The 57,671-nt window shown below is 60.4% G+C and carries 48 protein-coding genes and 1 pseudogene (2 of these 49 only partly in view); 25 read left to right on the top strand and 24 right to left on the bottom strand.

What is annotated here, in order from left to right; genetic code table 11:
* Together AWR36_RS12370 and ydiJ are read right to left on the bottom strand one after the other, a co-directional pair.
* Window positions 1-596, bottom strand: the 5' portion of a protein-coding gene (locus AWR36_RS12370) for a tetratricopeptide repeat protein (RefSeq protein ID WP_231745320.1). It extends 118 nt beyond the left edge of the window; only the first 596 of its 714 coding nucleotides appear in the window; the start codon lies at window positions 594-596; its stop codon lies off the left edge, out of view.
* Between the two features lie 33 nt (window positions 597-629).
* A complete protein-coding gene (gene ydiJ, locus AWR36_RS12365) occupies window positions 630-3,701 on the bottom strand; it encodes a D-2-hydroxyglutarate dehydrogenase YdiJ (protein WP_067085389.1) in 3,072 nt (1,023 codons plus the stop codon).
* Between the two features lie 225 nt (window positions 3,702-3,926).
* Here ydiJ and AWR36_RS12360 point away from each other — a divergent pair, with 225 nt between their 5' ends.
* The 6 genes from AWR36_RS12360 to AWR36_RS12335 all read left to right on the top strand — a co-directional run bounded on the left by AWR36_RS12360 (window position 3,927) and on the right by AWR36_RS12335 (window position 11,757).
* Complete coding sequence (locus AWR36_RS12360) at window positions 3,927-4,904, top strand: YbgA family protein (protein ID WP_067085387.1); 978 nt, start codon at window positions 3,927-3,929, stop codon at window positions 4,902-4,904.
* Window positions 4,905-5,074: 170 nt separating this feature from the next.
* Complete coding sequence (locus AWR36_RS12355) at window positions 5,075-6,001, top strand: MerR family transcriptional regulator (RefSeq protein WP_067085385.1); 927 nt, start codon at window positions 5,075-5,077, stop codon at window positions 5,999-6,001.
* Window positions 5,998-7,461 carry a deoxyribodipyrimidine photo-lyase gene (gene phrB / locus AWR36_RS12350; RefSeq protein WP_067085382.1) on the top strand — a complete coding sequence of 488 codons (1,464 nt, stop codon included), beginning with the start codon at window positions 5,998-6,000 and terminating at the stop codon, window positions 7,459-7,461. The genes AWR36_RS12355 and phrB overlap by 4 nt, the downstream gene beginning before the upstream one ends.
* Window positions 7,462-7,606: 145 nt before the next feature.
* Entirely contained in the window at window positions 7,607-9,784 is a 2,178-nt protein-coding gene (locus AWR36_RS12345; protein WP_067085380.1) for an autotransporter outer membrane beta-barrel domain-containing protein, read from the top strand.
* Window positions 9,785-9,973: 189 nt separating this feature from the next.
* Window positions 9,974-11,167 (top strand): pyridoxal phosphate-dependent aminotransferase, encoded by a 1,194-nt coding sequence (locus AWR36_RS12340; protein ID WP_067085378.1) that lies wholly within the window; start codon window positions 9,974-9,976, stop codon window positions 11,165-11,167.
* 113 nt (window positions 11,168-11,280) lie between these two features.
* Entirely contained in the window at window positions 11,281-11,757 is a 477-nt protein-coding gene (locus tag AWR36_RS12335) for an Lrp/AsnC family transcriptional regulator (RefSeq protein ID WP_067085376.1), read from the top strand.
* 77 nt (window positions 11,758-11,834) lie between these two features.
* Here AWR36_RS12335 and AWR36_RS12330 read toward each other — a convergent pair whose 3' ends face one another.
* The 3 genes from AWR36_RS12330 to AWR36_RS12320 are packed head-to-tail and all read right to left on the bottom strand — an operon-like array spanning window position 11,835 to window position 15,790.
* Window positions 11,835-12,875, bottom strand: coding sequence for a HupE/UreJ family protein (locus AWR36_RS12330; protein ID WP_067085374.1), 1,041 nt, complete (start codon window positions 12,873-12,875; stop codon window positions 11,835-11,837).
* Complete coding sequence (locus AWR36_RS12325) at window positions 12,872-13,726, bottom strand: peptidyl-prolyl cis-trans isomerase (RefSeq protein WP_067085372.1); 855 nt, start codon at window positions 13,724-13,726, stop codon at window positions 12,872-12,874. Before AWR36_RS12325 ends, AWR36_RS12330 begins: the two co-directional genes overlap by 4 nt.
* A gap of 48 nt (window positions 13,727-13,774) precedes the next feature.
* Window positions 13,775-15,790 carry a DUF3604 domain-containing protein gene (locus AWR36_RS12320; protein ID WP_067085370.1) on the bottom strand — a complete coding sequence of 672 codons (2,016 nt, stop codon included), beginning with the start codon at window positions 15,788-15,790 and terminating at the stop codon, window positions 13,775-13,777.
* 259 nt (window positions 15,791-16,049) lie between these two features.
* On the opposite strand from AWR36_RS12320, the gene AWR36_RS12315 reads away from it, so the two are divergent.
* Window positions 16,050-16,451, top strand: a complete 402-nt coding sequence (locus AWR36_RS12315; RefSeq protein WP_067085365.1) for a DUF4345 family protein — start codon at window positions 16,050-16,052, stop codon at window positions 16,449-16,451.
* Between the two features lie 72 nt (window positions 16,452-16,523).
* Here AWR36_RS12315 and AWR36_RS12310 read toward each other — a convergent pair whose 3' ends face one another.
* The 6 genes from AWR36_RS12310 to AWR36_RS12280 all read right to left on the bottom strand — a co-directional run bounded on the left by AWR36_RS12310 (window position 16,524) and on the right by AWR36_RS12280 (window position 22,784).
* Entirely contained in the window at window positions 16,524-17,279 is a 756-nt protein-coding gene (locus AWR36_RS12310; RefSeq protein ID WP_067085363.1) for a sterol desaturase family protein, read from the bottom strand.
* A gap of 511 nt (window positions 17,280-17,790) precedes the next feature.
* Window positions 17,791-18,597 carry a sterol desaturase family protein gene (locus AWR36_RS12300; protein WP_067085358.1) on the bottom strand — a complete coding sequence of 269 codons (807 nt, stop codon included), beginning with the start codon at window positions 18,595-18,597 and terminating at the stop codon, window positions 17,791-17,793.
* A gap of 166 nt (window positions 18,598-18,763) precedes the next feature.
* Complete coding sequence (locus tag AWR36_RS12295) at window positions 18,764-19,834, bottom strand: helix-turn-helix transcriptional regulator (protein ID WP_067085356.1); 1,071 nt, start codon at window positions 19,832-19,834, stop codon at window positions 18,764-18,766.
* A gap of 3 nt (window positions 19,835-19,837) precedes the next feature.
* Window positions 19,838-20,401, bottom strand: a complete 564-nt coding sequence (locus AWR36_RS12290) for a lytic transglycosylase domain-containing protein (protein WP_067085354.1) — start codon at window positions 20,399-20,401, stop codon at window positions 19,838-19,840.
* A gap of 71 nt (window positions 20,402-20,472) precedes the next feature.
* A complete protein-coding gene (locus tag AWR36_RS12285) occupies window positions 20,473-22,200 on the bottom strand; it encodes a proline--tRNA ligase (RefSeq protein ID WP_067085352.1) in 1,728 nt (575 codons plus the stop codon).
* 152 nt (window positions 22,201-22,352) lie between these two features.
* Window positions 22,353-22,784 carry an HU family DNA-binding protein gene (locus tag AWR36_RS12280; RefSeq protein ID WP_067085350.1) on the bottom strand — a complete coding sequence of 144 codons (432 nt, stop codon included), beginning with the start codon at window positions 22,782-22,784 and terminating at the stop codon, window positions 22,353-22,355.
* A 302-nt stretch (window positions 22,785-23,086) separates the two neighbouring features.
* Between AWR36_RS12280 and AWR36_RS12275 the strand changes: the two genes are divergently transcribed.
* The 3 genes from AWR36_RS12275 (at window position 23,087) to AWR36_RS12265 (ending at window position 26,029) form a co-directional block, all read left to right on the top strand.
* Window positions 23,087-23,362, top strand: coding sequence for an FmdB family zinc ribbon protein (locus AWR36_RS12275; protein WP_067085348.1), 276 nt, complete (start codon window positions 23,087-23,089; stop codon window positions 23,360-23,362).
* 71 nt (window positions 23,363-23,433) lie between these two features.
* Complete coding sequence (gene aspS / locus AWR36_RS12270; protein ID WP_067085346.1) at window positions 23,434-25,212, top strand: aspartate--tRNA ligase; 1,779 nt, start codon at window positions 23,434-23,436, stop codon at window positions 25,210-25,212.
* Window positions 25,213-25,285: 73 nt separating this feature from the next.
* Window positions 25,286-26,029, top strand: a complete 744-nt coding sequence (locus AWR36_RS12265) for a YebC/PmpR family DNA-binding transcriptional regulator (RefSeq protein WP_067085344.1) — start codon at window positions 25,286-25,288, stop codon at window positions 26,027-26,029.
* A gap of 87 nt (window positions 26,030-26,116) precedes the next feature.
* Here the strand turns inward: AWR36_RS12265 and AWR36_RS12260 are convergent, their stop codons facing one another.
* Window positions 26,117-26,710, bottom strand: a complete 594-nt coding sequence (locus AWR36_RS12260; RefSeq protein WP_067085342.1) for a lysophospholipid acyltransferase family protein — start codon at window positions 26,708-26,710, stop codon at window positions 26,117-26,119.
* Window positions 26,711-26,819: 109 nt separating this feature from the next.
* Complete coding sequence (gene recN / locus AWR36_RS12255; RefSeq protein ID WP_067085340.1) at window positions 26,820-28,487, bottom strand: DNA repair protein RecN; 1,668 nt, start codon at window positions 28,485-28,487, stop codon at window positions 26,820-26,822.
* Window positions 28,488-28,754: 267 nt separating this feature from the next.
* Between recN and grpE the strand changes: the two genes are divergently transcribed.
* The 3 genes from grpE to dnaJ all read left to right on the top strand — a co-directional run bounded on the left by grpE (window position 28,755) and on the right by dnaJ (window position 32,918).
* Window positions 28,755-29,405: a nucleotide exchange factor GrpE gene (grpE, locus tag AWR36_RS12250; protein ID WP_067085338.1), complete on the top strand. Its 651-nt coding sequence runs from the start codon at window positions 28,755-28,757 to the stop codon at window positions 29,403-29,405.
* A gap of 257 nt (window positions 29,406-29,662) precedes the next feature.
* A complete protein-coding gene (gene dnaK, locus AWR36_RS12245; RefSeq protein WP_067085335.1) occupies window positions 29,663-31,603 on the top strand; it encodes a molecular chaperone DnaK in 1,941 nt (646 codons plus the stop codon).
* A 196-nt stretch (window positions 31,604-31,799) separates the two neighbouring features.
* The gene (dnaJ, locus tag AWR36_RS12240; RefSeq protein ID WP_067085333.1) at window positions 31,800-32,918 is read left to right on the top strand and encodes a molecular chaperone DnaJ; all 1,119 of its coding nucleotides are present in this window, start codon (window positions 31,800-31,802) and stop codon (window positions 32,916-32,918) included.
* Window positions 32,919-32,970: 52 nt separating this feature from the next.
* Here the strand turns inward: dnaJ and AWR36_RS12235 are convergent, their stop codons facing one another.
* A complete protein-coding gene (locus AWR36_RS12235) occupies window positions 32,971-33,429 on the bottom strand; it encodes a hypothetical protein (protein WP_141398529.1) in 459 nt (152 codons plus the stop codon).
* Window positions 33,430-33,635: 206 nt separating this feature from the next.
* Here AWR36_RS12235 and dapB point away from each other — a divergent pair, with 206 nt between their 5' ends.
* From dapB to greA, 7 genes and pseudogenes are all read left to right on the top strand, one after another.
* On the top strand, window positions 33,636-34,457 hold the full coding sequence (dapB, locus tag AWR36_RS12230) for a 4-hydroxy-tetrahydrodipicolinate reductase (RefSeq protein WP_067085329.1): 822 nt from the start codon (window positions 33,636-33,638) through the stop codon (window positions 34,455-34,457).
* A gap of 55 nt (window positions 34,458-34,512) precedes the next feature.
* Window positions 34,513-34,920 (top strand): annotated as a pseudogene (locus AWR36_RS16390) (ATP-dependent zinc protease family protein); the annotation flags it as partial.
* Window positions 34,921-35,004: 84 nt separating this feature from the next.
* Window positions 35,005-35,952: a 30S ribosomal protein S6--L-glutamate ligase gene (rimK, locus tag AWR36_RS12225; RefSeq protein ID WP_231745331.1), complete on the top strand. Its 948-nt coding sequence runs from the start codon at window positions 35,005-35,007 to the stop codon at window positions 35,950-35,952.
* A gap of 313 nt (window positions 35,953-36,265) precedes the next feature.
* The gene (locus AWR36_RS12220; RefSeq protein ID WP_231745319.1) at window positions 36,266-36,853 is read left to right on the top strand and encodes a YfiR family protein; all 588 of its coding nucleotides are present in this window, start codon (window positions 36,266-36,268) and stop codon (window positions 36,851-36,853) included.
* 469 nt (window positions 36,854-37,322) lie between these two features.
* Window positions 37,323-38,459 (top strand): glutamine-hydrolyzing carbamoyl-phosphate synthase small subunit, encoded by a 1,137-nt coding sequence (gene carA / locus AWR36_RS12215; protein WP_067085325.1) that lies wholly within the window; start codon window positions 37,323-37,325, stop codon window positions 38,457-38,459.
* A gap of 76 nt (window positions 38,460-38,535) precedes the next feature.
* On the top strand, window positions 38,536-41,766 hold the full coding sequence (carB, locus tag AWR36_RS12210) for a carbamoyl-phosphate synthase large subunit (protein ID WP_067085323.1): 3,231 nt from the start codon (window positions 38,536-38,538) through the stop codon (window positions 41,764-41,766).
* Window positions 41,767-41,891: 125 nt separating this feature from the next.
* A complete protein-coding gene (greA, locus tag AWR36_RS12205; RefSeq protein WP_067085320.1) occupies window positions 41,892-42,368 on the top strand; it encodes a transcription elongation factor GreA in 477 nt (158 codons plus the stop codon).
* 114 nt (window positions 42,369-42,482) lie between these two features.
* Here the strand turns inward: greA and AWR36_RS12200 are convergent, their stop codons facing one another.
* The 8 genes from AWR36_RS12200 to AWR36_RS12165 form a co-directional block, all read right to left on the bottom strand.
* On the bottom strand, window positions 42,483-43,373 hold the full coding sequence (locus AWR36_RS12200) for a hypothetical protein (protein WP_067085319.1): 891 nt from the start codon (window positions 43,371-43,373) through the stop codon (window positions 42,483-42,485).
* A 134-nt stretch (window positions 43,374-43,507) separates the two neighbouring features.
* Complete coding sequence (locus AWR36_RS12195; RefSeq protein ID WP_067085317.1) at window positions 43,508-44,383, bottom strand: hypothetical protein; 876 nt, start codon at window positions 44,381-44,383, stop codon at window positions 43,508-43,510.
* A gap of 48 nt (window positions 44,384-44,431) precedes the next feature.
* Window positions 44,432-44,992, bottom strand: coding sequence for a hypothetical protein (locus AWR36_RS12190; RefSeq protein ID WP_067085315.1), 561 nt, complete (start codon window positions 44,990-44,992; stop codon window positions 44,432-44,434).
* 171 nt (window positions 44,993-45,163) lie between these two features.
* A complete protein-coding gene (locus AWR36_RS12185) occupies window positions 45,164-46,039 on the bottom strand; it encodes a hypothetical protein (RefSeq protein ID WP_067085313.1) in 876 nt (291 codons plus the stop codon).
* A 372-nt stretch (window positions 46,040-46,411) separates the two neighbouring features.
* The gene (locus AWR36_RS12180) at window positions 46,412-47,278 is read right to left on the bottom strand and encodes a CsgG/HfaB family protein (RefSeq protein WP_067085311.1); all 867 of its coding nucleotides are present in this window, start codon (window positions 47,276-47,278) and stop codon (window positions 46,412-46,414) included.
* 54 nt (window positions 47,279-47,332) lie between these two features.
* Window positions 47,333-47,752 carry a curli assembly protein CsgF gene (locus AWR36_RS12175; RefSeq protein WP_067085309.1) on the bottom strand — a complete coding sequence of 140 codons (420 nt, stop codon included), beginning with the start codon at window positions 47,750-47,752 and terminating at the stop codon, window positions 47,333-47,335.
* Window positions 47,752-48,204 (bottom strand): curli production assembly/transport protein CsgE, encoded by a 453-nt coding sequence (locus AWR36_RS12170; protein ID WP_082679579.1) that lies wholly within the window; start codon window positions 48,202-48,204, stop codon window positions 47,752-47,754. The genes AWR36_RS12175 and AWR36_RS12170 overlap by 1 nt, the downstream gene beginning before the upstream one ends.
* A complete protein-coding gene (locus AWR36_RS12165; RefSeq protein ID WP_067085307.1) occupies window positions 48,201-48,794 on the bottom strand; it encodes a helix-turn-helix transcriptional regulator in 594 nt (197 codons plus the stop codon). The genes AWR36_RS12170 and AWR36_RS12165 overlap by 4 nt, the downstream gene beginning before the upstream one ends.
* A gap of 511 nt (window positions 48,795-49,305) precedes the next feature.
* On the opposite strand from AWR36_RS12165, the gene AWR36_RS12160 reads away from it, so the two are divergent.
* The 3 genes from AWR36_RS12160 to AWR36_RS12150 are packed head-to-tail and all read left to right on the top strand — an operon-like array spanning window position 49,306 to window position 52,588.
* Window positions 49,306-50,697: a hypothetical protein gene (locus AWR36_RS12160; protein ID WP_067085305.1), complete on the top strand. Its 1,392-nt coding sequence runs from the start codon at window positions 49,306-49,308 to the stop codon at window positions 50,695-50,697.
* Window positions 50,698-50,734: 37 nt separating this feature from the next.
* Complete coding sequence (locus AWR36_RS12155) at window positions 50,735-51,676, top strand: glycerophosphodiester phosphodiesterase (protein ID WP_067085303.1); 942 nt, start codon at window positions 50,735-50,737, stop codon at window positions 51,674-51,676.
* Between the two features lie 9 nt (window positions 51,677-51,685).
* Window positions 51,686-52,588, top strand: a complete 903-nt coding sequence (locus tag AWR36_RS12150) for an MBL fold metallo-hydrolase (RefSeq protein ID WP_067085301.1) — start codon at window positions 51,686-51,688, stop codon at window positions 52,586-52,588.
* A gap of 52 nt (window positions 52,589-52,640) precedes the next feature.
* On the opposite strand, the gene AWR36_RS12145 is transcribed toward AWR36_RS12150, so the two are convergent.
* The gene (locus tag AWR36_RS12145) at window positions 52,641-53,402 is read right to left on the bottom strand and encodes an ABC transporter permease (protein WP_067085604.1); all 762 of its coding nucleotides are present in this window, start codon (window positions 53,400-53,402) and stop codon (window positions 52,641-52,643) included.
* Window positions 53,403-53,404: 2 nt separating this feature from the next.
* Window positions 53,405-54,364, bottom strand: a complete 960-nt coding sequence (locus AWR36_RS12140) for an ABC transporter ATP-binding protein (RefSeq protein ID WP_067085299.1) — start codon at window positions 54,362-54,364, stop codon at window positions 53,405-53,407.
* 377 nt (window positions 54,365-54,741) lie between these two features.
* On the opposite strand from AWR36_RS12140, the gene AWR36_RS12135 reads away from it, so the two are divergent.
* Window positions 54,742-56,289, top strand: coding sequence for a Re/Si-specific NAD(P)(+) transhydrogenase subunit alpha (locus AWR36_RS12135; protein ID WP_067085297.1), 1,548 nt, complete (start codon window positions 54,742-54,744; stop codon window positions 56,287-56,289).
* 13 nt (window positions 56,290-56,302) lie between these two features.
* A protein-coding gene (gene pntB / locus AWR36_RS12130; RefSeq protein ID WP_067085295.1) for a Re/Si-specific NAD(P)(+) transhydrogenase subunit beta crosses the window boundary here: on the top strand, window positions 56,303-57,671 show its 5' portion. Its footprint extends 59 nt past the window's final position; 1,369 of the gene's 1,428 nt are visible here — the first part of the coding sequence; its start codon is at window positions 56,303-56,305; its stop codon lies off the right edge, out of view.

Genomic DNA, 57,671 nt, shown 5'->3' with positions numbered 1-57,671 from the left:
TTTTCCAGCCAGTCCACGGCCTCCACCAGATTGCCCTGCCACTCGCACACCTGTCCCAGGTTGAAATAGGTGATAGCGAGGTTGTGCCACTCTCTCTGGGTTGCGAGCTCAGGCACGGCGCCCTTATAGAGGAAATAGGCGTTGCGCAGCAGGTCCACCTGCTTGCCAGCTTCCGCCGTGGCGGCCTGCTGGTGGTAGGTGTGTGCGAGCGCGGAGCGTACGCGGGCGGGGGAGTGGGGTAGCGACGCCCCACTGTCGAGGAAATCCAGCACCGATTCGAACTGGGCCCTTGCCAGGGGGTAGAGGTCCGGACGCAGCGCGCCGCCGAGGGCGCTGAGAATGATGCCATAGCGGTAGCGCAGGTTGTGCTGGGCGCGCGGCTCCTCCTCCAGCTCGGCAATTGCCTGCTCGTAGAGGGGCAGGGCGGCATCGTAGTCGCCTTCCTGTGCCAGGGCCTCGGCCTCTGCCACCAGGTCCGGGGCGGATTCGGTCGCGTCAGCCGCGGGGGCCAGCAGGGCGACGCAGACTACTAACTGCTTGAGGAGCTGGCGGTTGAGGAGATTCGACATGGCTATCAACACGGTACCGGGTTTCACTGGGGCGCGCTTCCCTCGCGCCCTGATCACATATCACTCAGTAAACCGCGAATCGGACATTTGTGCCAGCAATCCCTGCAGCGGATGGCGCAGGGTCACACCCGCGAAGCGCTTACTCTGGCAGCGGCACGAGTAGCCACTGGCCAGGGTTGACTGGTTGTCGCCGTTAAGACGCGGCGCCCAGGACTGCTGGAAGATGGTGCGGGAGGTCTCTTTGTTGGCGGTTTCGTGACCATAGGTGCCAGCCATGCCGCAACAGCCGAGCGCTTCGGTGTGCAGTTCCAGCCCCAGCGCCTCGAAGATCGCGCGCCAATCCTTCAGGGAAGCGGCGGCGTTCGTCTGTTCGCTGCAATGGGGCAGCAGGCGGAAGCTGCCGGCCCGGAGTCGCGGCTGCTGCCGCTCCAGGTGCTCCCGCTGGCTTGCCAGCCACTCCTGTAGCAATTGTACGGAGGGAGCTCCCTCACCGAGCACCTTGCGGTACTCCGAGCGGTAGGTGAGCGTCATGGAGGGATCGATTCCCACCAGCGGGATGCCGCTGCTGGACAGTTCCTGCAGCATTTCGCTGTTGGACTGGGCGACGCGGCGGAACGGGCCGAGGAAACCGTGCACATGCAGGGGTTTGCCGTTGGCGCGAAACGGCGCCACCAGCGGGTAAAAGTCCAGCTGTTTCAGCAGGCGCAACGCATCTGCCACCACCTGGGCGTCGAAATAACTGGTGAACGCATCCTGCACAATGATGACTGCGCGGCTGCGCTGCTCCGGCCCCAGCGCTGCCAGGCATGCGGGTCGGGCCAGGGGTACGCCCAGCTCTTCCATTTCATCGCGCAGGGTCTTGCGCGACAGGTCGGGACTATCGGCGAGACCGAGGCCGCGCTCCAGCAGCCAGCGCACCGGCGCGAACTTCAAGGGCCAGTTATACAGCTGGGGCGCCCGCGAGAGGTGCGGCATCACGAATTCGAGCGCACCGACGAAATAGTCCTTCAGCGGTCGCAGGTAGCGGCTGTAATAGAGCTCCAGGAACTTGGCGCGAAACTCCGGAACGTCCACCTTGATGGGGCACTGGCCAACGCAGGATTTGCAGCCCAGGCAGCCCTGCATGGCCTCGTTTACTTCGTGGTTGAAATCGTACTCGCCACGGGCTTTGGCCAGGGAATTCTTGATACGCCCCGGCAAGCCCACAAAGAAGGAGCGCTCGCGGAATTTCTGGCTGGTTTCCACCGCGTCCACGCCCCGCGCGCTGAGCAGGCGCAGCCACTCGCGCATCAGTGAGGCACGGCCCTTGGGGGAGTGTATCCGCTCCCGCGTGGCCTTATAGGAGGGGCACATGGCTGAGTCCGGATCCCAGTTGAAGCAGGCGCCATTGCCGTTGCAGTGCACGCCCTCGCTGTAGCCGTCCCAGACCTGTACCGGAATCTGTCGGTCCTGCTCGCCGCGGGTGGGGACCTCGTCGATTTTCAGCAGCCCGGAGGCGCGGCTGGGGGTGGCAATCTTGCCGGGGTTGAGCTGGTTGCGGGGGTCAAAAGCCGCTTTGACTTTCTGCAGTTCCGGATACAGTTCGCCGAAGAATTCCGGTGCGTACTCCGAGCGCACACCCTTGCCGTGCTCGCCCCACAGCAGTCCTTTGTATTTTTGTGTCAGCGCCACCACCTTATCGGTAATGGGGCGGATCATGGCCGCCTGTTCAGGATCCTTCATGTCGATGGCCGGGCGCACGTGCAATACGCCCGCGTCGACGTGGCCGAACATACCGTAGGCCAGGCCGGCTTCATCCAGTACGCCGCGGAACTCGGCGATAAAGTCCGCCAGGTGTTCCGGTGGCACGCAGGTGTCTTCGACGAACGGTATGGGGCGCTTCTCTCCCTCGGCATTGCCGAGCAGGCCCACGGCCCGTTTGCGCATGGCCCAGATGCGGTTGACCTCACCGTGCCCGCGGGCGATGGAGTAGCCAAAGCTCTTGCCCGGGTGGCCGATCACGCTGTCGATCAGCGCAGTGAAGCGCTGCAGCGCCTCCTCCAGGGCCTCTTCCGAGTCCGCCGTGTACTCCACCAGGTTGATGCCGCGCACCGGCCGGTCGTCTGCGGGGAAGAACTCGCTCACGCTGTGCCAGACGATGTCCTCCATCGCCAGCTGCAATACCTTGCTGTCCACGGTTTCGATGGACGTGGGACCGGCTTCCATCAGGTCATTGGCGTCGCGCAGGGCATCCTGAAAGTTGTCGTACTTGAGGTTGACCAGCGCCACGCACTTGGGGATCGGCAGCACATTCAGCTTGGCTTCGGCAATAAAGCCCAGAGTGCCCTCGGAGCCGCAGAGGACGCTATTCAGGTTGAATTGCGCCTGCTCTCCGTCACCCTCGCCCTCGCGCAGGTGGGCCAGGTCGTAGCCGGTCAGGCAGCGGTTGAGCTTGGGGAAGCGCTGCTCGATCAGTTTGGCTTTGTCCCGGGCGATCTCGTCACAGATCCGGTGCACGCGGCCGGCGCGGCCGTCCTGCCCGGCGACTTCTGCCAGTTCACTGTCGCTCAGCGGGGTGGAGTGCCACAGCTCGCCGCCGAGCAATACGGTGGCGAGTTCCAGTACGTGGTCGCGGGTCTTGCCGTAAACACAGGAACCCTGGCCAGAGGCGTCAGTATTGATCATGCCGCCAATGGTGGCCCGGTTGCTGGTGGAGAGCTCCGGAGCGAAGAACAGCCCGTGGGGCTTTAGTGCCGCGTTGAGTTGGTCCTTGACCACCCCGGCCTGTACCCGCACCCAGCGCTCCTCGGCGTTGATCTCGAGAATGCGGTTCATGTGCCGGGAAATATCCACCACCAGCCCGTCGGTGAGAGACTGGCCGTTGGTGCCGGTTCCGCCGCCGCGTGGGGACAGCACCACCTGCTGGAACTCCTCCCGGTCTGCCAGCTCACCCAGCAGTTGGAGGTCGTGGGTATCCCGCGGGTAGACCACCGCCTGCGGCAACACCTGGTAAATGGAGTTGTCGGTGGCCAGCACCGTTCGACTGGCATAGCTGGGAGTCAGGTCGCCGCGGAATCCGCCGTCGCGCAACGCCTGCAGGAACTGCAGGTAAAGGGCCTGAACCGGATCGACTTCACGCAGTGCTGGAATCATGGCTATGTCCGTAGCTCTCAGGGGGTCTGGCATTTTAGCGGTGGCGCACTGTGGCGCAAGCGGCCTTCCGGGTCACTGTCGGCAACAGGACAAAAATCGCGGCTGGCGCTCCCCGAGTCTAGGGTGGGGTTATCCGTCTGTATCTGCATTGTACAAAAATAAAACTTGTACAGGGTGGAGTGAGGAGTTATAACTTGTACAAATCTTCAAAGGTGTACAGGTGTGATGAAAATCGAGTTGCAGGCGGAAAAAATTCCCGTGGCCATCAGTCAGTGCGCCATGGGGGACGCAGTGCGCTATAACGGCGGACACAAGCACAGCAAGATCTGCACCCAGTTGCTGGGGCGCGTATTCGACTATGTGCCACTGTGCCCTGAAGTGGCGATCGGTATGGGTGTGCCACGTCAGCCCATTCGCCTGGTGAAGAGCGACACCTCGGCTGATGCCGAAATTCGCGTGCTCGGGGTGGACGACCCGACGCTCGATGTCACCCAGCCATTAAAGGACTATGCGGACAGCATGGTCCCGCAGTTGCAGCAGGTGCGCGGCTACATTTTTATGCAGAACTCCCCCAGCTGCGGCCTCAAGGGTATCCGGCGCTACCTGCCCAACGGGCACGGCCACGACAATGACGGCATGGGCGTCTACGCACAGCGGCTGCGGGAGCGCTTCCCGGACCTGCCGATGGAAGAGGTGGGCCGCCTCAACAGCAATGAGATCCGTGAGAACTTCCTGACCCGGGTATTCGCTTACGATGCCTGGTTCCGCTATGTGCAGGAGGAGCCGAGCCCGGCGCACATCATCGAGTTCTTCACTGCCTACAAGTACCTGTTGCTGGCGCACCACCAAGACAAAACCCGCGAACTGGGGCGGGTGCTGGCCAACTCGAAGGGGCGGGACCATGAGGAGCTGGCACTGGACGTGCGCGCCCGCATGATGGATATCCTCACCCATATGGCCAGCCGCAAGGACAAGACCAACGCGCTGATGCACAGCCAGGGGCACCTCAAGGGATATCTCAGCAAGGAGGAAAAGGCGGAGCTGACCCAGCTGATCGACGAGTACCGCCGTGGACTCAAGCCGGCCTCGGCAGTGCTGACGCTGCTGCGTCATTACCTGCCCCGTACCCCCCACAGCTTTATTCACAGCCAGATGTTACTGGCAGCGGAGCCGGCGGAAATGGGGCTGTGCGATTTTCACTGAACAGTTGCGCTTGCAATCGCGAAGAGAGCACCGCGAGCGCTTTTAAATACAGTCGCCCGATGAAAGGGCGGTTAACTTGATACCGGATTGAGGCAAACGTGTCTGAAGCAGAAGTACCCACCCCGGCCGCAGCGCGGGGAGAGAAACCGTCAGGGGAGACTGAGCAGCCTTTGACAGAGTCGAATCTGGCGATCGGCGAAGTGGCCCAGCGCACCGGGGTCAATCCGGTGACCCTGCGGGCCTGGGAGCGGCGCTATGGGCTGCTGGTTCCCAGCCGCACGGGGAAGGGCCACCGCCTCTATAGCGAGAGCGATGTGGCCCGGATTCGTGATATCCAGGCCTGGTTGGCCCGCGGTGTCGCCATCGGCAAGGTGCGCCCGCTGCTGGAGCAATCCCGGGGAGATTCCCCCCCAGCGGATGCGGCCGGATTGGAGCCTACCCCCGTCGAGGACAGCTGGTCGCAGCTGGTGGCTGAAACCCTGGCCCTGGAAGGGCGCCTGGTGCCGGCCGAGCTGGACCGGCACCTGGAGCAGTTGCTCTCCGCCTACCCGCTGCCGCTGCTGCTGGATCGATGGCTGTCGCCGCTGCAGCGCAGGCTCAGCCGCCAGCGCCGTTACGGCAGCAGCATCGCCCGGGCTCTGTTCTGGCGGCATCTGGGCGAGCTGCTGGCTGTGAACCTGCGCGCCGGCCGCCGCAACCGCAAGCGTGGCCCGGTCCTGGGCCGTCTGGTACTGCTGACCTTCCCCGGCACTGAGCAGGGAGTGTTTGCGCAGCTGTTCGAGGCTGCCCTGACAGATATCGGCTTCGAGGTGATTGGCCTGGCGCCGGAGGCCGAGCTGGGCGAACTGGCCATTGCGGAGAAAACCCTGGGGATCGATGGCGTGCTCTGCTATAGCCATCACGCCCTGCCAATGGCGACGCTCGGCAGTGGTCTAGAGCGGGCCCGCAAGGGGCTGAGGGTGCCACTGTGGTTTGCCGGTGGGTTCGTGGACTTGCAGCAGCAGGACCTGTGCCGCCTGGCAGAGCGGGCGCGGATGCGGTTGTTGTCGGCGAATTGCACTGAAGCATTGCAGCAATTGCGGGAGCAATTTTCATGAGTGACCGATTCGAACATGCGCGCGGCCTGGTCTGGTTCCGCACGGATCTCAGAATCCATGACAATACTGCGCTGCACCGGGCTGTCCAGGCCTGTCACTCGGTGGCGGGTGTCTTTATCGCCTGCCCGGAGACCTGGCAGGGGCACGACGAGGGCGACAACCTGGTCGCCTTTCGGCTCGCCTGTCTGCGCGAACTGCAGGATGCCCTCGGAGATCGCAATATCCCGCTGTACTTCCTCGAGCTGAAACGCTTTGATCAGGTGCCGGAAGCCATGGCGCAGATCGCGCAGAAGCTGGAGGTGGGTGCGGTTTTTGCCAACGCGGAGTACCCGGTGAATGAACAGGAGCGGGACCAGGCCGTGCGGGCGGCTTTGAAGGAAGTCGACATCCCGATCGAGTTCAGCACGGACCGGACCCTGGTCTCTCCCGGGGCGGTGAAGACCAACAGTGGTGACGCCTATAAAGTTTTTACCCCTTTCAAACGGGCTTTTATCGAGCAGTGCGGCGGTACTGACTTTTCCCCACTGCCCGCTCCGCGCAAACGGGAGACGGAGGAATGGCCCAGCTGGTTGCAGGTCAAGGGGGAAGAAAACCTGCGCCAGACAATCCCCGATACCGTGGATGGGTACAGTGCCGTGCCCATGGAAAACGGCCGGCTGCTGGGCTGGCAACCGGGAGAGAAAGCCGCGCTGAAACGGTTGAAAGCATTCGAGGAGCAGGTCGACGCCTACGAGGACGAGCGGGATTTCCCGGCCATCGATGGCACGTCCAAACTGTCTCCCTACTTGAATGCCGGTGCACTCTCTGTACGCCAGTGTGCACATATGGCCCTGGAGTGTAACCGCGGTCGCTGGAAAGGCGGCAGCGAGGGTATCGACTGCTGGCTCGGCGAGCTTATCTGGCGGGAGTTTTACACCCACCTGATCGTGGCCTACCCCCGCATCTGTAAACACAAGCCGTTCAAGCCGGAAACCGAGGCGGTGCCCTGGTCTAGCGACGAGCTGGCGTTTCGTCGCTGGTGCAAAGGCAAGACTGGCGTGCCCATCGTCGATGCGGCGATGCGTCAGCTGGAAAAGACTGGCTGGATGCACAACCGCTTGCGCATGGTGGTGGCTTCGTTCCTGACCAAGAACCTGTTGATCGACTGGCGCTGGGGCGAGCGCTATTTCATGAACCAGCTGATCGATGGGGACTTCGCCTCCAACAACGGCGGCTGGCAGTGGGCGGCATCGACGGGTACTGATGCAGTGCCTTATTTCCGCGTCTTCAACCCCTACAGTCAGTCGAAGAAGTTTGATCGCCACGGTGAGTTTATTCGTCACTATCTGCCGGAACTGAAAAAACTCAGTGACGACGAGGTGCACTGCCCGCCACCGATGGAGGGCTACCCGCCGCCCATTTGCGATGTTAAAGAGACCCGGAAAAAAGCCATCGAAGCGTTTGCCGATTTGAAAAAATAGGCGGCGCGGCGGCTGAATTTACAACCATGGACTCCATCGTCGGTTCTCTGTAGGGCGCAGGACTCCAGTGCTCGCAAGCTGCAGAAAAGTTGATCAGCTGGATGTCTATACTTGCCCAATCGCGACCTGTGCAAAGGAGTGCATTATGGGATTCACGGCAAGATCCATCAGCTTCGCGGTGGCGTTCGCGACCGCGTCGGTCGCCGCCGCTGACGACAGCGTGACCTCGGGACTCTACCGCAATGTTGTTGTCTTCGGAGACAGTCTCTCTGACAGCGGTAATGCGGGTATTTTTACCAGCGATGACCCGGACGGCGAAACACCGCGCCAGCCGGCTATCAGCTTTACCGCGCAGCGCTTCGGGCTGGAGCCTTTGACCCCTTCCTGTTTTGGCCTGGGACCACAGTTCGGTGGTGCAGTACCCTGTTATCCGGCAGCGGGCACCGTCGAAGAGCAGGTGGCGCAGATCACCGGTTCGGTATTGGTCAATGGCAGCAATTGGGCGGTTGGGGGAAATCGCGCCGCGGATGTGCTGCTGGATGTTGTGGGTCCCCAGCGCTTCCTGGCCCTTTTCCCTGACACGACGGTGGCAGATCACAACAGCCTGACAACCATCCTGCCGGACTCGACCCGCTGTGGTGAGGACGGTATCTGTGACCCCGCAGCGGGGGAGAGCCCCTACCTGCCGCCGGCGGAGCTGATTGCAGCGGTTTCCAGTTTTAATAATCCTGCCGCCCTGCAGGCACTGGTAGACGATCCCACCAACGGTATCGGTCTTACCGGTGTGCCAAATGCCCTGGGGCAGGGATACCTGCAGCGCAATTCGGTTTCCAGAGACACGCTCTACTACCTGAACGGCGGTGGTAACGACATTATTGCCAACACCATTGCCGGCACCATCAGTCCGGCGTCGATGGAGCGCGCCGCCACTTTCCTCGTTACCGCTGCGGAGCAGCTGCGTGGTGCAGGAGCGAAATACGTAGTGGTTTCCAACGCGCCGCGGGTCGGCAATACGCCCCTGATGAATGACCTGGGGCCGGCCGCGGTTTCCGCTGCCAACTCCGGCACCGCGCTGTTCAATGAAGAGCTGCGCGGCCAGCTGCTGTTTGTTGAAAATGTATTGATCCTGGATACCGAGGGCTTCGCCGCCCTGGCGCTGGAGCGGCCCGGGTTATTCGGCTTTGCCGATATTGACCAGGCGGCGACCTGCTATGCCGCAGGAGCCTGCGCGAATCCGGATCCGGTCTTCAGTGAGGTGGGTAGTGCCCCCAATGCGGACCGGCTTTACTTCAATGACGGTGTGCATCCCACCCTCGCCGCCCAGGAAGTGCTGGGGGATTACTATTACTCGGTGCTGAGCGCGCCGACGGGCTTCGCCATCCTGCCGGACCTGGGCTACCAGAACACCCGCGCCCACCAGTCCAATATCGACCAGCACCTGTTGTCGCAGCGGTTTCGTGAGCCCACCACCACCGTCTTTTTCAGCGCCGCCTGGACCACCACTGAACTCGGCGGAGGACCGGCACCCAACTATAACGACAATGCCTGGGACGGCTTCTTCGGCTTCAGTTTCAACGCCAGCGACAATCTCGAGTGGTCGTTGGCCCTGTCCTATGGCAGCTCCGATTACCGGCCGCGGGACTGGTCGCTGAAGGCGGATAACCTCAATTTCAGCTGGCTGGCCCGCTGGCACGACGAGCGCTGGTTTGTGGACGGGGGCCTGACCTATAGCGACATCGACTACGACGATGTGAATCGCCATATCGATCTCGGACCTTACCGGACGCAGATCAAGGCCAGCACCGAAGGTGATGCCAGCAGTGCATTTGTGCGTGGCGGCTTCGACACGGCACCGGCGTTGCCCTGCCAGGTAGGCCCCTTTGTTTCCGTGGCCTGGACCGACGTGGATAGCGACCGTTTCACCGAGCGGACCAACTCTGACCTGACGTATATCAGTGCCATCAACGGCCAGACAGTGGATCCCATCGGCCTGCGTGTGGGGGGGATCAGCCGGGAGTACTGGCGTTACCGGGCGGGCTTTTTCTACAACGCACCGGAAGAGGCGGACTGGCGCTGGTTCGGCGAGGTGTGGGTGGAAGCCAATGACGGCGATGACCGCCAGGACGTGAATATCGGCATCAAGTCGATCCGCGGTAACAATGCCAACCTGGCCGCCTACAACAGCCGCAACTCCGGTTACTTCCAGAATGGCGGCGGGGCCATGGTGGGGCTCAATGTCACCGACCAGTTCCTGGTCAGTGGCACCGTGCTGGTGCGGCCGGAGGACACACTGGGCGGACTGAATTTCAGCTACCGGTTCTGACCGGGTCGCGCGGCCGGCCTGATCTCGCGACCGGCGGGCAATGTCCGGTCGGTTGTGGCGCGGCGCAGAATTTTCTGCGGTGCGGGGCGCTAAAAACTCGCGGGAATGCGAAATCCGCCTTCAGATCGGGCATCAATTACCCGCGCGGTTGTTAGTGTACGCAGTATCGATAACAACCGGATAGAGAAGATGTTCCAGCCAAAGTTCAGCCTGCCGAGTGAAGCCCTCAACCGAGCCGACGCCGATGTCTGGGCGGTCAGCACGCGCGCCCACGAGCTGGCCGACAAGGGCGAGGACGTGATTTTCCTCTGTGTGGGCGATCCCAACTTCGATACCCCCGAACCCATCCTCGATTACACCCGCGCCCGGCTTGGTGTCGGTCGCACCCACTACTCCCCCGACGCCGGTGAACCGGTGCTGCGCCGTGCCATCGCCAGTATCGAGAGCAAGGTTTCCCCGCATCCCTGCAGCGCCGATGATGTGGTGGTATTCCCCGGTGGCACCAATGCCATTTATTCCGTGCTGGGCTGTTTGCTGAACCCCGGGGAGGAAATCGTCATCCCGGAGCCGATGTACATTGGCTACGTGCCAATTTGTGATGCCCTGCGCCTGAACGTCAAGCGGGTGGCATGCCCGGCGGAAGACAACTTTGCCTTCGATGTGGAGTCCATCAAGGCCGCCATCGGTGACGAGACCCGCGTGGTAATGATCAATACCCCGGTCAACCCCACCGGTGCCATGGCCACGCCGGAGCAGCTGCGCGAGCTGGCGGCTTACTGCCGTGAGCGCAATGTGTGGCTGGTGAGCGACGAGATGTACTCCATGATCACCTTTGCCCGCCGTCACACCTCCCTGCGTTCCGCTGCAGAGCACCTGGATAACGTGGTAGTGATCGACGGCCTGAGCAAGTCCCACGCCATGAGTGGCTGGCGCCTGGGCTGGGCTGTGGCCCAGGGCGAGCTGGTCGAGCGCCTGTCCCAGTTTGCCGGTGCCACCATGTTCGGCTGCCCCCAGTTCATTCAGGAAGCGGCTGCATTCGCGCTCGAGTTTGATGGCTACTTCGTCGAGCAGATGCGTTCCGCGTATGAGAAGCGGCGCGACTTGATTGTTGAGCGCATTGGCAAAATGCCGGGTCTCAGCTGTTATGCACCGGATGCGGGTATGTTCGTGATGGTGGATGTGTCACAGATCGCGGAATCCGGTGAGGCGTTTGCCTCGGCGTTACTGGATGCCGAGCGCGTGTCCGTCCTGCCCGGGGCACCTTTCGGTCCGAGTGCCGTGAACCATGTGCGCCTCACCCTGGCTGCGGACGATGCAGACCTGCGCCGAGCGCTGGATCGTATCGAACACTTCGTCAACAGCGATAACCGTCAGGCAGGCTGATCGAGGCTCTCCCTGAGAAGGCTGGCAATAAAGGGGTGCGCAAACGCGCCCCTGTTTCGACTTCTGTCGATTGCCGTTATCCTTGGCTTTTCTGTAGTTGAAGAAACAGCACCGTGAAAATCGACCGGCATAATCTAAAAATACTGCAGGCCCTGCAGACAAACGCCCGCATCAGCAATCTCAACCTGAGTGAAGAGATCGGCCTCTCCGAGAGCGCCTGTCTGGCGCGGGTAAAGCGGCTGACCAGTGAGCGTTATATCCGCGAGTTTCACGCGGAGGTGAACCTGGACAAGGTCCGCCATGCAGAGTTTTACGTGAACGTGGCGCTGAAGCGCCAGGATGCCCGTACCAGTGAAAGCTTCCGCCGGGCCATCAATGAGATACCCCAGATCGTCTCTTGCGTGAAGATGTCCGGGGAGTTCGATTACATGCTGCGGTTTGTCTGCCCGGATGCGGCAGACTTCAATCAGGTTTCCGAACAGCTGCTGGCGAATGAAGATGCGGCCATATCACGCATGACTTCCCACCTGGTGATCGAGAAAACCAAGCCCTTCACCGGTTACCCGCTGGAACTGCTGTTCCAGGATTGAGTGGAATACCTGAAATCAGTTGGCGTTACTATCCGGGCGGACAGCAGTCCGCCCGGATTGCCCTCCGCCAGCTTCCATTAACCCAGCACCACCGCCAGCGAGCGATCGATCAGCCACCAGGCGGCCAGCCCCCCCACCAGATAGGCCACCGGCCAGGCGGTAACCGCGGTGACGCTGGTGCCCTGGCGAGACTCCCACAGCCTGACCGGCGGTATGCGCCGCACCAACCAGACGATCCCCGCGAGTGAAGCAATAAAAGCCAGCTGGCCCGCCTCAACGCCGATATTGAACAGCGCCAGCGAGAGGGGAACCGCGTGCTGGGGTACACCGATCTCTGTCAGGGCTCCGGCGAAGCCGAGTCCGTGTAACAGCCCAAAGCTGAATGCCACCAGCCACGGCTTGCGAATGGCCAGTGTCGAGTGACCGTGAATTTTGTGCAGTATTTCAGTCGCCACAAATACGATGCTGAGTGCAATGATCGCCTCCACCGGCCCCTGCGGCACAGAAACCCAGCCCAGCACCGCCGCCGCCAGAGTCAGGCTGTGGGCCAGGGTGAATGCCGTGATGGTCAATACCAGCTGCCGCAAACCACTGACCAGTAACACCAGTGCCAGCACAAACAGCAGGTGGTCGATACCCAGCAGGATATGCTCCACGCCCAATACAAAATACGTAGCGGCGATCTGGCTGCTGCTGCCCCTGGCCTCAACCACCAGGGCGGTGCGGTCCGGTAGCAGTCTCGTCACTTGCTCACGCCCATCCAGCCACTGGATGTGCACCAGCGCGTCCGTCATGGTCTGTTCCAGGCCGTCGATGGTGATGCGTGCATTTGCCAGCGCGTCGCTGTGGCTTACCTTCCAGCTCTCGGTGTAGGAGCCGTTGGCGAAGGTACCGCGGGGAGTGCTTGCAGGGGTTACGCTCTGGTCAAAGCGAACGTCGAGGGACAGCCGCAGGTCGCCCCTGGCCGGTACGCGCCAGTTTACAGCGAAGGTCTCGGCGGAGTTCTGCTGAATCTGCAGGAAGGCCGGGCGCAGCTCATGGGACTTTGCCTGAAAGGCCAGCAGGAGGCTGAGCACAGCAAAAATCAGCGTGACATGCAGGGGGGACAGGCGGTTCATTGCAATGCCACCTCGGTACCGGAGTTATTCAAATCCCCTTCGATTCGCACCTGGTAATTGCTGCGATAGTTTTCAAACTGTGATTCCAGAACTTTCTGTTTCTCTGCCTGCTGCCAGTCGCGCAATACGCTCGGGCGCACCTGGTCAAAGCTGGCGGTTTGCGGCGGGCTGGCGGATTCCACCAGCACCAGGTGCAGCCCATAGGCGGACTGCAGGGGGCCGGCCCACTCGCCTTTGGGAAGCTCACTGAGCTGATCGGTAAACCCCTGCCCGAAGACCCGTTGCAGGCGGTCGATAGTTTCATCCTTGTAGGAGCTTTGCAGGAGGCTGCTGTCGCCGAGTTCAGCCGCTGGAAGGCCCTCCCAGAGCAAGGCTCGGGCGGTCTCGACGACGGCATCGGGATTCTTGTGCGCAGCCCTGTCGAAATAGATCTGTCGTATTGAGAACCTGGCAGGATCCAGATAGTGCTCTGCGTTATCGGCAAAATAGTCGCGCAGGACGGTTTCCTCCGGTTCGATGGTGTCCACCAGATCCCGGGCCAGGAATTCCATCTTCATGCGCAGGCGCCGCCGGATGACAGTATCGTCCCGGTCCAGGCCCAGGTTGAGCGCCTCACGATAAAGCACTTCTTCGCGTACAAAGTTGTCGACCAGCCGATTCAGCTCCGGCTCGGTGGGCGGCCGCTGCCATCGTCGTTCAAAAACAGCGGTCAAGTGGTTTATACGGCTTTGAGTGACGACAATTTCGTCCTGTTCAGTGCCCGTATCGGAGAAAACTGCGCTCAATCCAAATAGCAGCGCGCCGATCAGCACAAAATGCAGCAGCGGTTCCCGTAAAACCGTGTGGCTCATAGCTGGATTCCCTTGGTTTATTGTTTGAGGGGCTTGTCTTGCTCGAGTTTATGAATCCGATGGCACATACCAGATCGGGCTGGAAAACGCGCGCTCCTGATGGGTCAGCGGGACGTCCTTGTCCATCTCTTCGTCGAAGCGAACCTTGTCATACAGGGTCCACCGGGGCGTGGGTATTTCCAGAACCCTGACGTAGTAAACCGCTTTGTGTTCAGGGTTGAACTCCTCGTCGGTGAAGTAGCCGACCAGCTGCGGCGAGCCGATATCGTTGGTGTACTCGGCGGTCTCCATATCGACTGTGTTGCCCACCTGCTGGATTTTTCCCTGCGAGTCCTTACTGCGGTCACCGGACCAGAGGACGTTGAAGATCTTCTCGTGCGTTTCGCCGTTGCCGTCCACCCAGCCCTTGATGATCTGCACCCGATCCAGGTTGGCGCCCTCGGGGTCTTTCATGGCGGCTACCAGGAAGGTTATAGGCTGCCCCTCTTTGGCCGCGCTGAGTTCGGCGCCCATCGGTACGCCCTTTTCATAACCGACGGCGGCAATATCGCCCTCTGCGTCCTGTTCGGTAAATTCATAGCCGCCGAAAAAGCGCAGCGTCATGCGAGGTCCGGTGGTGGCAAAGGTTTCCCTGCGCTTCATGGCATCCCAGATCGCCTCGCGGGTGTTTTCTTTCGCCCAGACGCCCATGATTCCCGAGGCCGCCTGTTCCCACCCATAAAAGTCACCACTTTTTCCCTCGAGCAAAGGGAAGTTCCAGCGGGTTTTGTTGGACGGCTCTAGAGTCTTGAATTTGCCGAAGAAATTGTCTTCCTCTGCGGTAGACAGGCCGGTGTGGGTATCGGTGGCGGCGTTGGCTCCATACTGGAAGGGGTTGGTACCGAGCTCTTCCTGCAGGCGCAGTCCCGACTTGAGCGCTTCGCGCCAGTACTCGGTCTTGAAAGCGCCCTCGGGCTTGGGCACCAGGATGAGATTGCCCCGATCCCACAAGTCCCAGTTGGCGAACTCATCCTCCGGGGAAAGGCTGGGGTGAGATTCGCTCTGGCCTTTGATCTGAGTTACTTCAAAGAGCGGCTCATATCTTGCCCGCATCTCCGCCCACTCTGCCGTCATGGCGGAGCCATCGAATTGCTGCTCTTCGAACATACGGCCATTGGAGAGGTTGCCGTTATGGGGAATTGCGAGCACCTGGCCGCCGCTTTTCTGTTCGTAGGCCTGCATCCACTCCCACAATTTCATCGGATCCTGGGTTTCGAAAGTCGTGAGCGGCAACAGGTCACCGACGCGGTCGGCGCCATCGCGGAAAATGACGTTGCGATGCAGGTTGTTGCCTCCATCGGCATTCACGGTCCACTCGAAGGCGATAAAGGTGGAAAACTCGCCCGGTTTGTAATATTTCTCGGCGGCCTCTATGGTCTTTTGCCAGGCGGATTTCATCCACTTGGGGTCCATAACCTGTTCAGGCAGCCGCTCCTCGGACTGCATGGTGATCAGTTCACTCTTGGCAGCGCTGGCTTGATCCGGATCACCGGAGTTGAGTGCCTCGCTCCACCTCTTGATGGTGGCGTCCTCCATCATCTCCGGGTTGCCGGCGATGATTTCGTTGATGACGCCCATACCATCGGAGTGGTCGGTGATCATGAACCAGTCGTAGGGTCGCTCCAGCTTTGCCTTCACGCCGCTGTTGGAGTCCACTTCCTCACCCAGGGCGAAGCGGTAAGCATCCTCCGGCGTCAGTATTGCGCCGTCCATGCCGGCATCGGCGGACCAGCCGGTATGCACATGGGTGTCACCGAAATAGGCATCGGTCGGGTAATCCCGCTGACCGGCGTTGGCTTTACTGGCTTCGCCGGTACTGCTGTCATCGGAGTCTTTGGCCCCATAGGGGTTGGCTTCGTTGTCTACCTCGCTCACAGGAGCGTCGCGGGAGCCAAATTCTTCCCCGATGACCTGCTCCCCGCCACTATCCGATTGGTCCGGTTGGCCCTGTTGCTTGTCGCCACCGCAGGCGGTGAGCGCTGTCAGAGCAGTGAGAAGCATCGGTGTGAGAATGTGCGCTTTCATGGATTCTTCCGTGAGGAGTTTTGCATCTCTGCCGGCCATGCTGGATAAGCGCAATGGCCGCAGACTAAGGCGGTGAGTGGGGTTCAAGTTGCCTGTAGCTTAGTTGGGCAGGTTCGGTGAGGCAGAAAGGTTGGCATCTGATCACTCAACAGGTACGTAAATCTCAACGTCTAACTGCCTGGATAGAGCCACTCTAAACTGAGTGGACCAGCCAGGCTTTGGCGGGGCAGTAAAATCAACGGGGCAGGAGGCAAGGACCGTGAGACACAGTGGGACAATATATCTGATTCTGAATGCGCTCATATTCGCCATCATTGGCGTATCGGCTTTTGCGAATCCGCTCGCCTTTACCAAGACAATCGATTTTGCGCTGACCGCACCGGCGGCCATGCCGGAGTTTCTCGCCACCTTCGGCGGGTTGATGGTGATGATCGGTGCGGCGATCGGACTGGCAGTGGTCTTCCGCCGGCATCGCAGTATCGCCTTCCTGCTAATCGCCATGGCTTATGCCGGATTCGGTAGCGGGCGCCTGGTCGGCATGCTGGCGCACAGCGGGTTTGACTGGCGCAATGGGCTTTTCTTCGCCACCGAGATTCTGCTTATCCTGTGGGGCACAGCCTGTTACCTGCAGGAGCGGAGACAGGGCCACGGGCCGTCCTAGAAAAAAGCGCCGCACCCTGACCAGGGGCCATGCGAAGGTTGCGGGGTTTTGCCGATCAGCCGCAATACGGTTTCAGGGGGTCACCTCAGCGCCTTTGGCTCCCTCATCGTTCTCCACCGCGCCAGCCGTCACCCGGCGGAACTCGTCTTTGTAATTTTTTAACTCTGTGCCCATCAGCCGATCCCAGAAGGTGAAATAAAACCCGTAGTTACCCTGGAATTTCTGGTGGTGCAGATTGTGGTGGGTTGTGGTGGTCAGGAAGTCCAGCGGACCATCGACCCAGCCACGCGGGTGGAATTCGCAGGTGGCATGCAGCATGGTATTGCGAAAGATCTGGATGAAGCTGAAAGCGATCCCGACCCAGATATGGATTGGCAATAAGGCCAGCGACAGGGGGGTGAATAGCACCATCAGCAAAGCCTCACCGACGGAGAAACTGTACGCCGCCCAGGGTGTGGGGCTGACAGACAGGTGGTGTACCCGATGGAAGTGCCGGAATAGCCTGGGATGGTGTATGGCGCGGTGCACCCAGTAGAAGTAAGTGTCATGCAGGAGAATGAGGGCGGGCAGACTGACGATGTTCCACCAGAGTGGATAGTCAGTCCACTCCCAGTAGAGATGCAAGTAGCCGGCACGGCTGAGGGCTACCATGGCCAGGCCAATGGTGGCGCCTATGCCGATGGTGAGTAGCGAGAAACTCACTTCCCGGCGGATGTCTCGCCAGGTGGCGCGTCGTTTTTGCAGTCGGCGCTTATTCATCCAGCTGCGAAATAACAGCGAGACGCAAAGGCTAACCAGGGTGGCCGCCAGTATGTAGCGAAATAGCATCCTTTCGTACCGTGTCAGCCACGATCCTGCAAACTCTGACAAAAATTCCCACTCCATAGTGACTCCTTGCCATTCTTTCGAAATTCCATGGGAGGTTTCGCCTTGAGCACAGGACATGTCGGCTTCACTGCCGGGATAAGGATTCTTGCGGTTTCGGCAGCGGGCGAATCACCATAGTAGATAAATTTCGATTAGCGGCAGCTGTGGGGTTCGCAGTTTCAGACCCGCTTGGCACGGGATTCCTTCTGCTGTGTGCGTTACTGTCGATTGTCATGGCCTGCGTCGGCTTCAGCAGCGGGAACCTGATCGGGATGCTGGCGCACAGTGGGTCGGACTGGCGCAATGGGCTTTTCTTCGCCACCGAGATTCTGCTTATCCTGTGGGGCACAGCCTGTTATCTGCAGCAAAGGAGGCAGGGTCTCTCACCGGCGTGAAGGAATAAAAAAGCGCGGCGCCGCAATACGGGCCGCGCGAGGCTTGCGGTTATTTGCCGATCAGCCGCAAATCTGAGTCAGGTTGCTACCTTGGTGCCTGGAGCATTCTCTTCTGCAATTTCATTGCCGGCGGCGGCGCGGCGGAAGGCTTCTTTGTAGTTCTTGAATTCGGTCCCCATCAGTCGATCCCAGAAGGTGAAGTAGAAGCCATAATTGCCCTGGAACTTCTGGTGGTGCAGGTCATGATGCGTGGTGGTGGTCAGCACATCCAGAGGACCGTCTACCCAGCCGCGGGGGTGGAATTCACAGCCTGCGTGCAGCATGGCATTGCGGAAGATCATCACGAAGATAAAGGACAGCCACACCAGCACGTGCAATGGCAGCAGGATGGTGATCAGGGGCGAGAAAATGGCCATCAGTACGGCCTCGCCCACGGAGAAGCTGTACGCGGCCCAGGGCGTGGGGGTGCGCGACAGGTGGTGCAAGCGGTGGAAGTGCCGGAACAGCTTCGGGTGATGCATGGTGCGGTGGGTCCAGTAGAAGTAGGCGTCGTGCACCAGGATCACCACCGGCAGGCTGACGATATTCCACCACAAGGGGTATGCCCCCCAGTCCCGGTACAGTTGCAGCCAGCCCCAGTCATAGAGGACGCCGGTAATCAGTCCGATGGTGGCGAAGACCCCGATGGTCAGCATGGAGAAACTGACCTCGCGGCGAATATCTTTCCAGCCGGCGCGGCGTTTCTGGATGCGCCGGCGGTCCATCCAGCGCCTGAATACGAAACCGACCAGCAGGCTGACAGTGGTGGTGGCGAGCAGGTAGCGGAACAGGTCGCGCTGAAAGTGCCGCGCCCAGTCCTGGCCCATCTCCAGTAGAAATTCCATGGCTGATTTCTCTCCAGGGCTTTTATTTGTTCTTGTTGTTTGCATGGCCCACATGAGCCGTGCCGGTATTCGCTGTCTCAGTGACAGAGAACCAGTGTGATGGATTGGTGGCGGGGACGCTTGCGGAATCCGCAATTACAGCTGACGGATTCCGAAATTGGCGCGATCAGGCGGGCAGTTGCTCGCGCCGATACTCCGTGGGGGTGCAGTTGTGGCGGCGCTTGAAAGCGGCGTTGAAGGGGCTCAGTGAGCGGTAGCCGATATCCAGGGCAATAGAGAGCACCGGCAGGTGGGATTGCCCCGGGTCGGCCAGGCGTGCGCTGGCCTCGTCGATGCGGAATTCGTTCAGGTATTCGTTGAAGTTGCGGTAGCCGAGGTGGCGGTTAATCAGGCTGCGCAGCACATGTTCCCGGGCGCCCAGCTGCTCCGCCAGCTCGCGGATGGTGAGGCCGGTATGCCGATAGCCACCCGCCCGCATATGCGCCTGTAACTGTTCCAGCAATTGCTGCTGTGCGGTATCCAGAGGCTGCGCTGCGGGGGCCGGTGTTTCTTCCGTCGGAGTCGAGCTTTCCTCCGGCGCCGGCGGCAGTGATTCTCCCAGCGCACCGGGGGACAGGGCCAGAAGCCACAGGCAGGCGGCAAATGTAAGCAGGGTAGCCAGCAGGGCGTGCAGGGTGGGGATGCCCGCAGGCACCGGCCAGTAGGTAAAGAGAAACTCTGCACTGACCACCACCAGCATGTAGCCGCCCACGGCGATCAGCAGTACTGCCCGCAAACGCCGGCGCGCCTCCACCAGGTCGGACTGGAAGTGGCGGAACAGTTCCACCATTCCGGCAGCGATAAGCCCCAGCTTGAGTGGTTGCGCCAGCACATAGAGTGCCCCGTGCAGTGCCGGTGTGGTGGCGAAGTTCAGGTGGTTGGCGGCGCTGGGCACGACGATGGACAGCCCGATGGGTACCCAGCCCCAGCGGGGGAAGTCGTCCTCTTCACTGCAAAGCTGGTGGGCAAAGAGCCAGAAAGCCGCCGGTACCAGGATGGTGGGCAGGTCGAACAGCAGTTTGACCAGCGGGTGTTCCAGCGACAGCAGGGGCCACAGCAGATAACAGAGCACGCCGGCCAGCATCACGATCAGCCAGCGCCCGGCCGGCTGGTGACGGTAGCTGATCAACAGGCGGGCGGAGATCAGCAGCAAAAGGCCACAGGCGCTGCCGGTAAAAAACACATAGCTGCTATGCACCGCTTACCTCCACCGGTCCGCCCAGGCATCGAGCACCTTGCTGCTATAGGTGTGGCGGCCGTAGCTGCCGTTGTAGTAAGCCAGCGCGTTGGCCAGGTTGCCCTTGGCCTTGCCGATATAGTGCTTGAGGATGGTGCAGCCGTAGCGGAGGTTGGTGTCCATATCGATGAGGTTGTCTTCCGGGCTGCCAATCTCGTTTTTCCAGAAAGGCATCACCTGCATCATGCCCTGGGCGCCGACACGGCTCACCGCGTAGGGGTTGAAGGCGCTCTCGATCTGGATCACGGCGAGGACGATTTCCGGCTGCAGTCCGGCCAGGGTGGCTTCCCGATGCACGGCCTTCAGTACGTGCATACGCTCGTCCGGATCCTTGATGAAGCGGGCGAGCGGCTGAGATTTGGCCATCAGCCAGACCTCTGCGTCGAAGCGATCAGTAAAACTGTCGGCCTGGCTGATGGCCGCACGCAGGGCGCGACGCTGCTCCGGGTCGATTTGCGGGATCTGCATCTGCGCCTGTGCCGGGGCCCAGGCGAGCGCGAGCAGCAACGGTAGGCAGATTCTTATCATTGTCTTCAATGTCTTGGGCAGTACGGGCTCCGGGATTATCTTACCCCATTGCCCGCGCACTGCCAGCGGCTTCAGCCTGAGAGCTTTTCCTGCAGGATTTCCAGCAGCTGTGACTCGGCAAAATCCTGGCTCTCCGCATCGCGCCGGCCCTTGTACTCCACCACGCCCCGCTCCAGGCCGCGGTCACCCACCACGATGCGGTGCGGAATGCCCATCAGCTCCACGTCCGCCAGCATGGCACCGAGTCGAGCTTTCGGCTCGTCCATCAGCAGTGCATCGATACCCTGCGCGCGCAGGGCTTCATAGAGGTGTTCGCACTTCTCCCGCACCAGGTCGCTCTTGTGCATGTTGATCGGCACGATCGCGAGCTGGAACGGTGCGATGGCCTCGGGCCAGATAATGCCGGCGTCGTCGTGGTTTTGCTCGATGGCGGCGGCGACGATGCGTGATACACCGATGCCATAGCAGCCCATCGCCATCACCTGTTCCTTGCCGTTCTCGTCCAGCACTGTGGCGTCCATGGCCCGGCTGTACTTGTCGCCCAGCTGGAAGATATGGCCCACCTCGATACCGCGCTTGATTTCCAGGGTGCCCTGGCCATCCGGGCTGGGATCGCCGGCGACCACATTGCGAAGGTCCTCTACGCGCCCCGGTTCCGCGTCGCGGCCCCAGTTGACGCCGGTCAGGTGGTAGTCATCTTTATTGGCACCGCAGGTGAAATCCGCCAGCTGCGCGGCTGCGCGATCGACGATGGTTTCGATCTGCAGGTTCACCGGTCCCAGGGAGCCGATGCCGCAGCCAAGCTCGTCGGTAATGCGCGCCTCGGGGGCGAATTCCAGCGGGCTGGCCACCCCTTCGAGTTTTTCCGCTTTCAGCTCGTTCAGCTCGTGATCGCCGCGCAGGACCAGCGCCACCAGCGGTGCCTTGTCTCCCTCTTCGGCTTCACCGAGTACGATCAGGGTTTTCACGGAGTGGGCCGGATCGGACTTCAGGAACGCACTCACATCGGCAATGGTTTTCTGGCCGGGTGTGTGGACCTCCTCCATCTCCCGGGTAGCTGCCGGGCGCTCACCCGCCGGGGCCACGGCCTCGGCCAGTTCCACGTTCGCTGCATAGCGGCTATCGGTGGAGAAGGCGATGTCGTCCTCGCCGCTCGCTGCCAGCACATGGAACTCGTGCGAGCTGGAACCGCCGATTGAACCGGTATCCGCCAGCACAGGGCGATAGTCCAGGCCGATGCGGTCGAAGATGCGGCAGTAGGCATCGTGCATCACATCGTAAGTTTCCTGCAGGGAGTCTGCCCCGAGGTGGAAAGAGTAGGCATCCTTCATCGTGAACTCCCGCGCGCGCATGACGCCGAAGCGGGGGCGGATCTCGTCGCGGAACTTGGTCTGCACCTGGTAGAAGTTGGCCGGCAGCTGCTTGTAGCTGTTGATCTCGTTGCGGATCAGGTCGGTAATCACCTCTTCATGGGTCGGGCCAAGGCAGAAGGGGTTCTGGTGGCGATCCTCGATGCGCAGCAGTTCCGGGCCGTACTGCTGCCAGCGGCCCGACTCTTCCCACAGCTCGGCGGGCTGGACCACTGGCATCAGCACTTCGAGAGCGCCGGCCCGATCCATCTCCTCGCGCACGATGCGCTCAACCTTGCGCAGCACCCGCAGGCCGGTCGGCAGCCAGGTATAGAGGCCAGAAGCGAGCCGCCGGATCATGCCGGCACGCAGCATCAGTTGGTGGCTGATGACCACTGCGTCGTTGGGAGTTTCTTTCTGGGTGGCGATCAGGTAGCGGGATGCGCGCATAGGAATAGTCGGTTTGTCTTGCTTATGGGGTCGCACATTTTACGCCGGTGCGGCCGCCGGATGGTAGGGGCCGTGGCGGATATGGGGCACGGCGTGCAGAAAACAGAAAACCCCGCCGGGGCGGGGTTTTCCTTGGCGGGAATGGGCTGAAATCAGTTCTCGGCCATTTCCTTCAGTTTCTTCAGCGGGCGCACCTTCACCTGGATGCTGGCGGGCTTGGCCTTGAAGACGGTCTCTTCACCGGTGAACGGGTTGATACCCTTGCGGGCCTTTTTGGCCGGCTTCTTCACGGTGGTGATCTTCATCAGGCCGGGCAGGGCAAACTCGCCCACCGCGCGCTTCTTGATGTGGCCCTCGATCACGTTGGACAGCTCGTCCAGAACAGACTGCACCTGTTTGCGGCTCAGTTCGGTGTTCTCGGCGATCTGGTTCAGGATCTGGGTCTTGGTGTATTTCTCCCGGATCGCAGTGACCTTTTTAGGTTTGGCCGCGGCCTTGGCTGCGGTCTTCTTGGCGGGAGCCTTCTTAGCTGCCGTCTTCTTGGCGGGGGCTTTCTTAGCTGCGGCTTTCTTGCGTGCGGCCATAGTAGCTTCCTTCTCTATTGGTGGTGTCTGTCCAGTGAAAATGTGTTCTCTACCCCATCGGTACCGCTCCGGGGGAGCAAAAAGCCGTATGGGTATGGGGTGAGTATATCCAGTTTTTTTTCTCTCGCACGAGAAAAACCGGGAAAAATAGTGCTTTTTTTCACGATATGACAGGGCGGGCGGAATCTTCGTGCTCTTTTTTGCCTTTCTCGCAATGACTCCTCCGCACCTCGCGGGCCAGCTTCTTCCTGCCAGAACGCTCATGTATAATCTGCGCCCCTCAAAGCACCAGGTACTGATCCATGCCGATCTATGAATACCAGTGCAGGGCCTGCGGTCATCAACTGGAGGCTCTGCAACGCATCAGTGATGCGCCGCTGACTGATTGTCCAGCCTGCGACAAGGCCGACCTGCAGAAGAAGATCTCCGCAGCCGGATTCCGCCTCAAGGGCGGCGGCTGGTACGAGACCGATTTCAAAACCGGCAGCAAGAAAAACCTGGCCGGGGACTCGGCCAAGCCCCAGTCGGCCAAGTCCGGCACTGACAAGCCGGCCGGGGGCTCCGCCGCAGCGGGCTGAGGCCCGCCGGCAATAAACCGGGCCGGCGCTGACCGGCCCCGAAATAACTCAAGACAACGGGAATGTTATCCATGCGCAGCGATTACTGTGGCGCCCTTCGTTCTGCGGACATCGGCCGCGAAGTTACCCTGTGCGGCTGGGTGGACCGCCGCCGTGACCACGGCGGGGTCATCTTCATCGACCTGCGCGACCGGGACGGTATCGTGCAGGTGGTTTTCGACCCCGATGCCGCAGAGCATTTCGAGCAGGCCGATCGCGTGCGCACCGAGTATGTGCTGCAGGTCAAAGGCCGCGTGCGGGCACGCTCCGAAGCCACGGTGAACCCGAGCATGGATACCGGTGAGGTAGAGGTCTACGGCAATGAGCTGGAGATTCTCAATGTCGCCGAGACGCCGCCCTTCCAGTTGGACGAACACACCGCAGTGGGTGAGGACGTACGTCTCAAGTACCGCTACCTGGATCTGCGCCGCAACGAAATGCAGCGCAACCTGCGTTTCCGCTCCAAGTTGACCACGGCGATCCGCAACTACCTGGATGAGATGGGCTTTCTCGATATCGAAACCCCGATCCTGACCCGCGCCACCCCCGAGGGTGCCCGGGACTACCTGGTACCGAGCCGTACCCACGATGGCAAGTTCTTCGCCCTGCCGCAGTCACCGCAGCTGTTCAAGCAGTTGCTGATGGTTTCCGGTTTCGACCGCTACTACCAGATTGCCAAGTGCTTCCGCGACGAAGACCTGCGGGCGGATCGCCAGCCGGAATTTACCCAGATCGATATCGAAACTTCCTTCCTCGATGAAGAAGACATCATGTCCATCACCGAGGGCATGGTACGCAGCCTGTTCCAGGAATTGCTGGGCGTGGATCTGGGCGAGTTCCCGCGTATGTCCCACTATCAGGCAATGCTGCGCTACGGTTCCGACAAGCCGGACCTGCGTATCCCGCTGGAGTTGGTAGAGATCAAGGACCTGATGACCGAAGTGGACTTCAAGGTGTTCTCCGGTCCGGCCAACGACCCGAAAGGCCGTGTAGCGGCGATCAAAGTCCCCGGCGGCAATGACAAGCTGACCCGCAAGCAGATCGATGATTACGGCAAGTTTGTTGGCATCTACGGCGCCAAGGGGCTGGCCTATATCAAGGTCAACGATCGCGCTGACCTGGAAAATGGCCTGCAGTCGCCAATCGTCAAGTTCCTGCCCATCGAAGTGCGCGCGGCCATTCTCGAGCGCCTCGAGGCAGAGAGCGGAGACCTGATTTTCTTCGGGGCGGATTCCCACAAGGTGGTTTCCGAATCCCTGGGCGCGCTGCGCTGCAAGCTGGGCGAGGACCTGAACCTGTACACCAGTGAGTGGGCCCCGCTATGGGTCGTTGCCTTCCCCATGTTCGAGGAAGACGACGATGGCAGCCTGACTGCGCTGCACCACCCGTTCACTGCGCCGTCCTGCTCCCCGGAAGAGCTGGAACAGAACCCCCTCGAGGCGCTGTCCCGTGCTTACGATATGGTGCTGAATGGCACTGAATTGGGTGGCGGTTCCGTACGTATCCACGACCAGGCCATGCAGCAGGCCGTGTTCCGCATTCTCGGTATCGACCCCGAGGAACAGCGGGAGAAGTTTGGCTTCCTGCTGGACGCGCTCAAGTACGGTGCGCCGCCCCACGGTGGCCTGGCGTTTGGCCTGGACCGCCTGGTGATGCTGATGACCGGCACCGACTCCATTCGCGATGTCATCGCCTTCCCCAAAACCCAGAGCGCCGCCTGCGTGATGACCGATGCCCCCGGCACTGTGGATTCGCGTCAGCTGCGCGAGCTGAATATCCGCCTGCGCCTCAAAGAAGAGCAGGTGAGCTAATGGTAGGGGCGCCGCTTTACCGGCGGCGCACTCTGTGAATCAAGCCACAAGCGACTAAACCCGGAGAACTCCAATGGCCGGACATAGTAAATGGGCCAATATCAAGCACCGCAAGGCGGCCCAGGATGCCAAGCGCGGCAAGGTTTTCACCAAGATCATCCGCGAGCTGACCGTGGCCGCGAAGGGTGGCCCCAACCCGGAAGACAACCCGGCTCTGCGCGCCACCATTGATAAGGCGCTCGGCGCCAACATGAAGAAGGACACTATCGAGAAGGCCATTGCCCGCGGTGCCGGCAACGCCGACGGCGACAATTACGAGGCGGTAACCTATGAGGGTTATGGTGTCGGCGGTGTCGCGATCCTGGTGGAGTGCCTGACCGACAACCGTAACCGCACCGTGGCGGAGGTGCGCCACGCATTCACCAAGCGCGGCGGCAACCTGGGAACTGATGGTTCGGTAGCTTATCTGTTTTCCCGCAAGGGTCAGATGTACTACGAGCCCGGTGCTGACGAAGATGCGCTGATGGAGGCCGCCCTGGAGGCGGGAGCCGAAGACATCGAGACCAACGACGATGGCAGCATTGAGGTCACTACCGAGTTCCAGGATTACATGCCGGTCAAAGACGCCCTGACCGAAGCGGGGTTCAAGCCGGACGGCGCCGAGATCGCCATGATCCCCTCTACCACCGTGCCGATGGATAAAGACGGTGCGGAAAAAGTGATGGCGCTGGTGGATATGCTCGAGGATCTCGACGATGTGCAGAATGTGTACACCAATGCCGATATCCCCGATGAAGTAATGGCCGAGCTGGGCTGATCCAGCCTCGCGGTAGATAAAAAAGACGGGCTCTGGCCCGTCTTTTTTTATGTGCGCTTTTGCCCTGGCAGCCAACTGCCTTACCGCTCAAATGGGCGGCGTGTAGAGCTCCGGGTACTTGCCGATTTTATCCGCGTAGAAATCGCGGAAGCGCTTCAGCTCCGCCTCAAGATTTTCACTCATCCAGAATGCCGGGCCCAACCCGACCTCTTTCTTGGGGAAATTGATAAAGCCGCATACGACCGGCACCGACGCCCCGCGGGCGATGTGGTAGAAGCCGGTCTTCCAGCGTTCGGCCTTGCCGCGGGTGCCCTCAGGCGGCACCGCTACGATCAGCGATTCGTTGCGGTTGAAGGCGTTCACGGTGCCCTCTACCAGGTTGTTGGCCTTGCTGCGGTCCACTGCGATTCCGCCAAACCAGCGCATCATTCCGCCGAGGGGAAACTTGAACAGGTTGTCCTTGCCCATCCACTGCGGGACCAGCTTCAGTTTGAGAGCGACGAGGATGAAATAGTAGCCGTCCCAGTTGGTGGTGTGTGGCGCACCCAGCAGGACATATTTCTTCAGGTCCGTGGCACTCTGGTCGGCCACGACGCGCCAGCCGTGCAGTTTGAGCAGCAGGCGGGCGAGCTGGCGTAACACTGGGGTGATCAGTGGGGTGTTGAAAATCGTTCTTTGCATGACTTAAACCGGGTTACCACAGGCGGCGCAGTATAAAGTGACCTTCCAGACCTTTACCGGTCATTTTAGGCCGACTGCCCGGGCTTTGTGTGGCTCTCTGGTCAAGTTCTCAGGTGCGCTCCAGCATCTCACCCGCGTGGGCGAGGGATTGTGCTGTTGGTTCGCCCCCCAGCATGCGCGCAACCTCCTCGCGGCGCTGCTCCTCTTTCAGTTCCCGTAGGGAGACAAAAGCGCTGTCACCGTCCGCGTGTTTCTCTACCAGATACTGGCGGTGGGCCCGCGCGGCGACCTGGGCCAGATGGGTAACGCAGATCACCTGGCCGCCGCGGCCGTCACGGGACTCGCCCAGCTGCCGCAGCAGCCGGCCAACCACTTCGCCGGTGGCGCCGCCGATGCCCACGTCCACCTCGTCGAACACCAGGGTCGGGGTGCGGGAGGTCTGAGCGGTGACCACCTGGATGGCCAGGCTGACCCGGGAGAGTTCACCGCCGGAGGCGACCTTGCCCAGCGGGCGCGGCGGTTGGCCGGGGTTGGTGGCGATAAGGATTTCCACCTCTTCCAGGCCACTGGCGGCAGGTTTTTCCAGTGGATGCAGTGCCAGTTCGACCCGGGCATGGGGCATGGCCAGGTCGGCCAGCTGCTGGTTCACAGCGTCTGCAAGACGTTTTGCGGCTTCTTTACGGCATTTGCCGAGCCGGGCTGCCACTTTTCTGTAGCTCGCTTCCAGTGCTTCACATTCACTGGCCATCTTGTCCAGTGCATCCGGTGCGCCAATCTCCTCAAGCTCGGCCTGAAGCTGGGCCTGCAAGTCTGGCAGCTGTTCCGGCTGCACCCGGTGTTTGCGGGCCGTCTGGTAGATGGCGCTGAGGCGCTCCTCCACCTCCGCAAGGCGCTCGGGATCCATCTCGAAACCGTCGATGTGCCGGGACAGGGTGCTGGCGGCTTCGTCGACCTGGATGCGCGCGCTATCGAGCATCTGGGCGACTTCCGACAGAGCGGGCGACTGCTCCGGCATGGCGGTGAGTAGTTGCAGTGCGCGATGCAGATGCTCAGCGATATCGCCCTCGCCACCGGACAGCATGGCAGCCAACTGGTAGCTGCCACTCAGGATCTCGCCGGCGTTGGCCAGCTGGCGCTGTTCGCTCTCCAGGGATTCGATTTCCCCCGCTTGCAGGTCGAGCTGCTCCAGTTCTTCCAGCTGGTATTGCAGCAGTGCCCGGCGCGCTTCGGTCTCCTCGGCACTTTCGGCCAGGGTCTGGTAGCGCCGGTAGCGGTCCTGCCAGGTCTTGAAGTGGATGCGGGTCTCCGCTGCCAGCTCCTGCGCCTCTCCGTACTCATCCAGCAGGCGCCGGTGGGTGTCCTTCTTCAGCAGTGACTGGTGTTCATGCTGGCTGTGAATATCGATCAACTGCTCGCCCAGCGCCCTCAGTTGCAGCAGGGTCACCGGCTGGCCATTGATATAGGCGCGGGAGCGGCCGTCGGCGCCGATCACCCGGCGGAGTATCACCTCACTGCCGGCATCCATCTCCTGCTCCTCGAGCCAGGCGGCGGCCTCCGGGTGACCGCCGATGTCGAAGGTGGCGTGGATGTCGGCGCGATTGGCGCCGGTCCGCACCAGGTCGGCGCTGCCGCGGTCGCCCAGGGCCAGGCCGAGGGCATCGAGGGTAATGGATTTGCCCGCGCCGGTCTCACCGGTGAGGGCACTGGTGCCCGGGCCGAACTCCAGCTCCAGCTGGTCCACCAGGGTGAACTGACTGATCGACAGGTGCAGCAACATAGAAATCGCTTCTTTGGCCTTTCTTATTAAGTGGCCGGGACCGCCCGGCGATGGGTAAATCAGTGGTTATTTATACAGTAATGGCTGCGCGTTCGCCAGTGGGGTGGGGTGACATTACCCTCACGTGAAAATCCACTTGAAGAATAGGGGTTAGGCCCCATATAGCCCTGCACTTGCCGCAATTTGCCGTGGGGCAGACGCCCGGCGGCGGAAAGCGGACCCATTACCACGCGAATTCACAGACACCCGACGTGACGGAGTAGAGCAGTGGCCAAAGAGCGCAGCGAACAAGAACAGAACAGGGACAGCGGGGCTGAGCACCATGAAGCCCTGAGCGACCAGCATCTGGAGCCCCAGGAGCACGAGCCCGAAGTAGAGATAGAGGAGCCTTCGGCGGAGGAGCAGCATGAGGCCGAGGATGCCCTGCATGAGGAGGCGCACAGTGCCGAGGCACTGAAAGCGCAGATCGTCAGCCTCCAGGAGCAGATCGATATCCAGAGGGACACTGTGCTGCGCTCCCAGGCAGAGGCTCAGAACGCCCGCCGGCGAGCCGAGCAGGACATCGACCGGGCGCGCAAGTACGCCACCGAGAAGCTGCTGCAGGACCTGTTGCCGGTGGTGGACAACATGGAGCGGGCGCTGGCCAGCATCGACCAGGGTGATGAGGCCAACAAAGCCGTGATCGAGGGTATCGAACTCACCCGCAAGTCCTTCCTGGATACCCTGGCCAAGAACGGCGTCGAGGAGGTGGATCCGACCGGGGAGCCCTTCGATCCGGAGCTGCACCAGGCCATGACCCAGGTTCCCAACGGCGATGTGGAGCCGAACACCGTGCTGGAAGTGTTCCAGAAAGGCTACCGCCTGCACGGCCGCCTGGTTCGCCCGGCGATGGTCGTTGTCAGCAAGGCGCTCTCCTAGCCGTATTCCGTTCTTCCCTGAACGGAACCCGGCAAGCCGTTGTCGGCGCATGTCCGCCATCGGCATTCGCCAGATCGGCAGAGAGTTGTCGGTCTGCCAGGGGCACTTCCCTCTGCCCTGAAGCGGATATCAGAGTGATAAGGGCAAAAAGCCCCTTGAAATCGTAAGGCCGGCACCAATATAGCTGGCAACACAGAATACAAACGCGCGGCAAGCCCGGCACTCCGGGTAGCGCGCAGAGACTAGAGGACATACTGATGGGAAAAATTATCGGCATCGACCTGGGTACCACCAACAGCTGTGTGGCGGTTCTGGAAGGCGAGAAGGCGCGCGTCATTGAAAACGCAGAGGGCGATCGCACCACGCCGTCCATCGTCGCTTTTACCGATGACAACGAAATCCTGGTGGGCCAGTCTGCCAAGCGCCAGGCGGTGACCAATCCGCAGAACACCCTGTTCGCGGTCAAGCGCCTGATCGGCCGCAAGTTCAAGGATGATGTGGTACAGAAGGACATCAAGATGGTGCCCTACAGCATCGTCGAGGCTGAAAATGGTGACGCCTGGGTTGAAGTGAAGGGTGACAAAAAGGCGCCGCCGCAGATCTCCGCTGAAGTGCTGAAGAAAATGAAGAAGACCGCTGAGGACTTCCTCGGTGAGCAGGTCGATGCCGCGGTGATCACCGTACCGGCTTACTTCAACGACTCCCAGCGTCAGGCCACCAAAGATGCGGGCCGTATCGCCGGTCTGGACGTCAAGCGCATCATCAACGAGCCGACTGCGGCTGCGCTGGCTTATGGCATGGACAAGGCCGGTGGTGATCGCACCATCGCGGTCTACGACCTGGGCGGCGGTACCTTCGATATCTCCATTATCGAGATCGCCGACGTCGACGGTGAGAAGCAGTTTGAGGTGCTGTCCACCAACGGTGACACCTTCCTCGGCGGTGAGGACTTCGACCTGCGCCTGATCGATTACCTGGCCGAGCAGTTCAAGAAAGAGCAGAGCATCGACCTCAAGGGTGATCCCCTGGCCATGCAGCGCCTGAAGGAAGCGGCCGAGAAGGCCAAGATCGAGCTGTCCTCCAGCCAGCAGACCGAGGTGAACCTGCCCTATATCACTGCTGACGCCACTGGTCCCAAGCACCTGGTGGTGAAGCTGACCCGGGCCAAGCTGGAGAGCCTGGTGGAAGATCTGGTCACCCGCTCCCTGGAGCCGGTGAAGACCGCTCTGGCGGACGCGGACCTGTCCGCTTCCGGCGTCGATGAGGTAATCCTGGTCGGTGGCCAGACCCGCATGCCGCTGGTTCAGTCCAAAGTGACTGAGTTCTTCGGCAAGGAACCGCGCAAGGACGTGAACCCGGACGAAGCGGTTGCCATGGGTGCGGCAATTCAGGGTGCGGTACTGGCTGGTGACGTGAAAGACGTACTGCTGCTGGATGTGACCCCGCTGACCCTGGGTATCGAAACCATGGGTGGTGTGGCCACGCCGCTGATCGACAAGAACACCACTATCCCGACCAAGAAGTCGCAGGTATTCTCCACCGCCGAGGACAACCAGACCGCGGTGACCATCCATGTGGTGCAGGGTGAGCGCAAGCAGGCGGCGCAGAACAAGTCCTTGGGTCGTTTCGACCTGGCAGACATTCCGCCGTCCCCCCGCGGTATGCCGCAGATCGAAGTGACCTTCGATATCGATGCCAACGGCATCCTGCATGTCCATGCCAAGGACAAGGCGACCGGCAAGGAGCAGTCCATCGTGATCAAGGCCTCTTCCGGCCTGTCCGAGGAAGAGATCGACAAGATGGTGCAGGACGCCGAAGCCAACGCTGAGGCCGACAAGCAGTTCGAGGAGCTGGTGACCACCCGCAATACCCTCGACGGCATGATCTCCGCCACCAAGAAGACACTTGAAGAGGCGGGTGACAAGGCCACCGCGGAAGAGAAGTCCGCTATCGAAGCGGCACTGTCCGAAGCGGAAGAGGCTGTGAAGGGCAACGACAAGGCGGCCATGGAAGCGGCGACCAACAAGCTCACCGAGGCTTCCGGCCCGGTTGCCCAGAAGATGTACGCCGAGCAGGCGCAGGCGGCACAGGGTGCCGAGGGCGCGGCCGGTGACGAGCAGGCCCAGCAGTCCGGTGGTGACGACGCCGTGGACGCCGAGTTCGAAGAAGTAAAGGACGACAAAAAAGAGGACAAGTAAGCCGCCAGCCGGCGGACTGACTGTCCTTCGCGGGGCGCGGCGGTTAACCGAGAGGGGCCGCCGCGCCCCTGTCGTTTGCGGCCGGGCAACCGGCGGCCTGCGATATCGCCGACGGGAGAGCGGCGTGTTTGGGTTTGGGAGAAAGAGAACAAAGACAGCCTGACCGGCGAACTGGCCGGTCCAGAGAAGCAGATTTATGTCGAAGCGCGATTACTACGAAATTCTCGGTGTCAGCAAAGGTGCGGACGAGAAAGAGCTCAAGAAAGCCTATCGCCGGGTGGCGATGAAATATCACCCGGACCGCAATCCCGATGACAAGGAGGCAGAGGCCAAGTTCAAGGAGGCCAATGAGGCCTACGAGGTCCTGTCCGACCCGCAGAAGAAAGCGGCTTACGACCAGTTTGGCCATGAGGGCGTCGAGGGCCAGATGGGTGGTGGTGCCGGTGGCTTCGGTGGTTTCTCCGATATTTTCGGCGACGTCTTCGGCGATATCTTTGGTGGCGGAGGCGGCCGCCGTGGTGGCCCCGCGCGGGGCTCCGACCTGCGTTACGACCTGGAGCTGGACCTGGAAGACGCGGTGCGCGGCACCAACGTCAAGATCCGTGTGCCCACCCTGGTCGGCTGTGATACCTGTGACGGTTCTGGCGCCAAGCCGGGCTCCAAACCGCAGACCTGTGGCACTTGTGGCGGTGTCGGCCAGGTGCGCATGCAGCAGGGCTTTTTCTCGGTGCAGCAGACCTGCCCCAATTGTCGCGGACGCGGCACCATCATCAGCGACCCCTGTGGCAGCTGTCACGGTGCCGGTCGCGTGGAGCAGACCAAGACCCTGTCGGTGAAGGTGCCGCCCGGTGTCGATACCGGTGACCGCATTCGCCTGACCGGCGAGGGCGAGGCAGGGCCGGACGGAGGACCGCCCGGCGACCTGTACGTACAGGTGGTGGTAAAGGAGCACGAGCTGTTCCAGCGTGATGGCCGCAATCTCTATTGCGAGGTGCCCATCAGCTTCGTCACCGCGGCGCTGGGCGGCGAACTGGAGGTGCCGACCCTGGACGGCAAGGTGAAGCTCAAGATCCCGGCGGAGTCCCAGACCGGCAAACTGTTCCGCCTGCGCGGCAAGGGTGTCACCCCGGTGCGCGGTGGTGCACCGGGCGACCTGCTTTGCCGTGTGGTGGTGGAAACCCCAGTCAACCTGACGGGGAAGCAGAAAGAACTCCTGCAGGAATTTGCCGATACCCTTAGCGAGAAAAAGAACTCTCCCCGCCAGACTGGCTGGTTTGAAGGGGTGAAGAACTTTTTCGGTGACATGAAGCTCTAGGGTTTACCGGCCCCAACCTTGAGGGCGGCCGTCCGGCCGCCCGAGTTCAGGACTACCCATCCATCAGCCCGTCGAGCCGTTCACGAAAGTCCTGGTGATATTCCCGCTGTATTTGCTTAAGTGATTTCAGCTGGTCCGGTGCCAGCAGCGGCACCAGTTTGGCGCGGGTTTCGGCACGAATGGCGATCATCTTGGCATCGATTTCCTCGACCTCCTGCTCGCTGAGGTGCGGTGTTGCCCCGCTCAGGAAACCGTAGGACTTGAGCATTGCTTTTTTGCGCTGGAAATTCTGCTCGAGGATGGGCAGGACTTTCTCCTCCTGTTCCGGCGTGAGCTCCAGGCGCAGGGTTACCCAGTCGGTAATGTCGTCATACTTTTCCCAGAAATCCTCGCCGAGACCCTCCTCACGGGCACAACCCGCGAGCAGCAGTAAGAGGGCACCGAGAGAGAGCCAGCGGTAAACACTACCCGAGGGGCAGTGCAGATACGGGAATTGTTGCCGGTTCATCATGAGTTCTCCTTGGCTTTTACCCATCCTAGACTCCTCCTGTTGTCGCCCCAGCGGATCTCGCGTTGCACTGTGCCTTTCACCGCCATCTGTTCGATCAAATCATGGTTGTCGTGACCGGCTCTGTTATCTTTTTGCATGCTCCCGCGGCGACAGGCGCCGCTACTGCGCGTTAGAATCCGACGCTTTGTGCAATCAGGAGAGAATGCATGGCGGTAAAGGTTGCTGTCACCGGTTTCGGTGGGCGAATGGGGCGGGCGCTGGCCCAGGCGCTGGTGCAATCCGAAGCGGCAGAACTCTCGGCAGCGATAGTGCGGCCGGACTCCAGCCTGGTGGGCGCCGATGCCGGCGAGGTGGCGGGGCTCGGCAACCTTGGGCTGCCAATAGTCGGGTCGCTCGAGAAAGCCGAATTCGATGTTTTGATCGACTTTTCCGCACCTGCGGCGACCCTGGCTAATGCGTCTTTCTGTGCCGAGCGCGATAAGCCGATCGTAATCGGTACCACTGGCTTCGACGGCGAGGAAAAAGAGCGGCTGTTGAAGGAGGCCGATCGTATTCCGCTATGCCTGGCCAGCAATTTTTCCACTGGCGTGAATCTCTGCTTCCAGCTTTTGCAAATGGCTGCGCGGGTCATGGGCGAGGATGCAGACATCGAGCTTGTCGAGGCCCATCACCGCCATAAAGTGGATGCGCCCTCCGGCACGGCGCTGAGTATGGGCGAGGTGATTGCCGACACCCTGGGCCGGGACCTGTCGAAAGTGGCGGTATACGGTCGCGAGGGACAGACCGGCGCCAGGGAACGGGACACCATCGGTTTTGCCACCGTCCGCGGCGGCGATGTGGTGGGTGATCACACGGTAATGTTCCTCGCCGACGGCGAGCGGGTGGAAATCAGCCATCGGGCCAGTAGCCGGCTCTCTTTCGCTCGCGGCGCGGTGCGCGCGGCGCTGTGGCTCGTTGGCGAGGGCGGAGAGGTCGGTGAGAAACCTGCCCCCGGCCACTACGATATGCGCGATGTCCTCGGTCTGTAAGTTTTGCGGTTTTCCCTGATTGCGCCCTGCGCAATGTTTCCAGTTCAAGGAGCCAATGGGTTTGGAAAAGAAATTGATCGTCGGCAGTGAGGAGTGGTGCAGCTTTCCCTCTCTCGGTATTCCCGCCATCAAGGCGCGAGTGGATTCTGGTGCCAAGACTTCCAGCCTGCACGCCTACAATATCCAGACATTTAAAAGGGACGGCGAACCCTGGGTAAGTTTTGAGGCCCACCCCCTCCAGCACCTGCGCCGTCCGTCGGTGCGCTGTGAAGCAAAGCTGCTGGACAAGCGCATGGTGCGTAGCTCCTCCGGTGACTCGGAGAAGCGCCCGGTAATCCGCACCGCGCTGTCCATTGGTGGCTGCGTCTGGGATATCGAGCTGACGCTGACCAATCGGGACACCATGGGCTATCGCATGCTGCTGGGCCGCGAGGCGATGCTCGGTCGCATGCTGGTGGACCCGTCCGAGAGCTTCTGTCTCGGTGACGTCCGCCCCAGCGAACTGGAAGAATACTACCGGGACGAGCACCATATTGCCGGCACCGGCCTGCGTATCGGCCTGCTGGCCTCCAACCCGGATCTGTACAGCAATCAGCGCATCATGGAGGCGGGGGCGGAGCGCGGCCACCGCATGAGCTTCCTGGATATCCGCCAGTGCTATATGAAGCTGGATCCGACCGATCCGGAAGTGCATTACCGCGACGGCCGTATTCTCAACAACCTGGACGCGGTTATCCCCCGTATCCGCCCCAGCCAGACTTTTTATGGATGCGCCCTGACCCGCCACTTCGAAAGTCTCGGTGTGTTCGCCCTGAACGGCTCTGCCGCCATCAGCCAATCGCGAGACAAACTGTTTTCCCTGCAGTTGCTGCAACAGAGCGGCCTGAATATCCCCACCTCGGGGTTCGCCAACTCGCCGGTGGACACCAATGAACTGATCGAGATGGTGGGTGGTGCGCCGCTGATCGTGAAGTTACTGGAGGGAACCCAGGGCCGCGGCGTGGTGCTGGCGGAGACCCGCAAGGCGGGTGAGTCGGTGATCAATGCGTTCAAGGCCCTGAAGGCCAACCTGTTGGTGCAGGAATTTATCCGCGAGGCCCAGGGCCGCGATCTGCGCCTGTTCGTGATCGACGGCAAGGTAGTGGCATCGATCCAGCGTGAGGCTGCGCCCGGGGAGTTCCGCGCCAATATTCACCAGGGTGGCACCGCTTCCGTAGTGAAGGTCACGACCGAAGAGAAGCGTCTCGCGGTCAAGGCAGCCAAGGTGCTCGGTCTCAAGGTGGCCGGCGTCGATATCATCCGTTCGAAGAAGGGCCCCCTGTTACTGGAAGTCAATTCCTCGCCGGGGCTCGAGGGTATCGAGAGCGCCACGCGGAAGGATGTGGCCGGCGCCATGATCGTCTCCATTGAGAAAGCCCTCAAGTGGCGCCCACCGATGCCCAGCGGCGACGGGACCCTGGCCGCGGATGCCGAGGTTCCACCAGCCGGGGACTGATTATCTGGCGCGCGAATGGCCCGCAACTTCCGGGCATTGTCGCGTCTTCCCCTGCCTTGCGCCTCTCCCGTTCTGCAACTTTCGGGTGACCTTGCCAGGGGTGATTTTGGCGAACCTCTGCCGCCGAGACTACCCTGAAGCTGGGAGACTGCGCGTTCGCTCGCGCAAGTCTCCAGGGCGCGACGGGCGCGGTGGTTGCACTACTCCCCCGCCTGCCGCTGCCAACCTTCAATCAATGCCGCCACGGAATGGCGACAGGGGCGGGAGCCATCCCGCATCTCTTTGTAGCGGGTCAATGCATGGAATCGCTGGCATGAAAAGCAGCAAGGTATTACCGGAAAACGCTATCTGGAACAGCCTCTTGGCGGCGTGGTTGTGCCTGGGAAGTCTGCTGCTGCCGTCTCTGGCCAGTGCTGCCCCGCGGTTATCGGATACAGAGGCGGGCAGGGCGGTGATGGTGAATTATATTATTCACTTTGCCCACCATATCCAGTGGCCCATCGAGGCATTTAATGGTACCGATGCCCCCTTTCGGGTGTGCCTTGTCGGTGAAAACCAGATTCGTGAAGCGCTGTGGGCACGCCTGAAGCACCAGAGTATCGACGGGCGCAGGGCGTCAGTGGAGACGCTGGCGCACGGCGAGCTGCGCCGGGCCCGTGACTGCCAAGTGCTGTTGTTGCTGGCGCTGCCGCGGGCCGATCAGCTGGAGATTATCGGCGCACTGCAATACTTCCCGGTGTTGACCATGAGCGACTCCCCGAGGTTTGCGGCAACCGGGGGAATGGTGGAGTTTGTCGGCAGCGGGGCGCAGGTATCCCTGCGCCTCAACAAGACCATGCTGGAGCGGGCAGAACTCAAGACCGGCACCAGCCTGTTCCGGCTTACCCGTCACGTCCCCTAGTGTGCAGGGCTGTGCAGGGCGCGGCACCCAGGGTTCAATGACACAGGGTGATCGAGGGAGTGAGAAGGCGGCGAGAAGGAGGTGAGGGCGCGGAGGCCGTGGCCCCGATGGCCGGGAGCAGTGACGGGACCGGGCTTGGCGTTAGAATCGACGCTTTTTTGCACTGGCGTCCGCCGGCCACATACCGTACAATCTGCGCCCGGTTTGGGCATGTCCCGCAGCGCGTTTCAACTGCGCAGCGGCGGTCCGTCAACGCCGGTGGCAAGCGCCGGCCAACATGTGAGAGCCGCGCGTGAATAATTTCAAAAAGCGAGATGAAGCGGAAGTTTCATCTCGCTTTTTTATAGGGGCGACGAGAGCAGTCCCAGCACCGAGGCTGCTCGGTGCCGCCCCGACCCATCCCGCCCGGAAGCAGTTCTGAAGATTGGAGATCACGTTGAGTAAAACTGTCCCCACGCCGGAGTCCCTGATGCCCCGCACTACCCCGGCCCTGCTGGTCCTCGCCGACGGCAGCGAGTTTCACGGGCGCGCGATCGGCGCTCACGGTAGCTCCACCGGCGAGGTGGTGTTCAACACCTCGATGACCGGCTACCAGGAAATCCTGACGGATCCCTCCTACGCCCGCCAGATCGTCACCCTGACGTACCCCCACATCGGCAACACCGGCACCAATGCCGAAGATGAGGAGGCGGCGGAGATCTGGGCTGCGGGCCTGGTGATTCGCGATCTGCCCCTGCTGGCGAGCAGTTTCCGCAACGAGCAGTCCCTGGAGGACTACCTGAAGGCGCGCAACATTGTCGGTATCGCCGATATCGATACCCGTCGCCTGACCCGGCTGCTGCGCGACGGCGGTGCCCAGAGCGGCTGCATTGTCGCCGGTGACGATATTGACCGCGAGGCTGCACTGGCCAAGGCACGGGAGTTTGCCGGCCTGAAGGGAATGGATCTGGCCAAAGTGGTTTCGACGAAGAAACCCTACCCGTATAACGAGGGCACCTGGGCTCTCGGCCAGGGACACAAGCCGGCCCCGGCGGCGCAACCCTACAAGGTGGTGGCCTACGACTTCGGCGTAAAACGCAACATCCTGCGCATGCTGGTGGACCGCGGCTGCGAAATCACTGTGGTACCGGCGCAGACACCGGCCTCCGAAGTACTGGCCATGAAACCGGATGGCGTCTTCCTCTCCAACGGTCCCGGCGACCCCGAGCCCTGTGAGTACGCCATTGCCGCGATCCGCGAAATCCTCGAAGCGGAAATTCCCACCTACGGCATCTGCCTTGGCCACCAGCTGCTGGGCCTGGCCGTGGGTGCCCGCTCTGCGAAGATGAAGTTCGGTCATCACGGTGGCAACCATCCGGTGCAGTGCCTGCAGAGCGGTCGGGTGATGATCACCGCCCAGAACCACGGCTTCGCCATCGATGAGGACTCCCTGCCGGACAGCGTGGAAGTGACCCACGTCTCCCTGTTCGACAAGACCAACCAGGGTATTCGTCTCAAGGACAAGCCGGCCTTCAGTTTCCAGGGTCACCCGGAAGCGAGCCCGGGCCCTCACGATATGGCGCCCCTGTTCGATCAGTTCATCGACATGATGGAGGAGCGCCGCTAGGCGGCGCCCCAGCAAAACGCCCGAGAGAGACAACCTTAAAACGACCGGCTACAGGCCGGCGTGAAGCGGAAGAAAGATGCCAAAACGCACAGACATCAAAAGCATTCTGATTATCGGCGCCGGTCCCATCGTGATCGGTCAGGCCTGTGAGTTTGACTACTCCGGTGCCCAGGCCTGTAAGGCGCTGCGGGAAGAGGGGTACCGGGTGATCCTGGTGAACTCCAACCCGGCCACCATCATGACCGACCCGGCGATGGCAGATGCCACTTACATCGAACCGGTGGAGTGGAAAACCGTTGCCAAAATCATCGAGGAGGAACGCCCTGACGCGATCCTGCCCACCATGGGTGGACAGACCGCGCTGAACTGCGCGCTGGCGCTGGACAAGCACGGCGTGCTGGAAAAGTTCGGCGTAGAGCTGATCGGTGCTGACAAGGAGGCCATCGAAAAGGCCGAAGACCGCGACCTGTTCGACAAGGCGATGCGTGCCATCGGCCTCGAAACCCCGCGCGCCAAGATCGTCCACTCCATGGAGGAGGCGAAGAAGGTCCCGGAAGAGTTCGGTTTCCCGGTCATCATCCGTCCATCATTCACCATGGGTGGTTCCGGTGGCGGAGTGGCCTACAACTGGCCGGAATTTGAGGAAATCTGCAAGCGCGGCCTCGATCTGTCCCCGACCAATGAGCTGCTGATCGACGAATCACTGCTCGGCTGGAAAGAGTACGAGATGGAGGTGGTTCGCGATAAGAACGACAACTGCATCATCGTCTGCTCCATCGAGAACTTCGACCCGATGGGTGTGCACACCGGTGACTCCATTACCGTGGCACCGGCGCAGACGCTCACCGACAAGGAATACCAGCTGATGCGCAACGCCTCCATCGCGGTGCTGCGGGAGATCGGCGTGGAGACCGGCGGTTCCAACGTGCAGTTCGGTGTGTGCCCGAACACTGGCCGCATGGTAGTGATCGAGATGAACCCGCGGGTATCCCGCTCGTCGGCGCTGGCCTCCAAGGCTACTGGTTTCCCGATTGCCAAGGTGGCCGCCAAGCTGGCGGTGGGTTACACCCTCGACGAGTTGCAGAACGAGATCACCGGCGGTGCCACGCCGGCATCCTTCGAGCCGTCCATCGATTACGTGGTTACCAAGATTCCGCGGTTTACCTTCGAGAAGTTCGGCGAGGCGGATGCCCGCCTGACCACCCAGATGAAATCCGTGGGTGAAGTCATGGCCATCGGCCGCACTTTCCAGGAGTCCCTGCAGAAGGCGCTGCGCGGTCTGGAAGTGGGCAGCTTTGGCCTGGAGAGCAAGATCGACCCGAACGAGGACGGGGCCAAGGAGCGTCTGCGCCGCGAGCTGTCAGTCGCCGGCGCCGAACGCATCTGGTATGTCGGCGATGCGTTCCGCATGGGCATGACCGTGGAAGAGGTGTTCGAGCTGTCCAAAATCGATCCGTGGTTCCTGGTGCAGATCGAGGAACTGATCAAGATCGAAGAACCGCTCAAGGCGTTGCCCACTTCAGCCCTGACCGCTGAGCATATGCGCTTCCTGAAGCGCAAGGGCTTCTCCGACAAGCGCTTGGCGGACCTGCTGGGTGTGAGCCAGAAGACCGTGCGCGAGTTCCGCCACAAATTGGGTGTCTTCCCCTCCTTCAAGCGGGTGGATACCTGCGCGGCAGAATTTGCCACCAGCACCGCTTACATGTACTCCACCTACGACGAGGAGTGCGAGGCCAATCCGTCGGACAAGAAAAAGATCATGGTGCTTGGCGGCGGCCCCAACCGTATCGGCCAGGGCATCGAGTTCGATTACTGCTGTGTGCATGCCGCTCTGGCCATGCGCGATGACGGCTACGAGACCATCATGGTCAACTGCAACCCGGAGACGGTTTCTACCGACTACGATACCTCCGACCGCCTCTACTTCGAGCCGGTGACCCTGGAAGACGTGCTGGAAATTGTGCGCAAGGAAAATCCCACCGGGGTGATCGTGCAGTTCGGTGGCCAGACGCCGCTGAACCTGGCCCGCTACCTGGCGGCAGAGGGGGTGCCCATCATCGGCACTACCCCGGAGCAGATCGACCGCGCCGAGGACCGCGAGCGCTTCCAGCAGATGATCGTGCGCCTGGGCCTCAAGCAGCCCGAGAACGCCATCGTCCGCTCCATCACCGAAGCTGTGCAGGCGGCCAGGGATGTGGGTTACCCGCTGGTGGTGCGCCCCTCCTACGTGCTGGGTGGCCGCGCCATGGAGATCGTCTATAAGGAAGACGAGCTGCTGAACTACATGAAAGAGGCGGTGCAGGTGTCCGACGAGGCACCGGTGCTTTTGGATAACTTCCTCAACGCGGCCATCGAAGTGGATATCGACGCGGTGTCCGATGGCAATGATGTCGTCATCGGTGCCATCATGCAGCACATCGAGCAGGCCGGCGTACACTCCGGTGACTCCGCCTGTTCCCTGCCGCCCTACAGCCTGCCCGCAGACGTGCAGGACAAGATGCGCGAGCAGGTGAAGGCGATGGCACGCGAACTGGGCGTGGTGGGCCTGATGAATACCCAGCTGGCTTACCAGGATGGCGAAATCTACGTCATCGAGGTCAACCCGCGTGCCTCCCGTACCGTGCCGTTTGTCTCCAAGTGCATCGGCACCTCCCTGGCCAAGGTGGCGGCCCGCTGCCAGGCCGGTATCAGTCTGGAGGACCAGGGCTTTACCGAGGAGATCGTGCCGGATTACTTCTCCGTCAAGGAGTCGGTGTTCCCCTTCAACAAGTTCCCGAAGGTGGACCCGATCCTCGGTCCGGAGATGAAATCCACCGGCGAGGTGATGGGCGTGGGCGCGACTTTCGCCGAGGCCTTCGACAAGGGCCTGCTGGCCGCCGGCGATACCCTGCCGGAGTCCGGCAAGGTGTTTATCTCCGTACGCGACACCGACAAGGACGCGGTGGTAGCGGTGGCCCGCGACCTGGCGACCCTCGGCTTTGAGCTGGTGGCTACCCGCGGAACGGCGCAGGTATTGCAAGATCACGGCATTGCCGTTACAACCGTCAACAAGATGAGTGAAGGTCGTCCGCATATCGTCGATATGATCAAAAACGACGAGATTGCACTGGTGGTCAACACCACCGAAGGGCGTCAGGCCATTCGCGACTCGGCCGATATTCGCCGCAGCGCGGAGAATCACCAGGTCTGCTACACCACCACGCTGGCGGCGGCCAAGGCCATGGCCCTGGCGATGCAGCTGGGCGAACCGCTCAAGGTTCGCCGTCTGCAGGACCTGCACCAGCGCGTGGTCAAGCTGCCGGAGTAACGCCGGTCACTCAGGCCGCCAGGCACCAGCGTCTGCGCGGCCGGCCACTCTGAACACAACAATCGCAGCCAGGTCCCCCGAAACAGGGGGCCTGGTTTTGTCGTTATAAAAACTGGAGGCCCACATTGAACCGGGTACCAATGACTGTCGAAGGCGCCGAATCACTGCGCACCGAGCTGAACAACCTGAAAAAAGTCGAGCGTCCCGCCGTCGTGCAGGCGATCGCTGAGGCGCGCGAACACGGTGACCTGAAAGAGAACGCCGAATATCACGCCGCACGGGAAAAGCAGGGGTTTATCGAGGGCCGAATCCAGGAAATTGAAGCCAAGCTTTCTCACGCCCAGGTCATCGATGTCAAAACCATCGAGCCGAGTGACAAGGTGATCTTTGGCACCACCGTCACCATCATCCATATGGAGACGGACGAAGAGGTTACCTACAAAATCGTCGGTGACGACGAGGCGGATGTGAAGCACAAGAAAATTTCTGTGAACTCGCCCATCGCCCGCGCGCTAATCGGCAAGGAAGTGGGCGACGTGGTGGAAGTGCACACTCCGTCTGGCTCGGTGGAATACGAGATCGATTCCGTCGAGCATCTGTAAGCCGGGTTGTTTTTCAGCAGGAAAGGGCGGCCAGCTGGCCGCCCTTTTTTGTTGTTGAAAGTACTCTTGGGATACGGATCACCCGATGCTTGCCCCGTTAAACGAAATACTGCACTACTGGACGATAGTGGCAGTGTTTCCGGTGCCGACCTGGGTGGTGATGGCCGTCTCGTTGTAGCCGCTCTGGATGATCAGCACTTCGTTGAGCGTGCCCTGCTGGTTGGTGATGGCGAGATGACCACCGCCATAGCCATAGGCGCCGGTCTGATAGATGGTGGCATTGTTGCCCACCCCGGCCTGATAGACGCGGGCCTCGCTGTACCAAGCATCCTGCTGGATGGTGGCGTTGTTGGCCCAGCCGTCCTGATCGATAAGCGCCGAGTTCCCCACATCTGCCTGCTCGATATTGGCCGTGTTCATACCGCCGGCCTGGATTATGGTCGCCTCGTGGCCGATACCCGCCTGGTCGATGTCAGCGGCGTTGCCCTGGCCCTGCTGGATGATGGACGCGTCCGCATTGAAGCTGGCAAATTGATAGATGCTGCCGTTATGGAAGGAGCCGGTTTGCTCGATGGTGGCACTGTTGTCCGAACCCTGAGCCTGGTAGGTGTGGGCGGTATTGGCAAAGCCCGTCTGGCGGATGGTGGCACTGCTGCCATATTCCATTAACTGATAGGTGTAGCCCTCATTGCCGGCACCATCCTGATAGATGCTGGCCACATTGTCCGAGCCACTCCACTGGTAAGAGTATGCCTCGTTGTAGGCGCCATTCTGCACCTGGTAAATACTGCTGTTGTTTTCCTGCTCCTGTACTGCCTGGGCATCGTTGAAGGAGCCATCCTGGGTCTGGTCGATAAGATTGTTGAGGGTGCCCGCCACGCTCTGGTCGGCGTTGGCGGTGTTGCCGGCACCACTCTGGTTGAGGTTGGCGGTGTTCTCGGCTGCCGACACAAACGCTGCTGAAGTGATCAGTGCAGCCACTGCCGCCAGGGGCAGAATCTTCATGATTTCTCCTCGTAACTTTGACTCGTTTATGCGGGCTCGTTGGTGTCGTCTTATTTCTGTAGTCTGCCCCGGCCGTCAGGATAACAACGACCGGGGCAGGCGCTTACTGCATTTCAGTGATCTCGTGGATCCCCTTACTGGAAGACCACGGCGTTGTTGCCGGCACCATTCTGGAATACTGCTGCATTCTCGTTGTTACCGAACTGGCCTACCAGAGCATTGTTGAAGAGGCCGATCTGGGAAGTTTGCGCCTGGTTCCCATTGCCCACCTGGCCAATATAGGCGTCGTTACCAAGACCGGACTGCTCCATAAAGCCCAGGTTGTTGCGTCCGGCCTGGGAAACATCTCCCTCGTTGCCGATACCATCTTGCAGAATTACGGCATCGTTGCCGGCACCCAGTTGACGGGTATCCGCATCGTTCAGCTCGCCGTCCTGTTGAATGTCGGATCGATGCGCGCGGCCGGACTGCCAGGCATCGGCATTGTTGGCGAAGCCATCCTGCAGAATGCTGGCACTCGAGCTCTGGCTCAGTAGCTGCATCACGCTGGCGGTATTGAAGGAACCATCTTGCAAGATGTCAGAGGTGTTATTGACACCGTGGGACTGAACGGCATTGGCATAGTTCTTGAGACCAACCTGGACAGTCACAATGGAACTGTTGCGTTCCACTTTCTGTACACTGTATGAGCTGTTGGCGTCACCAAGCTGGAATGTCGTACTCAAATTACCCACGCCATAAGATTGGCGGCTGAAGGCCCTGTTCAGCGCACCGGTCTGATCCTGAAAGATGGTGCTGTTGCGCTCACCGTTCTGTATAGCCTTGCCGCGGTTGTAAAATCCATCCTGATCCTGGTTGATGGTGTTGTTGACGGTATTCGGGGCGGTTTGATCTGCGTCGGCGCTGTTGCCGGTGCCTGACTGGACCACGTTGGTAGTATTACCCGCTGCGAGCGCTGTACCACTGAGGGCAAAAAGCACGGCTGCAGCGATCGGGGCTAACGTCTTCATAGGATACTCCTTTACATCAAGTTATCGGACGTCGAGAGGAAACCAGCGTTAGTCATACTGGTTGACGATGGTACTGATGCCAGTACCAACCTGTTTTACCGCGGTATGGAGCCCATTACCGCTCTGGTAAATCGTGACACTGTTGATATTGCCCACCTGGTCGATCAATGCTGAATTGGTAATGCCGAACTGGGATATATCGGCGCTGTGACCAAATCCGGTCTGCCCCAGCAGGATAAAATTCTCCAGACCGACCTGAAGCATGGCGGCGATATTGTCTTCACCCCGCTGCTGCGTCAGCACGTTATTACCACTCCCAACCTGATGGATAGAAACGCCATTGCGGTAGCCGACTTGTGCGGCCGAGATGAAGTTCAGCGTGCCATCCTGACTGCTTTCGAGGTCGTTGAAGTGTCCATTCTGATACAGCACTTCCAGGTTGCTGGCGTTGTCTGAATAGCGGTTGGCATCGAGTTCACTGGCTAGCGCCAGATCTGTGCCGCCTGTCAGGTCCTGGGCTTGTGCACCGGCCGTCGCGAAGATGAGCAGTAGCACAAGGATCCCGCACTGGCGCAGGTTCAGGTGGGGTGTTTCGTTTATCGCATCCATGCGTTTGCCACTGAAAGGCTGGTGGATATGTGATCAACTGTTACTACAGTGTCGGTGGTGCACCGTAAGAGTGCCATGAGAAAACCCGGCAGAATCCATGAGAAAAAAGTTTGTACCGGCGAAATCCCGCACTGAAGGGCGGCACGGGGTGCCGCCCTTCGTGAAGCACTGTTACTGGAATACGATAGCGGTATTCCATGCGCCATACTGATGCACTTCTGCATTCTCCTGCAGACCTAACTGATTCACGTATGCCGCGTTGTAGTCGCCGTACTGGCGGGTCTTGGCCACGTTGAAGTAACCGTCCTGCACGGTATAGGCATCATTGCCATAACCATCCTGGTGGATGACGGCCTCGTTGTGGGAACCCCACTGATCGAGCCCCGCATAGTTGTCCATACCGGCCTGGACGATATAGCCGTCATTCCCCCAGCCATACTGTGCCGATTGGAAATCGTTGGCAAAGCCGCGCTGGGTAAGGTTGATGTCCTGCTGCTTGCCGGTCTGCTCGACATGGGCATCCTGTCCGAAGCCGTACTGCTTGACACGTGCCGTGGATCCCCAGCTCAGGAACTGATCGATCTGGGCGTAATTGAAGAAGCCTTCCTGATCAACGCTCGCATAGTTTTTTTCGCCCAAAGCCTGCTGGACATAGGCGTGGTTGCCGAAGAGGCTTTGCGTGACCTTGATCTCGCTGTAAGCCTCGTAGTACTGGAGAGTGGTGGCGCTGTTATAGACGCCGTCCTGCTCGACCGTCGTCATATTTTCATAGCCACCCTGCTGGTAGGAGGCGGCCTCGTTCATGATGCCGTACTGGTTCTGGTTGATGTAGCTGTCACTGGCACCATACTGCTCTGCATAGGCTTCGTTAAAAAAGCCCTCCTGCACCTGCATGATGGTGTTGTTATAGGTGCCTTCACCGGCCTGGTCGGAGTGGGCGTAGTTACCCTCACCGTTCTGGGTAACGTTGGCTGTATTCTCGTCCGCGAGAGCGGCTCCGCTGGCAGCGAGCAGTAGGGCAGTAGCGATCGGGGTTAACGTCTTCATCGATATCTCCTTTACATCTGACGTCTTGGAAAATCAGTGGTCCTTCGACTGATTTTTTGTGCCCCTGTGGGCACGGGACTGGTCAGCAAAAAAGGTTGTGACGCTAGCGGCCGCCTATTCGTTGATCAGTCGGGTCGATTTTTGATCATGCCTGTCCCATTCGCCATGGGGAGTAAGTGTTCATTTGTTGAGAAGAAAGTATGTTTTTTGTTCATTCCTTTTTAGTCAGGGAGCAGCGAACGACAATACGGACATGCTTTTCCACCGGGGTGTGCCGGTGGACGCCCGCTAAACAGAGGTTGAAAGATTTTTGATCATCCGGGGGAGGAGGCGGCCGCGAATGAATGCAGCGGCGTCCTCCTTCAAGGGGGGTCAGAGCACGGCTGTGCTTTCGTTGAGGTAGTACTGGAGGATTGGGTTACTGATTTCCTCGGGATGCTTGAGTGCCCAGGAGTTGGCAATGATGCCCTGACCGATCAGGTGAATAACCGCCGCTTCCATGGCGGAGAGTGCCGCCAATTGCGCCGGTTCATTGGTGGTGATGCCTGCCTCCATTTCCAGCAGTCGGCGGAACTTTACGAACCGGAAGACACCGCTGGTGATCTCCTTGGAATAAACGGATTTCGATGTCAGCACCGAATGCAGGACCCGGCCGCTGCGGATATCCACGGCTCGCAAGTTGACCGTCACCTGGTCCACCCGGTATTGCCCGGAGAGGCCAATACCGTAATAGCGAGCGCCGACACCACCGGTCTGCAGGTTAGTGTCGTAGGCGACGATACCCCCCTCAAGCAGGATGTTGGCGGCGAGCAGAGAGGGCAGCTCCGTGTTGTTGGGCGGAGCGTTCGGTTTGTTCAGGGCCGCGCGAATAATCTTGCGCTCGGTAAGGAGGTTTTGCAGTCCCTCGCGCTCCAGGGGAATGAACCACCCCGACTGGTTCAGCACGTCCATCAGCATAGATGCGCCCCCCTGGCTGATGGCGGTGGAGAAGCTACTGGCCGGTGCAGGTTTGTACTGACCGGTCTGATCACGGAAGTTATAGATCGCGGCCGGGATCTTGCCCGCGGGAGCTGGCAGGCGCAGCAGGTCATGAAAGGTAGGTGCGCGAGGGGTCAGCTGAGCCCGGTCGATACCCGGCCCAAACAGGGAGTCACTGGCACTTTTCAGTACAGAGCAGCCACCGAGTGTGGCGACCACGGCCAGAAGTGGCACGGTTAGCAGACGCTTGGCTTTACGCATTCTTGCCTCCGGGGACAATCACTTATTGTTAGAGCGCGTAGTTGGGTTCTGGTGTCAGTTCAGCGGGTCCAGGCCGGTCACGATAATCTCGCTGGTATCGCCGGTATCGCGATCGGTGATCAATACCGTGAGGGTGCCGTCGACGTCCACGATCTGCACGATAAAATCATCAGTGATCAGCTCGCCGCTGTTACCGTTACCCACGTCCGTCAACAGCTGGCTCAGTAAGCGGGTCTCGAGGGAGTCGGTGAAGCGGTCCAGGGGGCTCTGCTGCTGAAGCAGGCTGTCGGGGCGATCCGGATCGTCATTGGTATCCTGGGCCTGGGCATTATTGAGTAAAAAAGTCCCGTTCAGTGGGTTGCCACCGAAGTTGGGGTTGACCGGCTGATAGACCAGCTCGGTGGCGTTAGTGCCGGGACTGCTCACCGATGAGAGAGTGGCGAACAGCAAACCGAGAAAGGTAGTGCTTTTCATCAGATTTCATCCTTGCCAAGATCAAAATTGTCCTCAAGTGCTTCGCGCAGTTTCTGCTGTAGCACCTGTTCGTGAATCTGTACTGCCGCCTGTTCCGCCAGTTCCTGAATATTGTTGGTGCCGGGGCGAATAAAGCGACGGTAAACAGTTTTGTAGTTGTAAGTGATCCAGATCAGGTTGCCCCAGCGGGCGGAGGGGCGTTCCCGCACCGTCAGGTTGTAGTCCGCATCCGGGTAGTGAAAGTTGCGGTATTCACTCATAAAACGCGCGAAATCGTGGCCTGTCCGGGTGATGGTCTGGTCGATATTGAAGCCGCTGATTTCGTCCTCCAGTCGACCTTCGCTTTCCTCCAGTGCACCTCCATTGACGTCATTGGCGACTCCCGCAACCTGACTAAAGCTGGCCGCGGGAAGGACCGTCAGCAAAAGGAAGACAGTCGTCCGCCAGGTCATGTGCGCTCCGGTTCCAGGTGCAGCTTGGCCCAGTTGCTCGCCTGCACCCGGTTTTTGACCCCAATCTTCTTGAAGATGTTGTACATGTGGTTTTTGACAGTGTGCTCACTAAGGTGCAGTCGCGAGGCAATGGTGCTGTTGGCGTCCCCGGTGGTGAGCTGAAAAAGAATCTCCTGCTCTCGCCGGGTGAGGAGGAGGCGGCTTTGCATGCTCGCGCGGCGGGCATCCTCGCGATGTTCCAGCGCTTCGCGCAGATTTCGGATGAGCGTCTGCTGGCTGCAGGCAGCGTCGGAGACGAAATGAATATTGGGGGCACGCAGCTGGTTGGCAACGCGGCTGGAAAGCTCTTGCGGGAAATTGATCAGCAGGATCAGCGGGTGATCAAGTGACCGAAGCTGGGTGACACGACGCGTAGAGTCTCCACCGCTCAGGATCTGCCAGCAATCCACGACGATGGCGCTGTAATGCTGCAGGCAGTGTCGCTGCCTGCCCAGTTCGGCTTTTTCCCAACTCATGGGTAGAGCCTCCGAAACCAGGGCGTAAAGCAATTCTCCCTGCAGGCCGGGTTGGCTGAAAAAAAGTACCGGCATGAACCCTTTCCTTTTGATTCCGTGTCGAGCGCAATCCGTTATTTCCCAGATGTTGGTTCATCTCGCGTAGCCGTCGCGAACGGTAAGGCAAGCGACTCCTGACTGGCATGTGAGCTAACTGATCGTTGAGAACGAACTACCAGTTTTTGTTGAAAACCCCGAGCGAAATGGCCAGGCCCCTGAGAATTTAGTGTGGAGTGTAGTCGGTGTTTTCCAATTGCGAGGCGAGATTGAGCGTCAGTTTTTTCGCAGCCGAGAGAGTGGGATAGTGCCTGGCGTGTCCGTTCAGGGCAGGCTTCCGATTGCCTTTGACTGGCAAGCAAACCGATGATCGGCTGGCTGGCCTTTTTTGCAGCGCGGGGGCTGGCAACCGGATCATCCGTTTGCACCGGCTTCAGGGGCGGTGAATTTGTCGGCGACGATTGGTCGCTATGGCGGGGTGGGCAGGGGGCGAATGTCGCCGCAACTGCTGGTAGGATGTACGCATCCCACTTATTCAGGAGGCAAGCCGGTGCAAGGACTCTTCGATAGCCTGCCACTTTGGCTGTGGTTTCTGCTGGCATTACTCGCGCTGTTTGTCGCGCGAGGCCCGGTTCACCAGGGCGTGCTGGCGCTTTCCCGGTTCATCCACCAGGTACTGCGGTTGGCAGCCAGCGCGGTCTCCTCCGCGGAAAAACGCTTGCAGCGCCGTAACACCGAGGTGCTGCTCGCCAGGAGTGGCCAGTCCCTGGAGAGGCAGATTGACCGGGAGTTCACCCGGGTCGAATCCACGGTGAAGCGGGAACTCTCACGCTATCCGACATTGCACCGGCGATTGTGTGAGCAGCTGACCGCTATCGACGAGGATTACGTGCGTAGTGCCGAGGTACCCCCGGAGCCCACCAATTGGCCCAAGGCGATTCGTGCGGTCGCAGAAATTCCCGCCAAAGAGGATCCGGTGGTGCGGGATGTGCTGGATATTATCCATAGCTCGATGCGCAAGGCGGAGGCCAAAGCCCTGGAAGCCTATCGCGAGTCGGCGCGGGAGCGCCATCAGTTGCTCAAGCGCATGATGCCCAGCTGGCGCAATATTCTCACTGCCCTCGGGCGGGTGAACAGCAATGTAGAGTCGGTGCTGGAGCGGGCCAAGGCGCTGGACGGCCATATGCAGCGCTACGAGACACTGCTCCGTGAGGGGGAGAGGGAGAGCCGCCGGCTGACCTTTTCCGCCATGACACAGTTCCTGTTGTCGACACTGATGCTCGGAGTTGTCGGAGGGGCTGCGGCATTGAATGTGCATCTTGTCGCTACGCCGCTACAGGCGATACTCGGTGGTGAGCTGGGTGGAGAGCCGGGTGGTTTCCCGCTGGCCCCCGCGGCGGCGGTGGTGCTTGTGGCGCTACAGGTGGTCGTCGGACTGTTGATGCTCGAGACTCTGCGAATTACCCGTCTTTTCCCCGCGCTTGGCGCCCTGGCCGATGGATTGCGGGCCCGCCTGTTCTGGCTGCTATGTGGTTTGCTCGTGGTGTTCGGCTTGCTGGGTGCAGGCCTGGCTGCAAGTCCAGAGGCGGCATTGGCTGGAGCAGTGGCAGAAGGGGGTGTGGTGGCGTCCGACTGGGCGGCAAACGCGATTCGCGCCGGGCTGGCGCTGGTGTTGCCGCTGGTGCTGGCATTTACTGCGATTCCGCTGGAGAGCTTTCTCACTTCGCTGAGGACGGTCACAGGTGTCTGTGGCGTCTTCCTGCTGCGTGTCCTCTCCCTGGCCCTGCGGGTTGCGGGGGCGGTTGCGCTGCGCGCCGGGGCCTTCCTCGTACGCCTGTACGATATTGTGATTTTCCTGCCGCTGTGGTTGGAGCAGAAGTGGCTCACCCGGCGTCGTGAACCGGTTGCCGGCACCTCGGAGGGTGCGGAGTCCGGGGGTTGAACCGCCGCTGCGCGTCCACGCTGCAGGGTAGGGTGACATGATCTGGCTGCTGCTGTCCGCTCTGGTGGTCTTCGCGCTCTGGCGCCTGGCGGTCGCGCGACCAGCGCCGCCAACGGTCCTCCAGCTTCCCCCGCCACCACTGGTGATCGCCCACGGCGATGAGCGCGGCAGCGGTCTCTTCCCCGGTAACACAATGCTCTACCTGAGCGAGATGACCGAACTCGGGGCGGATGCCCTGGAGATCGACCTCAACCTGTCGGCAGATGGTCATCTGGTCCTCAATCACGACGCATTGCTGGATCGAGTCAGTGACGGCAGCGGGCCAATTCGGGGCATGACCCTGGAGGAGTTGCGGCAGCTCAACATGGCTAGCCGCTGGAGTCGCGATGGGGAGTCTTTTCCCTACCGTGACGCGCCGGTTCGAATCGCCACCATCGATGAAGTGTTCGCAGCCTTCCCCGATACGCCCATGATTCTGGAACTGAAGGATCGTGAGCCGCAGGCCGCGGCAGCGCTGGCCGACAGTGTCCGGCGGGCCGGCAAGCAGGAGACCCTGATAGTGTCTTCCTTCCACCTGGGTGTGATCCGCGAATTCCGCCGCCTGTGTCCCGACGTGGCCACCGGGGCTACCCTGCCCGAGGCCATGATTTTCTTTGTTGCGCAGCTGCTGGGGATGGAGCGCTGGCTGCGGCCCGATTACCAGACCATGCAGCTCCCCACCGAGTATTTCGGTATCCCGGTCTTTTCCCCTCGTCTGATTCGTGCCGCACACCGTATAGGGCTTCATGTGTCGGTGTGGACCGTCGACTCGGTCGAGGCGATGGAGCACTACCTCCGCCTGGGGGTGGATGGGATTGTCACCAACCGCAGCGACCGGCTAAAGCTGGTGCGTGACCGGGCCCTCCCCGGCGCCAAGTCTGCCAGTGAAACTGCCGGCAAGGCGGAAGGGCCGGCGCAAGACAACAACGATAACCTGTAAGGAGTGATTATGATGAAGCCTCTGCGATCAGCCGTGTGGCTGTGTTGCCTGCTGGCGCTGCCCGCAACTGCCCAGGACCGGTTCGCCAAGGTGGAAATCAAGGCGGAGCCGGTGCGGGATAACCTGTATATGCTGCGGGGCGCCGGCGGAAACATCGCCATGTTCACCGGTGAAGACGGTGTCTTTATGGTGGACGACCAGTATGCGCCACTCACCGAGAAGATCCGCGCGGCCATCGCGCAGATTACCAGCCAACCGCTGCGCTTTGTGATCAATACCCATTGGCACGGTGACCACACCGGCGGCAACGAGAACTTTGGTAAAGCCGGAGCCCTGGTAGTGGCTCATGAAAATGTGCGGGAGCGGATGAGCACCGAGCAGTTTACCAAGGTGTTCAATCGCACCACGCCGCCCTCACCGGACGCTGCGCTGCCCGTGATCACCTTCACCGATGCAACAACGTTTCACTGGAATGGCGATACCGTGCACGTGCAGTACACGGGGCCGGCCCACACCGATGGAGACTCGATCGTCCACTTTTCCGATGCCAACGTGATTCATATGGGCGATACGTTTTTCAACGGCAGCTATCCGTATATCGACGTCTCCGCCGGTGGCAGTGTCGATGGCTTGGTAGCGGTCATGGATCGTGTGCTAGCGATGGCAGACGACGACACGGCCATCATCCCCGGACACGGTCCGCTCAGCAATAAAGCCGAACTCAAGGAGCAGCGCGATCTGCTGGTGAAACTGAAAGGAAAAATCCAGGAGATGATCGACGAGGGCATGAGCAGGGAGAGAGTCATCGCGGCCAATCCCACCCGTGACTACGATGCCGACTATGGGCAAGGCTTTATGAAGCCCGATATCTGGACAGGTATTGTTTTCGATTCGCTAAGTGCCAGTCAGTAAGTGCACAGACGGGGGCTCAGGCCCCCGTTTCTTGTTCGAGCGCACCCTGGCATCAAGTTTTGATGCGGTAGCCGGTGCGGAAGATCCACCAGATCCCCGTCATGCACAGCAGCAGGAACAGGAAGATCATCGCCAGGCTGACTGCGACATTGACATCGGCAATTCCATAAAACGACCAGCGGAAACCACTGATCAGGTAGACCACCGGGTTGAACAGGGTCACCTTCTGCCAGAATTCCGGCAGCATGTTGATGGAGTAGAAGGCTCCGCCCAGAAATGTGAGTGGTGTGACGACCATCAGCGGAATCACCTGGAGCTTCTGGAAGTCATCGGCCCAGATGCCAATGATAAAGCCGAACATGCTGAATGTAAGCGCTGTCAGCACCAGAAAGCCCAGCATCCAGAACGGATGCAATATCTGGTAGTCGACGAAAAAGCGCGCGGTCAACAGTATCAGTAACCCCAGCAGAATGGATTTCGTAGCGGCGGCCCCGACATAGCCGGCGACGATCTCGAACGCGGAAATAGGTGCAGACAATACCTCGTAAATTGTGCCGGAGAACTTGGGGAAGAAGATGCCGAAAGACGCGTTGGAAATGCTCTCGCTCAGTAGTGAAAGCATGATCAAGCCGGGGATGATGAATGCGCCGTAGGACACTCCCTCGATATCTCCCATCCTGGAGCCGATGGCTGCACCAAAGACGATGAAATAGAGCGAGGTGGAAAGCACGGGCGAGGCGATGCTTTGCATCAGTGTGCGCCAGGTGCGCGCCATTTCGAATTTATAAATGGCTCGAATGCCATGCCAATTCAGCTTCATTCTCCCGCTCCATGTGCGCGATCATTTTCTTTCTGTTCCCCCCGGACCAGGCCAACAAAGATATCTTCCAGGGAACTTTCCCGGGTCTGCAGATCGCGAAATTCAATCTCCGCCCGGTCCAGTTTTCTCAGCAGGTTGGCAATCCCGGTTTCGCCGCTCTGAATATCAAACCGGTAGACCATCTGCTGGCCGCTTTCATCGAGCTCTAGTGACAGGTCGGCAAGGCTCTCCGGCAGCCGCTCGAGAGGCTCCGCAAGGTGCAGCAGGAGCTCCTTGTTTCCCATGCGCTTGATCAGCGTGTTCTTGTCTTCCACGAGCACAAGGCGACCATGATTGATGACCCCAACCCGGTCGGCCATTTCCTCCGCCTCTTCGATATAGTGAGTGGTCAGGATGACTGTGACCCCGGATTCCCGTAGCTCCCGCACCATGGACCACATGTCCTGACGCAATTCCACATCGACACCCGCGGTAGGCTCGTCGAGGAACAGTATTTTCGGTTCGTGGGACAGTGCCTTGGCGATCATCAATCGCCGCTTCATACCCCCGGACAGCGCCATAATGCGGCTGTTCCTTTTTTCCCACAGGGAGAGCTGGCGCAACAGGCGCTCGATGTAGCCCGGATCGGGCGCCTTGCCAAAAAGTCCGCGGCTGAATTTCACGGTTGCCAGAACGCTCTCGAATGAATCGGTGCAGAGCTCCTGGGGTACCAGGCCGATTTTTTCCCTTGCCATGCGATAGTCGCGCACAACGTCGTGCCCGTCAGCACGGACTGAGCCCGACGAGGGGTTGACGATGCCGCAGATGATGCTGATCAGGGTGGTTTTGCCGGCGCCGTTGGGGCCGAGCAGAGCAAAGATCTCGCCCTCGTGAATATCGAGATTGACGTTTTTGAGCGCTGTAAATCCGCCGCTATAGGTTTTTGTCAGGTCTGAGACCGAGATGATCGAATTCAATAGTGCCTCCTTGAAGAAAAATCAGTCTAACCCCTCGCTGCAAATCAACCTATCAAATCCTTTGGTTTCCTGGCGGAGCAGTATGCCTGTGAAGGGTTCTGGAGCCGGAGGGTGTGTATCGTGAACGGATCGGTTAATTAAAAACACCGAAACTGTCATTCGAGTGAATACGATCGTGACTTGGCGCGAAAACCTTTATTCGCTTTGTTTATACTAGCTATGCGGTAATTTACTTTTAATCAATAAGAGCTGGGGATAGACTCGATCGCATCCCGCAAGTGAAAGCTTGATATAAAGTCTGCGGGAAGATGCATCGTCCGTGCTGCTGAGCCGGGAAGGATGCGCATAACAATAGCAAGCAGAGAGGGAGTGCCGCGGTGATCATAGCCATTCCAAAAGAAACTGCCCCGGGTGAGCACCGGGTAGCAGCTACGCCAGAGAGTGTCCGCCGCCTGCGGGATCTCGGCTTTTCCGTTGCGGTAGAGCGGGGGGCCGGCGAAGCAGCCAGTTTCCCCGATGATGCTTACGTGGAGGCTGGTGCAGAAGTCTGCAAGGACGCCGCGCATTGCCTGAAAGATGCGGGATTGGTGCTGAAGGTCCAGTCGCCGTCAGAGGAAGAGATGGCCCTGATCCCCGAGGGCGCCACCCTGATTGCATTTCTGAAGCCCGCGCAGAACGAAGAATTACTGCAAAAGCTCGCCGACAGAAAAATCAATGCGCTTGCGGTTGAATCCATTCCGCGTATATCCCGCGCGCAGAAAATGGATGCCCTCAGCTCCATGGCCAATATTGCCGGCTACAGGGCGGTGATTGAGGCGGCGCACAATTTCGGGCGTTTCTTTACCGGTCAGATTACCGCGGCCGGCAAGATTCCGCCGGCCAAAGTGTTGGTGATCGGTGCCGGTGTTGCCGGTCTTTCGGCAATTGGCACGGCCAAGAGTATGGGCGCGATCGTGCGCGCCTTTGATACCCGGGCCGAGGTTCGCGAACAGGTAGAGTCCATGGGAGCGGAGTTCCTGACCGTGGAGATCGAGGAAGAGGGCTCCGGCACTGGCGGCTATGCCAAGGAGATGTCCAAGGAGTTCATCGAGGCGGAAATGGCCCTGTTCCGCGAGCAGGCCAAAGATGCGGATATTGTGATCACTACTGCCCTGATCCCCGGCAAGCCTGCCCCGAAACTCTGGCTGGCGGATATGGTCGACAGCATGAAAGAGGGGTCCGTGGTCGTGGATCTGGCTGCGGAAATGGGCGGCAACTGCGATTACACCGTGGCCGACGAGAGAGTGACCGAAAGTGGTGTCACCATTATCGGCTACACCAACCTGCCGAGTCGGGCCGCCACTCAGTCGTCCAGTCTCTATGCCACCAACCTGACACATCTGTTGACGGATCTGACACCGGAGAAAGACGGCAATATCGCGATCAACTTCGAGGATGAGGCGATCCGCGGCGCGACCGTCGTTCGGGATGGTGAGATCACCTGGCCGCCCCCCGCGCCAAAAGTTTCCGCGCAGCCAAAACCGGCCCCCAAGAAAGAGGTCGTGCCCGAAGTAAAAGAGGAGGCGGCACCGAAGAAGAAGTCGGCGCTTTCCATCGCACTTTTCTGGCTCGTGGCCGGGGGGCTGATTCTCTGGCTGGGGCGCGTTGCACCGCCGGACTTCGTTTCCCATTTCACTGTTTTCGTGCTGGCGATCTTCGTCGGCTGGCAGGTGATCTGGAATGTCACCCATGCACTGCATACGCCCCTGATGAGTGTGACCAATGCCATTTCGGGTATCGTGATCGTCGGTGCACTTCTGCAGGTGGGGGCAACGGGGTCAGCGCTGGTCACATTGCTGGCTTTCGTGGCGGTGTTGGTCGCAAGCATCAATATCTTCGGTGGGTTCTTCGTGACCTACCGCATGCTGAAAATGTTCCGCCGATAACAGGAGAAAAGTGATGAACGGAATGATTGCAATGGCTTACCTTTTCTCCGCGGTGATGTTCATCCTGAGCCTGGGTGGCCTTTCAAGTCACGAGACCGCCCGTCGGGGTAATGTTTACGGCATGGTCGGCATGGCAGTGGCGATTGTGGCGACGATTGCCGGCATTACCGCCGGAGCCTACTGGATGGTCGCGATTGCCATGACCGTCGGCGCGGTGATTGGCCTTTACCTGGCGCGGCGGGTAGCCATGACCCAGATGCCGCAGATGGTGGCACTGCTGCACAGTTTTGTTGGCCTGGCGGCGGTCCTGATCGGCTGGGGTGGATTCCTGGATCCACGCCTGTCCCTCACCGGAGCCGAGCATATCGTGCATAACACCGAGATCTATCTCGGGGTTTTCATTGGTGCAATTACCCTGACCGGCTCGCTGGTTGCGTTTGGCAAGTTGCAGGGCTTGATCTCCGGTAAGCCCCTGATGTTGCCCGCCCGGCACTGGCTCAACCTGGCCGCGGTGATTGCCTGCATCGTGCTGGGTGGGTTGTTTATTCCGGCGGACCTGAATGCGGGCACCGTGATCAATCTGCTGGTGATGACCTCGATCGCACTGCTGCTGGGGATACACCTGATCGCGGCTATCGGTGGTGCAGATATGCCGGTGGTCATTTCCATGCTCAACAGCTACTCCGGCTGGGCGGCAGCGGCAACCGGTTTCATGCTCAGCAATGACCTGCTGATTGTGGTGGGTGCCCTGGTGGGCTCCTCTGGTGCCATTCTCAGTTACATCATGTGTCGTGGCATGAACCGTTCCTTTGTCAGCGTGATTCTCGGTGGCTTCGGTTCCGATGGCGGTGAGGTTGCCGAGGGCGAAATCGAGGGGGAGGCTCAGGCCACCAACTTTGATGAGCTGGCGGCGGACCTGGAGCAGGCAAATAGCGTCATCATCGTGCCCGGATTCGGGATGGCGGTCGCCCACGCCCAGCAGGCAGTGAGCGACCTGACCGATCGGCTGCGGAAAATGGGCAAGACGGTGCGCTTTGGTATTCACCCGGTGGCAGGGCGGCTGCCGGGCCATATGAACGTGCTCCTGGCCGAGGCCAATGTGCCCTATGACATCGTGCTGGAAATGGAGGAAATCAATGATGATTTCCCCGACACCGATATGGTGCTGGTCATCGGTGCCAATGACACCGTGAACCCGGATGCCGTGGAGAAACCCGGATCACCCATTGCCGGTATGCCGGTGCTGGAGGTCTGGAAAGCGGGCAAGGTCGTGGTGCTCAAGCGCTCAATGGCATCGGGCTACGCCGGTGTGGCAAACCCGCTGTTTTACAAGGACAATTCACGCATGCTGTTCGGGGATGCCAAGGACAGCTTGCAGAGCG

Source organism: Microbulbifer flavimaris (genome assembly GCF_001641755.2).
Lineage (GTDB): Bacteria > Pseudomonadota > Gammaproteobacteria > Pseudomonadales > Cellvibrionaceae > Microbulbifer > Microbulbifer flavimaris.
This window is presented reverse-complemented; position numbering and strand designations above follow the sequence as displayed.

Excerpts from the sequence above, each read along its gene's own strand:
- ydiJ (WP_067085389.1), bottom strand. The coding sequence starts at position 3,701 with ATGATTCCAGCACTGCGTGAAGTCGATCCGGTTCAGGCCCTTTACCTG.
- AWR36_RS12360 (WP_067085387.1), top strand. The coding sequence starts at position 3,927 with ATGAAAATCGAGTTGCAGGCGGAAAAAATTCCCGTGGCCATCAGTCAG.
- phrB (WP_067085382.1), top strand. The coding sequence starts at position 5,998 with ATGAGTGACCGATTCGAACATGCGCGCGGCCTGGTCTGGTTCCGCACG.
- AWR36_RS12345 (WP_067085380.1), top strand. The coding sequence starts at position 7,607 with ATGGGATTCACGGCAAGATCCATCAGCTTCGCGGTGGCGTTCGCGACC.
- AWR36_RS12340 (WP_067085378.1), top strand. The coding sequence starts at position 9,974 with ATGTTCCAGCCAAAGTTCAGCCTGCCGAGTGAAGCCCTCAACCGAGCC.
- AWR36_RS12330 (WP_067085374.1), bottom strand. The coding sequence starts at position 12,875 with ATGAACCGCCTGTCCCCCCTGCATGTCACGCTGATTTTTGCTGTGCTC.
- AWR36_RS12325 (WP_067085372.1), bottom strand. The coding sequence starts at position 13,726 with ATGAGCCACACGGTTTTACGGGAACCGCTGCTGCATTTTGTGCTGATC.
- AWR36_RS12320 (WP_067085370.1), bottom strand. The coding sequence starts at position 15,790 with ATGAAAGCGCACATTCTCACACCGATGCTTCTCACTGCTCTGACAGCG.
- AWR36_RS12310 (WP_067085363.1), bottom strand. The coding sequence starts at position 17,279 with ATGCTATTTCGCTACATACTGGCGGCCACCCTGGTTAGCCTTTGCGTC.
- AWR36_RS12300 (WP_067085358.1), bottom strand. The coding sequence starts at position 18,597 with ATGGAATTTCTACTGGAGATGGGCCAGGACTGGGCGCGGCACTTTCAG.
- AWR36_RS12290 (WP_067085354.1), bottom strand. The coding sequence starts at position 20,401 with ATGATAAGAATCTGCCTACCGTTGCTGCTCGCGCTCGCCTGGGCCCCG.
- AWR36_RS12285 (WP_067085352.1), bottom strand. The coding sequence starts at position 22,200 with ATGCGCGCATCCCGCTACCTGATCGCCACCCAGAAAGAAACTCCCAAC.
- AWR36_RS12280 (WP_067085350.1), bottom strand. The coding sequence starts at position 22,784 with ATGGCCGCACGCAAGAAAGCCGCAGCTAAGAAAGCCCCCGCCAAGAAG.
- AWR36_RS12275 (WP_067085348.1), top strand. The coding sequence starts at position 23,087 with ATGCCGATCTATGAATACCAGTGCAGGGCCTGCGGTCATCAACTGGAG.
- aspS (WP_067085346.1), top strand. The coding sequence starts at position 23,434 with ATGCGCAGCGATTACTGTGGCGCCCTTCGTTCTGCGGACATCGGCCGC.
- AWR36_RS12265 (WP_067085344.1), top strand. The coding sequence starts at position 25,286 with ATGGCCGGACATAGTAAATGGGCCAATATCAAGCACCGCAAGGCGGCC.
- AWR36_RS12260 (WP_067085342.1), bottom strand. The coding sequence starts at position 26,710 with ATGCAAAGAACGATTTTCAACACCCCACTGATCACCCCAGTGTTACGC.
- recN (WP_067085340.1), bottom strand. The coding sequence starts at position 28,487 with ATGTTGCTGCACCTGTCGATCAGTCAGTTCACCCTGGTGGACCAGCTG.
- dnaK (WP_067085335.1), top strand. The coding sequence starts at position 29,663 with ATGGGAAAAATTATCGGCATCGACCTGGGTACCACCAACAGCTGTGTG.
- dnaJ (WP_067085333.1), top strand. The coding sequence starts at position 31,800 with ATGTCGAAGCGCGATTACTACGAAATTCTCGGTGTCAGCAAAGGTGCG.
- AWR36_RS12235 (WP_141398529.1), bottom strand. The coding sequence starts at position 33,429 with ATGATGAACCGGCAACAATTCCCGTATCTGCACTGCCCCTCGGGTAGT.
- dapB (WP_067085329.1), top strand. The coding sequence starts at position 33,636 with ATGGCGGTAAAGGTTGCTGTCACCGGTTTCGGTGGGCGAATGGGGCGG.
- AWR36_RS12220 (WP_231745319.1), top strand. The coding sequence starts at position 36,266 with ATGAAAAGCAGCAAGGTATTACCGGAAAACGCTATCTGGAACAGCCTC.
- carA (WP_067085325.1), top strand. The coding sequence starts at position 37,323 with ATGCCCCGCACTACCCCGGCCCTGCTGGTCCTCGCCGACGGCAGCGAG.
- carB (WP_067085323.1), top strand. The coding sequence starts at position 38,536 with ATGCCAAAACGCACAGACATCAAAAGCATTCTGATTATCGGCGCCGGT.
- AWR36_RS12200 (WP_067085319.1), bottom strand. The coding sequence starts at position 43,373 with ATGAAGATTCTGCCCCTGGCGGCAGTGGCTGCACTGATCACTTCAGCA.
- AWR36_RS12195 (WP_067085317.1), bottom strand. The coding sequence starts at position 44,383 with ATGAAGACGTTAGCCCCGATCGCTGCAGCCGTGCTTTTTGCCCTCAGT.
- AWR36_RS12190 (WP_067085315.1), bottom strand. The coding sequence starts at position 44,992 with ATGGATGCGATAAACGAAACACCCCACCTGAACCTGCGCCAGTGCGGG.
- AWR36_RS12185 (WP_067085313.1), bottom strand. The coding sequence starts at position 46,039 with ATGAAGACGTTAACCCCGATCGCTACTGCCCTACTGCTCGCTGCCAGC.
- AWR36_RS12180 (WP_067085311.1), bottom strand. The coding sequence starts at position 47,278 with ATGCGTAAAGCCAAGCGTCTGCTAACCGTGCCACTTCTGGCCGTGGTC.
- AWR36_RS12175 (WP_067085309.1), bottom strand. The coding sequence starts at position 47,752 with ATGAAAAGCACTACCTTTCTCGGTTTGCTGTTCGCCACTCTCTCATCG.
- AWR36_RS12170 (WP_082679579.1), bottom strand. The coding sequence starts at position 48,204 with ATGACCTGGCGGACGACTGTCTTCCTTTTGCTGACGGTCCTTCCCGCG.
- AWR36_RS12165 (WP_067085307.1), bottom strand. The coding sequence starts at position 48,794 with ATGCCGGTACTTTTTTTCAGCCAACCCGGCCTGCAGGGAGAATTGCTT.
- AWR36_RS12155 (WP_067085303.1), top strand. The coding sequence starts at position 50,735 with ATGATCTGGCTGCTGCTGTCCGCTCTGGTGGTCTTCGCGCTCTGGCGC.
- AWR36_RS12150 (WP_067085301.1), top strand. The coding sequence starts at position 51,686 with ATGATGAAGCCTCTGCGATCAGCCGTGTGGCTGTGTTGCCTGCTGGCG.